At 69.6% G+C, this 57,356-nt stretch carries 52 protein-coding genes (2 of these 52 only partly in view); 21 read left to right on the top strand and 31 right to left on the bottom strand.

All coding sequences use genetic code 11. From position 1 onward, the window contains the following. From ACFWQC_RS14965 to ACFWQC_RS14950, 4 genes are all read left to right on the top strand, one after another. A protein-coding gene (locus tag ACFWQC_RS14965; RefSeq protein WP_378679115.1) for a PucR family transcriptional regulator crosses the window boundary here: on the top strand, window positions 1-279 show its 3' portion. Its footprint begins 939 nt before the window's first position; only the last 279 of its 1,218 coding nucleotides appear in the window; its start codon lies off the left edge, out of view; the stop codon is at window positions 277-279. Window positions 280-292: 13 nt separating this feature from the next. Then, entirely contained in the window at window positions 293-1,306 is a 1,014-nt protein-coding gene (locus tag ACFWQC_RS14960) for an HAD family hydrolase (RefSeq protein ID WP_378679113.1), read from the top strand. 114 nt (window positions 1,307-1,420) lie between these two features. Continuing rightward, window positions 1,421-2,629 carry a lytic transglycosylase domain-containing protein gene (locus ACFWQC_RS14955; protein ID WP_378679110.1) on the top strand — a complete coding sequence of 403 codons (1,209 nt, stop codon included), beginning with the start codon at window positions 1,421-1,423 and terminating at the stop codon, window positions 2,627-2,629. A 196-nt stretch (window positions 2,630-2,825) separates the two neighbouring features. Next, window positions 2,826-3,677, top strand: coding sequence for a GTP-binding protein LepA (locus ACFWQC_RS14950; protein WP_378679107.1), 852 nt, complete (start codon window positions 2,826-2,828; stop codon window positions 3,675-3,677). A gap of 90 nt (window positions 3,678-3,767) precedes the next feature. Here ACFWQC_RS14950 and ACFWQC_RS14945 read toward each other — a convergent pair whose 3' ends face one another. Continuing rightward, window positions 3,768-5,996, bottom strand: coding sequence for a transglycosylase domain-containing protein (locus ACFWQC_RS14945; protein ID WP_378679104.1), 2,229 nt, complete (start codon window positions 5,994-5,996; stop codon window positions 3,768-3,770). 169 nt (window positions 5,997-6,165) lie between these two features. Between ACFWQC_RS14945 and ACFWQC_RS14940 the strand changes: the two genes are divergently transcribed. Next, window positions 6,166-7,029, top strand: a complete 864-nt coding sequence (locus ACFWQC_RS14940; protein WP_378679101.1) for a DUF692 family multinuclear iron-containing protein — start codon at window positions 6,166-6,168, stop codon at window positions 7,027-7,029. On the opposite strand, the gene ACFWQC_RS14935 is transcribed toward ACFWQC_RS14940, so the two are convergent. The 14 genes from ACFWQC_RS14935 to ACFWQC_RS14870 form a co-directional block, all read right to left on the bottom strand. Then, entirely contained in the window at window positions 6,998-7,891 is an 894-nt protein-coding gene (locus tag ACFWQC_RS14935; RefSeq protein ID WP_378679098.1) for an Abi-alpha family protein, read from the bottom strand. The genes ACFWQC_RS14940 and ACFWQC_RS14935 overlap by 32 nt on opposite strands. 79 nt (window positions 7,892-7,970) lie before the next feature. Continuing rightward, entirely contained in the window at window positions 7,971-9,293 is a 1,323-nt protein-coding gene (locus ACFWQC_RS14930) for a hypothetical protein (RefSeq protein ID WP_378679095.1), read from the bottom strand. Window positions 9,294-9,374: 81 nt separating this feature from the next. Next, window positions 9,375-10,400 (bottom strand): Abi-alpha family protein, encoded by a 1,026-nt coding sequence (locus ACFWQC_RS14925; RefSeq protein ID WP_378679093.1) that lies wholly within the window; start codon window positions 10,398-10,400, stop codon window positions 9,375-9,377. Then, window positions 10,385-11,698, bottom strand: a complete 1,314-nt coding sequence (locus tag ACFWQC_RS14920; protein WP_378679090.1) for a hypothetical protein — start codon at window positions 11,696-11,698, stop codon at window positions 10,385-10,387. Before ACFWQC_RS14920 ends, ACFWQC_RS14925 begins: the two co-directional genes overlap by 16 nt. 421 nt (window positions 11,699-12,119) lie before the next feature. Beyond that, window positions 12,120-12,557 (bottom strand): heat shock protein transcriptional repressor HspR, encoded by a 438-nt coding sequence (locus tag ACFWQC_RS14915; protein WP_378679088.1) that lies wholly within the window; start codon window positions 12,555-12,557, stop codon window positions 12,120-12,122. Beyond that, entirely contained in the window at window positions 12,557-13,750 is a 1,194-nt protein-coding gene (locus tag ACFWQC_RS14910; protein WP_378679085.1) for a DnaJ C-terminal domain-containing protein, read from the bottom strand. Before ACFWQC_RS14910 ends, ACFWQC_RS14915 begins: the two co-directional genes overlap by 1 nt. An 81-nt stretch (window positions 13,751-13,831) precedes the next feature. Further along, window positions 13,832-14,557 (bottom strand): nucleotide exchange factor GrpE, encoded by a 726-nt coding sequence (grpE, locus tag ACFWQC_RS14905; RefSeq protein ID WP_378679082.1) that lies wholly within the window; start codon window positions 14,555-14,557, stop codon window positions 13,832-13,834. Then, window positions 14,554-16,413 carry a molecular chaperone DnaK gene (gene dnaK / locus ACFWQC_RS14900; RefSeq protein ID WP_378679079.1) on the bottom strand — a complete coding sequence of 620 codons (1,860 nt, stop codon included), beginning with the start codon at window positions 16,411-16,413 and terminating at the stop codon, window positions 14,554-14,556. The genes grpE and dnaK overlap by 4 nt, the downstream gene beginning before the upstream one ends. A gap of 248 nt (window positions 16,414-16,661) precedes the next feature. Then, window positions 16,662-17,513, bottom strand: a complete 852-nt coding sequence (locus ACFWQC_RS14895; RefSeq protein ID WP_378679077.1) for an aldo/keto reductase — start codon at window positions 17,511-17,513, stop codon at window positions 16,662-16,664. Window positions 17,514-17,563: 50 nt separating this feature from the next. Next, window positions 17,564-18,154 (bottom strand): hypothetical protein, encoded by a 591-nt coding sequence (locus ACFWQC_RS14890; protein ID WP_378679075.1) that lies wholly within the window; start codon window positions 18,152-18,154, stop codon window positions 17,564-17,566. A gap of 69 nt (window positions 18,155-18,223) precedes the next feature. Continuing rightward, the gene (locus tag ACFWQC_RS14885; protein WP_378679073.1) at window positions 18,224-21,154 is read right to left on the bottom strand and encodes an AAA family ATPase; all 2,931 of its coding nucleotides are present in this window, start codon (window positions 21,152-21,154) and stop codon (window positions 18,224-18,226) included. 59 nt (window positions 21,155-21,213) lie between these two features. After that, window positions 21,214-21,354, bottom strand: a complete 141-nt coding sequence (locus ACFWQC_RS14880; protein ID WP_176883792.1) for a hypothetical protein — start codon at window positions 21,352-21,354, stop codon at window positions 21,214-21,216. Window positions 21,355-21,444: 90 nt separating this feature from the next. Beyond that, window positions 21,445-24,354 carry an AAA family ATPase gene (locus tag ACFWQC_RS14875; RefSeq protein WP_378679070.1) on the bottom strand — a complete coding sequence of 970 codons (2,910 nt, stop codon included), beginning with the start codon at window positions 24,352-24,354 and terminating at the stop codon, window positions 21,445-21,447. 151 nt (window positions 24,355-24,505) lie between these two features. Next, the gene (locus ACFWQC_RS14870; RefSeq protein ID WP_357339889.1) at window positions 24,506-24,628 is read right to left on the bottom strand and encodes a hypothetical protein; all 123 of its coding nucleotides are present in this window, start codon (window positions 24,626-24,628) and stop codon (window positions 24,506-24,508) included. Between the two features lie 166 nt (window positions 24,629-24,794). On the opposite strand from ACFWQC_RS14870, the gene ACFWQC_RS14865 reads away from it, so the two are divergent. Next, window positions 24,795-25,394, top strand: a complete 600-nt coding sequence (locus tag ACFWQC_RS14865) for a nitroreductase family protein (RefSeq protein ID WP_378679067.1) — start codon at window positions 24,795-24,797, stop codon at window positions 25,392-25,394. Between the two features lies 1 nt (window position 25,395). On the opposite strand, the gene ACFWQC_RS14860 is transcribed toward ACFWQC_RS14865, so the two are convergent. The 3 genes from ACFWQC_RS14860 to ACFWQC_RS14850 are packed head-to-tail and all read right to left on the bottom strand — an operon-like array spanning window position 25,396 to window position 27,494. After that, complete coding sequence (locus ACFWQC_RS14860) at window positions 25,396-26,289, bottom strand: SDR family NAD(P)-dependent oxidoreductase (RefSeq protein WP_378679064.1); 894 nt, start codon at window positions 26,287-26,289, stop codon at window positions 25,396-25,398. Window positions 26,290-26,298: 9 nt separating this feature from the next. Next, window positions 26,299-26,829: a dihydrofolate reductase family protein gene (locus tag ACFWQC_RS14855; RefSeq protein ID WP_378679061.1), complete on the bottom strand. Its 531-nt coding sequence runs from the start codon at window positions 26,827-26,829 to the stop codon at window positions 26,299-26,301. Continuing rightward, on the bottom strand, window positions 26,829-27,494 hold the full coding sequence (locus tag ACFWQC_RS14850) for a dihydrofolate reductase family protein (RefSeq protein WP_378679058.1): 666 nt from the start codon (window positions 27,492-27,494) through the stop codon (window positions 26,829-26,831). The genes ACFWQC_RS14855 and ACFWQC_RS14850 overlap by 1 nt, the downstream gene beginning before the upstream one ends. 108 nt (window positions 27,495-27,602) lie before the next feature. Between ACFWQC_RS14850 and ACFWQC_RS14845 the strand changes: the two genes are divergently transcribed. Beyond that, entirely contained in the window at window positions 27,603-28,091 is a 489-nt protein-coding gene (locus tag ACFWQC_RS14845) for a winged helix-turn-helix transcriptional regulator (RefSeq protein WP_378679055.1), read from the top strand. A gap of 25 nt (window positions 28,092-28,116) precedes the next feature. Here ACFWQC_RS14845 and ACFWQC_RS14840 read toward each other — a convergent pair whose 3' ends face one another. Continuing rightward, entirely contained in the window at window positions 28,117-29,265 is a 1,149-nt protein-coding gene (locus ACFWQC_RS14840) for a GTPase family protein (protein WP_378679053.1), read from the bottom strand. Window positions 29,266-29,337: 72 nt separating this feature from the next. Here ACFWQC_RS14840 and ACFWQC_RS14835 point away from each other — a divergent pair, with 72 nt between their 5' ends. From ACFWQC_RS14835 to ACFWQC_RS14820, 4 genes are read left to right on the top strand one after another with little or no spacing between them, the layout of a single operon-like run. Beyond that, entirely contained in the window at window positions 29,338-30,633 is a 1,296-nt protein-coding gene (locus ACFWQC_RS14835; RefSeq protein WP_378679050.1) for a C39 family peptidase, read from the top strand. 52 nt (window positions 30,634-30,685) lie between these two features. Further along, window positions 30,686-31,990 (top strand): M20/M25/M40 family metallo-hydrolase, encoded by a 1,305-nt coding sequence (locus tag ACFWQC_RS14830; protein WP_378679047.1) that lies wholly within the window; start codon window positions 30,686-30,688, stop codon window positions 31,988-31,990. Beyond that, the gene (locus ACFWQC_RS14825) at window positions 31,987-33,426 is read left to right on the top strand and encodes an MFS transporter (RefSeq protein WP_378679044.1); all 1,440 of its coding nucleotides are present in this window, start codon (window positions 31,987-31,989) and stop codon (window positions 33,424-33,426) included. Before ACFWQC_RS14830 ends, ACFWQC_RS14825 begins: the two co-directional genes overlap by 4 nt. Window positions 33,427-33,467: 41 nt before the next feature. Further along, window positions 33,468-34,007, top strand: a complete 540-nt coding sequence (locus ACFWQC_RS14820) for a DUF1992 domain-containing protein (protein ID WP_378679041.1) — start codon at window positions 33,468-33,470, stop codon at window positions 34,005-34,007. A gap of 286 nt (window positions 34,008-34,293) precedes the next feature. Here ACFWQC_RS14820 and ACFWQC_RS14815 read toward each other — a convergent pair whose 3' ends face one another. Next, window positions 34,294-35,280 (bottom strand): GlxA family transcriptional regulator, encoded by a 987-nt coding sequence (locus tag ACFWQC_RS14815; protein ID WP_378679038.1) that lies wholly within the window; start codon window positions 35,278-35,280, stop codon window positions 34,294-34,296. 70 nt (window positions 35,281-35,350) lie between these two features. Between ACFWQC_RS14815 and ACFWQC_RS14810 the strand changes: the two genes are divergently transcribed. The 8 genes from ACFWQC_RS14810 to ACFWQC_RS14775 all read left to right on the top strand — a co-directional run bounded on the left by ACFWQC_RS14810 (window position 35,351) and on the right by ACFWQC_RS14775 (window position 45,473). Continuing rightward, window positions 35,351-35,485, top strand: coding sequence for a hypothetical protein (locus tag ACFWQC_RS14810; protein ID WP_378679035.1), 135 nt, complete (start codon window positions 35,351-35,353; stop codon window positions 35,483-35,485). 57 nt (window positions 35,486-35,542) lie between these two features. Beyond that, window positions 35,543-36,628, top strand: a complete 1,086-nt coding sequence (locus ACFWQC_RS14805; RefSeq protein WP_378679032.1) for an HpcH/HpaI aldolase/citrate lyase family protein — start codon at window positions 35,543-35,545, stop codon at window positions 36,626-36,628. 1 nt (window position 36,629) lies between these two features. Next, a complete protein-coding gene (locus tag ACFWQC_RS14800) occupies window positions 36,630-37,493 on the top strand; it encodes an HpcH/HpaI aldolase/citrate lyase family protein (protein WP_378679029.1) in 864 nt (287 codons plus the stop codon). Window positions 37,494-37,745: 252 nt separating this feature from the next. Next, window positions 37,746-38,717, top strand: coding sequence for a hypothetical protein (locus tag ACFWQC_RS14795; protein WP_378679026.1), 972 nt, complete (start codon window positions 37,746-37,748; stop codon window positions 38,715-38,717). A gap of 265 nt (window positions 38,718-38,982) precedes the next feature. Continuing rightward, window positions 38,983-40,266: a choice-of-anchor P family protein gene (locus ACFWQC_RS14790; protein ID WP_378679024.1), complete on the top strand. Its 1,284-nt coding sequence runs from the start codon at window positions 38,983-38,985 to the stop codon at window positions 40,264-40,266. A 182-nt stretch (window positions 40,267-40,448) separates the two neighbouring features. Further along, window positions 40,449-43,823, top strand: coding sequence for a (Fe-S)-binding protein (locus ACFWQC_RS14785; protein WP_378679022.1), 3,375 nt, complete (start codon window positions 40,449-40,451; stop codon window positions 43,821-43,823). A gap of 232 nt (window positions 43,824-44,055) precedes the next feature. Then, window positions 44,056-44,637: a toxin-antitoxin system HicB family antitoxin gene (locus ACFWQC_RS14780; RefSeq protein ID WP_378679019.1), complete on the top strand. Its 582-nt coding sequence runs from the start codon at window positions 44,056-44,058 to the stop codon at window positions 44,635-44,637. 74 nt (window positions 44,638-44,711) lie between these two features. Beyond that, complete coding sequence (locus ACFWQC_RS14775; RefSeq protein ID WP_378679016.1) at window positions 44,712-45,473, top strand: DUF4097 domain-containing protein; 762 nt, start codon at window positions 44,712-44,714, stop codon at window positions 45,471-45,473. 15 nt (window positions 45,474-45,488) lie between these two features. Here ACFWQC_RS14775 and ACFWQC_RS14770 read toward each other — a convergent pair whose 3' ends face one another. From ACFWQC_RS14770 to ACFWQC_RS14730, 9 genes are all read right to left on the bottom strand, one after another. Further along, window positions 45,489-45,770 carry a hypothetical protein gene (locus ACFWQC_RS14770; protein ID WP_355017676.1) on the bottom strand — a complete coding sequence of 94 codons (282 nt, stop codon included), beginning with the start codon at window positions 45,768-45,770 and terminating at the stop codon, window positions 45,489-45,491. A gap of 10 nt (window positions 45,771-45,780) precedes the next feature. After that, a complete protein-coding gene (locus ACFWQC_RS14765) occupies window positions 45,781-47,511 on the bottom strand; it encodes a sodium:solute symporter family protein (RefSeq protein WP_355017728.1) in 1,731 nt (576 codons plus the stop codon). An 83-nt stretch (window positions 47,512-47,594) separates the two neighbouring features. Then, window positions 47,595-48,548, bottom strand: a complete 954-nt coding sequence (locus tag ACFWQC_RS14760; protein ID WP_378679014.1) for a siderophore-interacting protein — start codon at window positions 48,546-48,548, stop codon at window positions 47,595-47,597. A gap of 1 nt (window position 48,549) precedes the next feature. Beyond that, window positions 48,550-49,365: an ABC transporter ATP-binding protein gene (locus ACFWQC_RS14755; protein WP_378679011.1), complete on the bottom strand. Its 816-nt coding sequence runs from the start codon at window positions 49,363-49,365 to the stop codon at window positions 48,550-48,552. Window positions 49,366-49,381: 16 nt separating this feature from the next. Continuing rightward, the gene (locus ACFWQC_RS14750; protein ID WP_378679009.1) at window positions 49,382-50,419 is read right to left on the bottom strand and encodes a FecCD family ABC transporter permease; all 1,038 of its coding nucleotides are present in this window, start codon (window positions 50,417-50,419) and stop codon (window positions 49,382-49,384) included. Beyond that, window positions 50,416-51,447 carry a FecCD family ABC transporter permease gene (locus tag ACFWQC_RS14745; RefSeq protein WP_378679006.1) on the bottom strand — a complete coding sequence of 344 codons (1,032 nt, stop codon included), beginning with the start codon at window positions 51,445-51,447 and terminating at the stop codon, window positions 50,416-50,418. The genes ACFWQC_RS14750 and ACFWQC_RS14745 overlap by 4 nt, the downstream gene beginning before the upstream one ends. Next, window positions 51,444-52,475 (bottom strand): iron-siderophore ABC transporter substrate-binding protein, encoded by a 1,032-nt coding sequence (locus ACFWQC_RS14740; protein WP_378679003.1) that lies wholly within the window; start codon window positions 52,473-52,475, stop codon window positions 51,444-51,446. Before ACFWQC_RS14740 ends, ACFWQC_RS14745 begins: the two co-directional genes overlap by 4 nt. A gap of 106 nt (window positions 52,476-52,581) precedes the next feature. After that, window positions 52,582-53,184: a DNA-3-methyladenine glycosylase I gene (locus tag ACFWQC_RS14735; RefSeq protein WP_378679001.1), complete on the bottom strand. Its 603-nt coding sequence runs from the start codon at window positions 53,182-53,184 to the stop codon at window positions 52,582-52,584. 37 nt (window positions 53,185-53,221) lie between these two features. Further along, entirely contained in the window at window positions 53,222-53,725 is a 504-nt protein-coding gene (locus ACFWQC_RS14730; RefSeq protein WP_378678999.1) for a DNA-binding protein, read from the bottom strand. Window positions 53,726-53,805: 80 nt separating this feature from the next. On the opposite strand from ACFWQC_RS14730, the gene ACFWQC_RS14725 reads away from it, so the two are divergent. Beyond that, a complete protein-coding gene (locus ACFWQC_RS14725; protein WP_378678997.1) occupies window positions 53,806-55,749 on the top strand; it encodes a VWA domain-containing protein in 1,944 nt (647 codons plus the stop codon). On the opposite strand, the gene ACFWQC_RS14720 is transcribed toward ACFWQC_RS14725, so the two are convergent. Both ACFWQC_RS14720 and dcd read right to left on the bottom strand, forming a co-directional pair. Then, window positions 55,746-56,711: a serine/threonine-protein kinase gene (locus tag ACFWQC_RS14720; protein ID WP_378678995.1), complete on the bottom strand. Its 966-nt coding sequence runs from the start codon at window positions 56,709-56,711 to the stop codon at window positions 55,746-55,748. The two genes, ACFWQC_RS14725 and ACFWQC_RS14720, sit on opposite strands and share 4 nt — an antisense overlap. A 7-nt stretch (window positions 56,712-56,718) precedes the next feature. Beyond that, window positions 56,719-57,294, bottom strand: a complete 576-nt coding sequence (gene dcd, locus ACFWQC_RS14715; RefSeq protein WP_141794788.1) for a dCTP deaminase — start codon at window positions 57,292-57,294, stop codon at window positions 56,719-56,721. 37 nt (window positions 57,295-57,331) lie between these two features. On the opposite strand from dcd, the gene ACFWQC_RS14710 reads away from it, so the two are divergent. Beyond that, window positions 57,332-57,356 carry the beginning of an SGNH/GDSL hydrolase family protein gene (locus ACFWQC_RS14710; RefSeq protein ID WP_378678991.1) on the top strand. The gene runs 758 nt beyond the window's last position, so 25 of the gene's 783 nt are visible here — the first part of the coding sequence; the start codon lies at window positions 57,332-57,334; its stop codon lies beyond the right edge, outside the window.

Below are 57,356 nucleotides of genomic sequence, written 5' to 3'. Positions count from 1 at the left end.
CCGCTGTTGGCCGAGTCGGCCAACTCCCGCGAGATCCTCACCGAGACCCTGCTGGTCTGGCTCGAGACCCGGGAGAGCGCCCCGGCGATCGCGGCGGTCCTCGGCGTACACCCGCAGACGATCCGCTACCGCTGGAAGCGGATCAACGAGCTCTTCGGGGAGTCCCTGCGCGACCCCGAGTTCGTCACCCAGCTCCTGCTGCTGCTCAAGGCGAGCGTGCCGCTGTGGGTCGCCGGCGACCAGAGCGACTTCGACCGCTACCAGCAGCAGACCGGCTGACTTGGAGCCGCTCATGGTGGAAGCGATCGTTCTCGTGGCCGGTGCTGTCGTCGCGTACGTCCTGGGGTCGGTGTTCCCGCACTTCGTCGCGAGCTGGGCCGGGCGCCGGCACGGGATCGAGTCGGTGCCGCGGTCCTCCTGGGCGCTCGCTGCCCGAGTCGACACCGTGGTGCTCGACCGGTGGGGGACGGTGACCACCGGGCGGCTCGTGGTGACCACCGTCGACCCGCTCGACCCCGACCACCTGCGCAATCTGCGCTGGTTCGCGGGAGCGTTGGAGCACGAGGCCGAGGGCCCGCTCGCCCGAGCGGTCGCCCGGCTCTCGCCGCGGGGCAAGGTGACCGACTTCGGCGTCGTTCCCGGATCAGGGGTGCGGGGGTCGGTGGACCGGCATCCCGTACGCGTCGGGCGGCCGTCCTGGGTCGGCATGGCCGAGCGCGCCGACCGCGGCACCGTCCTCGGCGTCGAGCTCGACGGTCGGCCGCTGGGCTACGTCGTGGTCGGCGACCAGCCGCGCGAGGACGCGGGCGCGTCGGTGTCACGGCTGACGGCCGCGGGGGTGACGCCGGTGCTGGTCTCCGACGACACCGACCGCGAGACCGAGCACCTCGCCGAGACCTGTGGGATCGAGCGATGGCACTCCGAGATCGCCCCCGAGAAGCGGGAGCGGCTCGTCGCCGAGCTGCAGGAGCAGGGACGAGTCGTCGCCTTCGTGAGCGCTCGCCCGGAGGACGCCGAGGCCCAGGCGGTGGCCGACCTGACCGTGGGCGGGAGCTCCGGCGTACGGCTGGCGGATCTCGACGTCCGGCGCGTCGCCGAGCTGATCTCGCTCGCTCGCGGGGCTGTCGTGGGGCGTCGTTGGGCCTCGCCCGTCGCACTGGTGCCGGCGGTGGTCGGGGCGGTGCTGACGATCCTGGGCGCCGGCTCGGTCCTCCTCGCCACAGGGTGCGCGCTGCTGTGCCTGGTGACCGCGGCCGTGGCCGGGGCGATTCCGGTGTCGAGGACCGGAAACTTGTCACGTACGTGAGTAGTTTCGCGGATTCTCGGCCCGGATCGCGCTCAGCCCGTTGTGGCGGGGCTCACATGATGGCTGGATCGGTGACGTCGCCCCACCCCGCCCGACCCGAGGATGTGACCGAGGATGACCCCACGACCCGGTCTGCTGTTCAAGGCAGCTGCGCTGCCCGTCGCCGCCGCCACCGCCGCCTGGACGATCCATGCGATCCAGGAGGGCCGGCCCGTCGATGCCACGGCCAGCGTGCGTCAGGTGCCGGTCGAGGTGCCCACCCAGGAGCTGCTGCCGCCGGTGAGCGTCTCCGCGGTCAAGCCCATCCCCAAGGTCAGTCCCACCCTCGCAGCCAAGCCTGCCGGGTTCGCCGCCGAGGCGGCTGCCGGCGTCATCCCCGAGACCGCGCTCTCCGCCTACCAGCGCGCCGCGACGGTGCTGGCCGACGCCGACCCGGGCTGTCATCTCGACTGGTCGCTGATCGCCGCCATCGGGCGGGTCGAGTCCGACCACGGCCGCGCCGGGGGTAACACGCTGTCCGCTTCCGGGGTCGCGACGCCCGGGATCTTCGGCGTACCTCTCACCGGGGCCGCCGACACCGCACGCATCCTCGACACCGACGGCGGCACCTACGACCGCGACCTCGTCTACGACCGTGCGGTCGGGCCGATGCAGTTCATCCCGTCGACCTGGTCCGATGTCGGGGTCGACGCCGATGGCGACGGGCGCCGCGACCCGCAGGACGTCGACGATGCCGCGCTCGCCGCCGCGGTCTACCTGTGCTCCGGCTCCGCCGACCTGTCCACCGAGGCCGGGCAGCGCTCGGCCGTGCTGCGCTACAACCACAGCGAGGCGTACGTCTCGGCGGTCCTGCAGATCGCCGACGGCTATCGGCTCGGAACCTTCGAGGCACCGACCGATGTCGTCCTGCCTGCCGCGCAGATCCCGGTCACCTCCGCCTCCGACCTCGAGCCCCTCTCCGGCGCCTCGCCCAGCGCCCAGCCGCCCCGGCGCTCAGGCGGCTCGCCATCGGGCGGGACGGACACCGGTACGCCCAGCGGCGGCTCGACCACGCCTTCCTCCCCGTCACCCTCGGACTCCCCCGGCGATGACGGATCCGTCGTCCCGTCGCCCACCTCCGGCCCGGACCCGAGCGGCTCCCCCACGGGGTCGCCGACCGAGACGCCGACCGAAACACCCACCGAAACACCCACCGAAACACCCACCGAGGACCCGACACCCACCGAGACCCCGACCGAGACCCCGACCGAGGCTCCGTCGGAGACCCCGACCGAGACGGCCACCGAGTCCGCCGGCCCGGAGGCTTCCGCGAGCACGTCCTGAGGCTCGGCCCCAAACGTGTTGGCCTCGGCGCGCCCTCCCCTCGCGCCCCTCTCGACCATCGCTCTCCCCCGCTGGTCGAGCCGGCGCACGAAAAGTGTCGAGGCCAACACCCCTCGTTCACGTAAAATCGCGTTACAAAGCCACTCAGTGCGGGCACACTGGAGACGCTGCTGACACCCCACCGGGAGCCGCCTCGATGCCGACAGATACCGAACGTCTCGTTGCTCATGTCGCGCGCCTCGGCGAGGAGCACCCACCGATCCCGATGGACTCGGTCGACTTCACCGTGAACGACCCGGCAGGCTTCGGCGCCCGCTTCGGCCATGTGCTCGACTACATGGCGCGGGTCGAGCTCGAGGTCGACCGCAACGTACTCGAGATCTCGACCATGCTCCCCAACCCACCCGAGGTCGACAAGCAGTTCTACGCCGAGGTGTGGCAGCCGCAGGAGATCCAGCACGGACTCATCCTCGACCGCCTCCAGCAGATCCTCGGCCGCCCGCCGGCGACCACCGATCTGGACCACGTCGGCCTGAAGCTGAAGGTGCTCGGCCTGCTGGCTCACCTGGAGCCGTTCCAGGACGTCTGCCGGATGCTCTACTACCTGACCGGCATGGCCACCGAACGCTCTGCGGTGATCGCCTACAACCTGCTCCACGACGGGGTCATCGAGACCGGCGAGCACGCCGTCGCCGACACCGTCATCGCGCCGATCAAACGCCAGGAGCCGGGCCACTACGCCTTCTACCAGCTCTCCGCCCGCGCCCACTGGGCCACGCTCGCGGCCTGGCAGAAGTGGCTGGTCCGACGCCTGCGCCGGATCTCCTTCGCCCCCGTCGGGGTCAACAGCGTCACCCAGCTCGCCGACTTCGGCGATGTCATGGAGACCCTGGGTGTCGATCACGAAGGCCGCGACCTCGCCGCCGACGTGGCCCGGGTCGAGCAGGAGCTGCTCTGGGCCCGCGACCGCGGCCTACCCGTCCCCGACTACGTCACCCGCGCCTTCCGCGACGCGGTCGAGGCAGCCCGGGCGCGGTCAGCCGCATAGCGGGGCGCCTCCGCTGGTCGAGGGCCACTTCGTTCAGACCCTCGCGCCAGCGAGCGTGTCGAGACCAACGCAGCCCCCTCCGCGAAACCTCTATCCGCGCCACTTCGACACGAGCATCTCGACCGTCGCCCCCTTGATCGCCCGGCTGCCGGGGACCGTGCCCACCACCGTGCCCGCCTTCCAGCGTGACTTGACCCGCTTGCCGACGACCGGCTTGAACCCGGCCGCCTTGAGCCGGGCAGTGGCCTTGGCGGTGGAGAGCCCCTCGACCTTCGGGATCTTGACGCCCTTGCCGTTGACGACGCTGGCGCCGGGACGTACGAAGTTGGCGGAGCCCAGCTTGCCATCGATCGCCCGCATCGCGTCGGCCCACATCGGGCCGGCGACGGTCGAGCCCGACGCCGAGGCGACGTAGCCACCGCGGAGGCGCTGCCCGTTGAGAGAGACCCACTTGCCCTCGTAGTTGGCGCCGGCGATCATCGACGCGGTCGCCAGCTTGGGCGTGTAGCCGTTGAACCACACCGCGCGGTTGCTGTTGGTGGTCCCGGTCTTGCCGGCGGACGGCACGCCCAGCGCGAGCCGCTGCCCGAACCCGCCCGGCTGCAGCACGCCGCGGAGGATGTCGTTCATCGCATCGGCGGTGCCGGTACGCATCACCTGCTCGCACGAGGAGGCGTACTCCTTCATCGTCTTCCCGTCCGGGCCGACGATCTCGGTCACCGGCCGCGAGTCGCAGTGCTTGCCGCGAGCACCGAACGTCGCGTACGCCTCGGCCATCTCCAGCGGGCTGACGTCGACCGGGCCGAGGGTGAAGGACGGCACCCGCTCGTGGGCGGGATCGGTCAGGCTGACACCCATCTTCTTCGCGAGCGAGTAGGGGGCGCAGACGCCGGTGAACTGCTCGAGCCGGACGTAGAAGGTGTTCACCGACTCGCGGGTGCCGGTGTAGAGGTTCTTGTTGCCCGAGGTGGTCGAGTTGCCGACCGGGTAGGGGTTGGGGCTGAAGTTGCCCTCGCCGGGGCAGTTGGCGAAGGAGCCCTGGTTGAACGTCCTCTTGGCCGGCGACGGGATCTCCTGCCTGAGCGGGAAGCCCTTCTCGATCGCCGCGGCGCCGACGAAGACCTTGAAGGTCGAGCCTGCCTGGAAGCCGTTGGCGTCGCCGTACTCCTTCGGCACCAGGTAGTTCAGGTAGGACTCACCCTTCTTCCGGTTCTCGCCCATCGGCCGCGACTGCGCGAGCGCCTTGACGTTGCCGGTGCCGGGCTCGACCATCGCCAGGGCGCCGACGGCGTTGTCGGTGGGCGAGACGCGGCCGCTCACCGACCGCTGCGCCGCCTTCTGAAAGCTCGCGTCGAGAGTCGTCCTGATGGTCAGGCCGCCGGTCTGGAGCAGCCGCCAGCGCTCGGCCTCGGTCTCGCCCAGCGACTTGTCGGCGAGCAGCCACTGCAGCGCGTAGTCGCAGAAGAACTCAGCCGAGGATCCGAAGCAGCCGTTGCGGCTGTCCTGGACGTTGAGGCCGAGCTCGCTCTCCTTGAGCTTCTCGGCGTCGGCCCGCGGCAGATCGCCGACCTGGGCCAGCCGCTCGAGCACCAGGTTGCGGCGCGCCACCGTGGCGTCCGGGTAGTCGGTCGGGTCGTAGCCGGTCGGGTTCTTCACCATCCCGGCCAGCATCGAGGCCTGCCCCCAGGTCAGGTCGGCGGCGTCGACACCGAAGTAGTGCTTCGCGGCGGCCTGGACCCCGTAGGCCGAGTCACCGAAGTACGCCGCGTTGAGGTAGCGCTCGAGGATCCAGTCCTTGTCGTGGTTCTCCTCGAGCCAGATCGCATAGCGGAGCTCGCGGATCTTGCGGGCCGTGGACTTCTCGGTCGCGGCGGCCCGCTCCTCGTCGGTGTCGGCCCCGTAGACGAGAGTCGTCTTGACCAGCTGCTGGGTGATCGACGAGCCGCCCTGCACCGAGCCCGACTCGGAGGCCGAGTTGCGCAGCAGTGCCCGCAGCGTGCCCTTGAGGTCCATCGCGCCGTGCTCGTAGAAGCGGCTGTCCTCGATCGCGAGCAGCGCCTTCGGCATGTTGGGCGAGATCTGGTCGAGCGCCTTGTAGGACCGGTTCTGGTCGTAGAGGGTCGTGATCACCTTGCCGTGGACATCCAGGATGCGGGTCGTCTGCGACAGCTCGCCCATGTCGATGTCGAGGGGCAGCTCGTCGATCGCCTGGGCGCCGGACTTGGCCGCGACGCCGGTCAGATGGATGAACGGGACTGCCATGCCGGAGGCGACCAGCCCGGTCACCGCGGCGACGCCGATGAGAGCCGCGAACCGCATCACAACGCGATGAAAGGGGAGGGAACGAACGACTTTGCGGGCCAAGATGGGGGCTCCTACCCGGACCTCGAGCCAGGACCGGCGAGGGTTGCTGAAAGATCGGAGAACAGGTGTTCAGGATACCGGAAGGGCCCACACCGGCCGCGTTCGATCCGCCACACTTCACCCTGTGAACCCATCGGTCTCCGGCATCGCCGTGGCATGGCGCCCCGCGATCGCCGAGCTCCTCCAGACGTACGCCGCCTCCGGCCGGCTCGGGTTCACCGAGGTGGTCGCGGAGAACACCGCACCGGCGCGGGTCCCGCAGGCCGTCCTGGATCTCGGCGTCCCGGTCATCGCGCACGGCGTCACCCTCGGCCTGGCCGGCGCGGACCACCCGGCGGCGGACCGCCTCACCCGACTGGCCGAGCTCGCCGAGGTCCTGGACAGCCCGTTCGTCTCCGAGCACGTCGCGTTCGTGCGGGCGAGCGACTCCCCCGACCCGCTGCACGGCGACGTCCTGGAAGCAGGCCACCTGCTGCCGCCGCCGCGCACGAAGGACTCGCTCGACGTGCTGGTCGACAACGTCCGGACCGCGCAGGGCCAGCTGCCGGTGCCGCTCGCGGTCGAGAACATCGCCGCCACCTTCACCTGGCCCGAGGACACCATCAGCGAGCCCGACTTCCTCACCGAGCTCGTCGAGCGCACCGGCGTACGCCTCGTCCTCGATGTCGCCAACCTCTACGCCTCCGCGGTCGCCCGCGGCACCGACCCTGCAGCCGAGCTCAGTCGCTTCCCGCTCGACGCGGTCGCCTACATGCACGTCGCCGGCGGCATCGAGCGCGAGAGTCTCTACATCGACACCCATGCCCACCCGATGCCGGAGCCGGTGTTGTCGCTGCTCGCGACCGCGGTCGAGGCGTACGCCGGGCGACGGCTCCCCGGGATCATGCTCGAACGCGACGCTGATGTGTCACCGCAGACCGTCGACCCTGAGTTCACGAAGCTCGCCGAGGCGATCGCTACGCCTTTGGCAGATCCGCCCCGCCTGTGACTGGAGCCTGATGCTGCGGGAAGGTGGCCTCGGCCGAGACCTCGTCCACCAGCGTGGTGCGGCCGAAGGCCTCGCCGAACGGCGTCAGGTGAACCGAGCGGCGCACGATCTTGGCGAACTTCACCGAGTGCAGCGCCTCGAGCACGTCGGGCTGGGCCTCGAGGACCTGGTACTCCAACGGGTCGGGCAGCGGCTCCTTGGAGAACCACACCAGCCCGAGCCGGAACAGGTTGTTGAGATAGGCCGGCACCCGGTCCGGATAGCGCACGCCGCTGCGCCTGGCGATCATGTTGAGACCGGGAGTGATCATGGTGCTGCCGACGAGGCCAGCCGGCCCACCGGTGCGGATGTCGACCGCGGGCTGCGGCCCGGCCTGGAGCAGGTAGAGCAGCATCCGCGCCTCGTCGGGCGCGAGCTCGTCGAGGATCCGGGCGTACGCCGGGTGCCCCTGCTCATCGGCCCAGACGTCGCGGGACCGGTCGAGCAGCTCGGCCCCTCGCCGGCGCAGCACCGGCAGGGAGTCCTCGGACGCCTCGGCCTCCCTCGTGCGGGCGAGCACGACATCGCGGCCGGCGGCCTCGTAGTCGGCGTCGGAGAGCTCCATCACCTGGTTCGAGCTGGGCAGGATGATCCGGGCCGCGGTGCCGGCGACGATGCCCACCGCCTCGGCCGTCTCCCGCACCAGCCCCACGCGTACGTCCTGGTCGACCATCGCCCGGGCGACCCGGATCCCGGCGCGGCCGGAGGTGCGCAGTCCCCACCCGGCCGTGTGCCAGGCAGCCCCCGCGGCCACCCTCGCCAGGCCGGGAGCGGTGCCGGCCACGGCGGAGGCGGTCGGGACGACCTTGCCCAAGAAACTCATGGCGCCACCTCCGTAGCGCAAGCGCCAGAATACGGATGCGGCGCCATGGTGGATCCCATGATCACTCGCTGACGCTCGCTCATGTCGGAAAGATTAGAAGGTGCAGGAAGCCGCCCGCGAGTCCCATGATCGCGCCGTGGGCGTAGAGCATCCATTCGTCCTCCTTGATCGCTGACCTCATCATGTCCACGAAGTCGCCCGGCGGGAGCTCCTTGGTGCGCCGCGCGACCAGGTCACGGATCTTGTCCGCCTGGTGACGGCTGAAACCGGGATCGCGGAACGGCACCAGCGTACGATCCGCCGCCTCGTTGGCCACCGAGGTGCTGATCCGGTCGAACCGCTCCGAGCCGAGCGCTATCCGCACCGCACCCCGGTAGGGCCCAGCCGCCCGGTCCACCGCGGGCATCAGCGCGTTGATCAGCAGCTTGCGAGTGGCGTCGCCGCGGGGGCCGTCGAGCAGGAAGTCGCCGATGCGCTCGAGCGTGATCACGTCGGTGGCGATGATGTCGGCGTAGACCTCCGCGGCCTGCTCCTGGCGGCGCGGGAAGAGACCCTGCACCTTGATCCCCAGGATGCGTCGCGGCTCGGCGGGCTCGAAGATCAGCCACATGCCGAGCAGGTTGGTCACCCAGCCGACGACCACGCCGAGGACGGGAAGCAGCCACCACAGATGGAAGGTCTGGTCGACCAGCGCCACCGGGATGCCGAGCAGGAAGCCGAAGATGAACCCGAAGGCGACCATCAGGTTGAGCTCGCGCTGCCCGAAGTCACGGAAGATCCTGACCACCAGGGCAGGGTTCTTGCGGAAGTGGTCGATGACCATCAGCTTCGGGTCGAGCAGCTGGTCGATGTGTATGCCGATGTCGTCGGTGACCTTGTGCACGATCGAGGGGAGCTGCGCCTGCACCCGGACGGCGATCGCGTCCTTGACCGCCTGCGGCAGGTCGCGCCAGAGCCGCGGGTGCTCGCGCATCATGATCTGTTCGACCAGCTCGGGCACCTCCGGCCGGAAGGTCTCCACGATGTGCGTGGCGATCTCCGAGGGGCCGAGCTGCTGGTAGAAGTCACTGGGTGTGCCGAGCTTGGCGATCGCCTTGTCCACGGCGATCGAGCCCATCTTCGCGGCCCGGGCAGGGATGATGCCCTGCCAGCCGATCCCGCCCTGGGCGAGGCCCGGGACCTCCTGCAGCTTGTGCGGCAGCACCCTGGTCAGCTCGCGCAGCCCGGGCACCTGGAACCCCTTGAAGGAGAGCGGGGAGAAGAGCATGTAGAGGCCCGACCAGTTGATCAGCCAGCCGATCACCCCGGTGAAGATCGGGATGGTGATCAGCGAGAGCCAGTGGACGTGGGCAGCCCAGTCCTCGAACCAGCTGACCAGCGAGTCCTGCCACTCCGGCGACATCCGAGCTCCTTCCGCCAGAGTTCCAGACCGTCAGTATGCGTACCCTACCCACAGGCGAACGCAAACACCCCGAAGCGTCTGCTATTCGGTTGGGCTATCGGTTGGGGCCTCCGTCGCCGCGCCGGGCGGGATCTCATGGCTCGGCAGCCGGTCGAGATCCTCGACGTCGGCGAAGCAGGCCCGGGCGAAGTCCTGCCCGAACGGGGTCAGGTGGATCGCGCGTCGCTTGATCCGGGCGCCGCCCTTGGCGTGGAGAGCTGCGAGTACGTCGGGTTGCGCCTCAACCACCTGGTAGCGGATCAGCTCGCTGATCGGGTCCTCGGACTGCCAGACCAGACCGAGCCGGGTCAGGTTGTTGAGGTACTGCGGCACCAGCGACGGGTAGCGCACGCTGGCCTGCGCGCCGATCATGGTCAGTCCCCGGGCGATCATCCGAGCCCCGCGCAGGTGGCCGATGATGCCGCCCTCGACCACGTCGACGGCCGGCTGCGGGCCGTCCTTGAGCATCAGCACCAGGATGCGGGCCTCGTCGGGGGCCAGCTCGTCGAGGATGCTGACGAAGGCCGGATGGCGCTCGTTCTCGTCCCATACGTCACGCGAGCGGCGCAGCAACTCCTCGCCGGTCCGGCGCAGTCGGTCGGGTTCCGTGCCCGGGGCGACTCCGTTGACCCGTGCGGCGCGGCCCTCCATCGCCGCCCGCGCGCTCTCGGCGGCCGGCAGCGCGAACCGCTCCAGCAGACCGGTGACCGGGTTGCCCGTGGCGACCCGTTTCGCGAGGGCGGTCACCTGGCGGGCGTTGGTCGCCACGTCCTCGGTGAGCCGGACCGCCTCGTCGGGATCGACGACCGCCTTCGCGACCCGCCCCACCCCTCTGGCGTACGTCCTCAGCCCCCAGCCAGCGGTGTGGGCGACCGTGACCGCGGAGATCCGGAGCAGGCCAGGGAGGACCTCCATCGCATCGTCGACGAGACCACCGCTCGGGGCCGGCGTGGGCATGCGGTGCATCCCCTCCCGGCCCTCGACGAGCTCTTCGGGCGGCTCGATCGAGCGTGGCTGACGGGCTTCCGGCTCGGTGTTGATGTGGAGGGCGTTCACAACACGTTCCACCATTCGAAGACTGCGACGTGCAGAAACCCGCCCGCCAGCCCCATGATCGCCCCGTGGGCGTAGAGCAGCCACTCGTCCTCCTTGATCGCGGCTCGCATCATCTCAACGAAGGTCTTCGGGGGCAGCGCCCGGCACCGGTCGGCGATGAGCCGGCGGATGTTGCACGACTGCTGCTGGCTGAAGGCGGCGTCGCGCAGCGGGGTGAGCGTGTAGTCGACGGCCTGCTCGGCGACCGAGGACCGGATCGCGTCGAACCTCCTGGTCCCGACCGCGACCCGGACCGCACCATAGGCCGGTCCGACCGCTGCGTTGACCGCCGGCTCGAGGGCCGCGGCGAGCATCTGTCGGGTGCGGTCGCCGGACGGCCCGTTGAGGAGGTGCTCCCCGATGTGCTCGAGCGTGATCACGTCCTTGGCGATGTGCTTGCCGTAGACGTCCGAGGCCTGCCACTGCCGCCGGGCGAAGAGCGCCTGGATCTTGAACGGCCCGATCCGCCTGGGCTCGGCGGGCTCGAAGATGAGCAGCATGCCGAGCAGGTTGGTCGTCCAACCGACCAGTACACCGAGGATCGGCAGCAGCCACCAGATGTGGAAGGCCTGGTCGACGACGGCGACCGGGATACCGAGCAGGAAGCCGAAGATCGCCCCGAAGACGACCATCATCCGCAGCTCACGGGCCCCGAAGTCCTTGAAGATCCGCACGATGATCGAGGGATCCTTCTCGAAGTTCTCGATCACCATGATCTTCGGGTCGAAGATCTGGTCGATGTGGTGGCCGATCTCGACGGTCACGTCCCCGACGACCTCGGGGAGCCGGTCCTGGACCCGCTGGATCACGACCGTACGCAGCGGGCGCGGCAGATCGCGCCAGAACCGCGGATGCTCACGCCACATGATCTCGTCGACGAGCAGCGGGATCTCGGGACGGAAGACGTCGACGATGTGGGCGGCGATCTTGTCCGGCTCGAGCTGCTCGTAGAAGTCTCGGGCCGTCGCCATCTGCGACAGCGCCCGGTCGACGGCGATCGAGCCCATCTTCGCGGCCCGTGCCGGCACGATCCCCTGCCAGCCGAGCCCGCCGCGCAGGATGCCCGGGATCTCCTGGACCTTGCGCGGCAGCGAGCCGGCGATCTGCTTGAGCCCGGGCACGGTGATCCCGTGGAAATGGATCGGGGAGAAGAGCATCCACAGCCCCGACCAGTTGATGAGCCAGCCGGTCACGGCGGTGAAGATCGGGACCGACCAGAACTCGAACCAGTCGATGTCCCACCCGGAGAGCACGTCGACGACGCTAGACACGGGACCCCTTGTATTTCGGTCAGTGAGTCTCCCGCTATCCGGAGACTGCACCGATCAACACAGAGGCGCGCCGAGAGTCACCGAGCTGGGAGATATCTCGCCCGCGCCGCGCGCAGGCGTCACTTCAGATCCTGCCCGATCATCGAGGCTCGATCCAAGGCGACGCTCGCACCGGGGGCCAGATCTGTCACACGAGACAGGCAATCGGTCAACCGGGAATCCCTGCCACGCCGAAATTGGAAGGACCCGGCGGGTCCGTCTCGGGTCGGCTCCACCGGGTCCGCCGCGTGTGCCCCGACCATATGGGGGTTGGTCCGACACCCGCGGCTTACTCATCAGTATGCGGGTATGGCACCAACATCGGTTTTACCCGAAGTCCACAACTCGCCAACAAATCTGTCAAGCGATCAATAGGGGTGTGTCAGCCCTGCTGCTGGCGCCGCCAGACCACGATCGCCTGTCCTGGCGGAGCCTGGCGAACCGCAGGAAGCCTGTTGACGGGCCCCTTCGGTTCGGGCGCCGCCGCCCTGGCCTGGGCGAGCGCCTCGCGGGTCGCGGCCAGCTCGTGCAGCAGCTCCTCGTTGCGCCGGCGCAGGGCGTCGACGTGCTGCTCGAGAGCGAGGATGCGACGCACGCCCTCGATGCCGATGCCGGCCGCGGTCAGGTCCGCGATCGAGCGCAGCAGCTCGATGTCGTGGAAGGAGTAGCGCCGCCCGCCGCCCCCGGTGCGACCAGGGGTGATCAGGCCCATCCGCTCATAGGTACGCAGCGTCTGCGGGTGCAGCCCGGTCAGCTCCGCGGCGACGCTGATCACGTAGACCGCCGCATCCGGCCCAGGGCTGCCGAATCCGTCACTCATCATGACTCCTCGAGAAGGGACGTACGCAGGGGTTTGCCGGCCATCGCGGACCGATAAGCCTCGACAGCGGCCTTTGCGTCGGCGTCGAGCACGGCCGGGATCTGCACCTCGACGGTCGCGAGCAGGTCACCCACGGTGCCGTCCGAGCGACGGAACCCCTTGCCGCGGACCCGGAACGTACGCCCGTTGGGGGTCCCGGCGGGGATCCGCAGCGTCACCGGCGAGCCGGACAGCGTCGGCAGCTTCGCCTCGGCGCCGAGGGCGAGCTCGTCGAACCCGACCGGTACGTCGATGGTGAGGTTGTCGTCCTTGCGACCGAAGACGCGGTGGGGCGTGACGTGCACGGTGACGTAGAGGTCACCGGCCGGGCCGCCGTTCTCACCGGCGGCACCCTTGCCCTTGAGCCGGATCCGCTGACGGTCCTTGACGCCGGCCGGGATGCGCGCCTGGATGGTGCGCGCGGAGGTGCCGCGGCCGGAGCCGTGGCAGGTCGGGCAGGCCTCGTCGTAGATCAGCTGGCGGCCACCGCAGCGCGGGCAGGTCTCGTTCATCGAGAACGCGCCGCCGACGGAGTTGACGACGTAGCCTGCGCCCTCGCACTCGGGGCAGACCCGCGGCTTGGTGCCGGGCTTGCCACCGGTGCCGTTGCAGTCGGGACAGGCGGCGTCCGAGGTCAGCCGCAGCGAGATGGTCACGCCGTCGAGCGCGTCGGTGAACCCGATCGTGGCGCTCGTCTCGACGTCGGCGCCCTTGATCGGCCGAGCCCTCGGGGTCGTACGCCGCCCACCGAAGCCTCCCCCGGCACCACCGGGACCACCGAAGAGGTCGCCGAACATGTCGCCGAGGCCACCGCCCTGGGCACCACCGGCGCCGAAGAGGTCGTCGAAGTTGTAGCCGCGACCGCCACCCGTGCCGCCGAAGCCACCAGGGAACCCGCCCGAGGCGCCGAGGGTGCGAACCTCGTCGTACTTCTTGCGCTTCTCGGTGTCGCCGATGACGTCGTAGGCCTCGGCGATCTTCTTGAACTTCTCGTGCTTGGCGTCGTCGCCCGGGTTGGAGTCGGGGTGGTTGGCCCGCGCGAGCTTGCGATAGGCCTTCTTGATGTCGTCGCCCGAGGCGTCCTTCTTGACACCCAGCTCGGCGTAGTAGTCCTTGTTGATCCAGTCCGGCCGGATCCCGTCGTTCTCAGCCACCTAGCCCCTCCTCCCTTCTTCTCGGTGGCCGGGGCTGTCGATCTCTCGACAGCCCCGGCCACCCATGGTTGTCACTCCGGGTCACTCCGGGTCGACGACCAGGACCTGCGCGGCCCTGACCACCCGGTCGCCGATCATGTAGCCGGCCTTGGCGACCAGCTTGACCGAGGTCTCCTCGACCTCCGGGTCGGTGCCCATGTGGCTGAGCGCCTCGTGACGGTTGGGATCGAAGACGTCGCCCGGCTCACCGAACTTCTTCAGACCCAGGTTGGTCACGATCTTCTCGAGCTGGTCGGCGACGGCCTTGAAGCCGCCGTCGACCTCGTCGTGCTCGCGGGCACGGTCGATGGTGTCGAGCACCTCGACGATCGGAGCGAGCACCTTGTAGGTCGCGTTCTGCGAGACCAGCTCGCGGTCACGGTCGACCCGCTTCTTGTAGTTGACGTACTCGGCCTGGAGACGCTGCAGGTCCGTGGTCAGCTCGGAGACCCGCTTGTCGACCTCGTCGGCGGCATCGCCCATGAAGTCCACCTCGCTGTCGTCCTCGATCACCACGTCCTCCTCGACGTCTGCCTCGTCCGCCTCGTCCTCCGCCTCCTCGACGGAGGCCTCCTCCTCGGCGGCGTCGTCCGAGTCCGAGGCGTCGCCCTCAGGAGCGTCCACCTCGACGGCCTCGGTCGACTCCTCGACGCGATGTCCTGAGGGCCCTCCTGAGCCTGTCGAAGGGTTGTCGGTCTCGGGCTGCGGGGCCTCGGAGGTCGTCTCCTCGACGGCCTCCTCCGCCCCGCCGGGGCGGCGCTTCGTCACTTCTTGTCGCCCTCTTCACCCTCGACGGGCTCGTCGACGATCTCGGCGTCGACGACGTCGTCGTCGGCCTCACCGGTCGCGCCGGTGGCACCACCGGCAGCGGACTGCTCGGCCTCGGCCGCGGCGTACATGGCCGCACCCATCTTCTGCGAGGACTCACCGAGCTTGGTGATCGCCGTCTGGATGGCGTCCTTGTCGGCGTCTGCGTTCTCGAGGACCTTCTTCAGCTCGTCCAGGTCGGCCTGCACCTCGGTCTTCACGTCGTCCGGGACCTTGTCGCCGGAGTCGGTGATGAACTTCTCGGTGGTGTAGACGAGGCTGTCACCCTGGTTGCGGATCTCGATGGACTCGCGACGCTTGGCGTCCTCCTCGGCGTACTGCTCCGCCTCCTTGACCATGCGGTCGATGTCGTCCTTCGACAGCGCGGAGCCGCCGGAGATCGTCATGGACTGCTCGCGGCCCGAGGCCTGGTCCTTGGCGGAGACGTGCACGATGCCGTTGGCGTCGATGTCGAAGGCGACCTCGATCTTCGGCACGCCACGCGGCGCCGGCGGGAGGCCGGTGAGCTCGAAGTTGCCCAGCGGCTGGTTCTCCGACCACATCGGGCGCTCACCCTGGGCGACCTTGATCTCGACGCTCGGCTGGTTGTCGTCAGCCGTGGTGAAGATCTCCGAGCGCTTGGTCGGGATGGTGGTGTTGCGCTCGATCAGGGTAGTGAAGACACCGCCCTTGGTCTCGATGCCGAGGCTCAGCGGGGTGACGTCGAGGAGCAGTACGTCCTTGACCTCGCCCTTCAGCACGCCGGCCTGCAGCGCGGCACCGACGGCGACGACCTCGTCGGGGTTGACGCCCTTGTTGGGCTCCTTGCCACCGAGCAGGCTCTTGACCAGGTCGGTCACGGCCGGCATCCGGGTCGAGCCGCCGACCAGGACCACGTGGTCGATGTCCTTGAGGGCGACGCCGGCGTCCTTGAGGACGGACTCGAACGGCTTCTTGGTGCGGTCGAGCAGGTCGGCGGTGATCTTCTGGAACTCCGCCCGGGTCATGGTCTCCTCGAAGTGGAGGGGGCCGGACTCACCGTGGGTGATGTAGGGCAGGTGGATCGAGGTGTTCTGGCTCGAGGAGAGCTCGATCTTCGCCTTCTCAGCGGCCTCCTGGAGGCGCTGAGCGGCGATCTTGTCGGCGGCCAGGTCGACGCCGTTGGCGGCCTTGAACTTCTCGACCATCCACTTGACGATCGCGTTGTCCCAGTCGTCACCACCGAGGTGGTTGTCACCGGAGGTCGCCTTGACCTCGACGACACCCTCACCGATCTCGAGCAGGGACACGTCGAACGTGCCGCCACCGAGGTCGAAGACGAGGATGGTCTGGTCGTCGCCCTTGTCGAGGCCGTAGGCCAGCGCCGCGGCGGTGGGCTCGTTCACGATGCGGGAGACGTTGAGGCCCGCGATCTCACCGGCCTCCTTGGTGGCCTGGCGCTGCGCGTCGGAGAAGTAGGCCGGGACGGTGATGACCGCGTCGGTCACCGTCTCACCGAGGTAGGCCTCGGCGTCGCGCTTGAGCTTCTGCAGGACGAACGCGCTGATCTGCTGCGGCGTGAAGTCCTTGTCGTCGATGTTCACCTTCCAGTCGGTGCCCATGTGACGCTTGACCGACCGGATGGTGCGGTCCACGTTGGTGACGGCCTGGCGCTTGGCGACCTCGCCGACCAGAACCTCACCGGACTTGCTGAACGCGACCACGGAAGGCGTCGTACGGGCGCCTTCGGCATTCGCGATGACGGTGGCCTCGCCACCCTCCAGAACCGAGACGACCGAGTTGGTGGTCCCGAGGTCGATACCGACGGCACGTGCCATCTTTGCTACCTCCGCTTGTTGAAGCTGTGTGTATGTGGACTGTGTTCCCTGGGGAGACCCCGGAAGACTTGGGTTGTTCTGCACCCGCCCAGCGACTGCTGCCGCCGAGTGTTGCAAACAAGTTGAGTCGGATCAACTCAACTTCGTTCACTCTCCACAACGAAGACCCTACGCCCCCTATTCCAACGCCGGCCAAAACCAGGCCGAGTCGGCTCGTCATGACGAGCCGACTCGGCGGGGGTCGGGGATCAGAAGGACGGGATCCAGTCGAAGGTGTCGGGGTTGGGGCCGGAGCGGCCGGACTCACCCTTGTCGAGGGCGGCGAGGGCGGCGACCTGGTCGGCGCTCAGCTCGAAGTCGAAGATCGCGAGGTTCTCCTCGAGCCGCTCGCGGCGTACGGACTTGGGGAAGACGATGTCGCCACGGTCGATCTGCCAGCGGAGCAGGACCTGGGCGGGCGACTTGCCGTGCGCGGAGGCGATCTCGGCGACCACCGGGTCGGTGAGCTCGCCGCCGCCCTGCCCGAGCGGGGACCACGACTCGACCTTCGCGCCGTGGCCCAGGGTGGCGGCGCGCGCGGCCTCGTTGGCGAAGTAGGGGTGGACCTCGATCTGGTTGACCGCGGGCGCGACGCCGGTCTCGGCGACGATCTTGTCGAGGTGGTCGGGCTGGAAGTTGGAGACGCCGACGGAGGTGGTCAGGCCCTCCTCGCGGAGGCCGACGAGGGCCTCCCACGTCTTCGCGTACGTCCCGTCGTACTGCGTCGGCAGCGGCCAGTGGATCAGGAACAGGTCGACGCGGTCCAGACCGAGCAGCTCCAGGGACCTCTCCAGCGATGCCTTCGCCTTGGCGGGGTCGTGCTGGGAGTTGTTGAGCTTGGTGGTGACGTAGAGGTCGTCGCGGGCGAGCCCGGCGCTCTTCAGCGCGGCGCCGACTCCGGCCTCGTTCTGGTACATCTGCGCGGTGTCGATGTGGCGGTAGCCGACCTCGAGAGCCTGTCTCACCACCTGCTCGGTCTCGTCCAGCGGAACCTGCCAGACGCCGAGACCGAACTGCGGGATCGAAGTGCCGTCATTGAGCTTGATCGTGGGAACCGTCATACCCACATACAACCAAGCCGATGATGGCCTATTCCATCCTCGGTTCGATCTCAGCCGATCGTCACGGTCACCACGTTGGAGTACGTGCCGGTGTCGATGTCCTTCATCCGGAACTTGTGCTTCCCGATCCGGCCGGACTGGATCGGGGTGGAGAACTGCTCGCCGGTGACTCGTACGTCCGGGATCCCGAACTCCTCCCAGCCCTGGCCGTCGTTGCGCTCCAGGCGGAGGATGGCGCCCTCGCCGCGCGGGTAGATCCCGCTGAGGTCGATCCGCTCCATCGGCTTCGCCTGGACGATTCCGGCCTGGAGGGTGATCTCCTTCTTCGCCGGCTTCTCCTCGACGGTCTCGGACGGCGACGAGCTCGTGGAGGCCGCCTGCTTCTCCGGAGCGCTCGTGGGCGAGGCGTTGAGCGTGATCGCCGGCCCGCTCGCGGTCTTGGTCGGCTTGGGCGACGGGGCGTAGAGCGAGGCACCCGCGTCCGGGTCGGTGGCCTGGTCGTCGGCGGCACCGCCGCCACCGAGGCCCAGGATGTTGGCACCGACGAACATCCCGATCCCGATGATCAGCCCCACCCCGACCGCGACCGCGACGAGCGCCGTGACTCCGGCTGCGATCGGGTGCTGCCCGCCCTGCTTCACATCTGCTCCTCGACCCGCCCGTGGTGATGGTGACAATTGAGCCACACGTTCCTGTCGAGCACCACAGGTTCAGCTGATCAGCTGCTGGCGGCGCGCGATGGCGGCCGCCTCCGTGCGACTCCCGGCGCCCAGCTTCCCGAGGATGTTGGAGACGTGCACGGAGACCGTCTTCGTGGAGATGAACAGCTGCTTGCCGATCTCGCCGTTGCTGCGTCCCGCGGCCACCAGCGTCAGGATCTCGCTCTCCCGCGGCGTCAGCGACGTCGACGTCGCCTGCTGCTGCTTGACCGCCGTCGCACCGAGCGACCTCAGCTCGTCGAGCAACGGCTGCAGCCCGAGCCGCTTCGCGGTCGCCCGGGCCTTGTCGGCGGTCACCCGCGAGCCGGCCACGTCGCCGGTGGCCCGCTGGATGGTGGCGTACGTCGTTCGGACGGCGGCCAGACCTGGGACATCGCCGTAGGCCTCGACCTGCTGCTCGGCGCGCTCCCATGCCGCCAGCAGCGACTCCTGAGGCGGGGTGTCGATGCCGGCCAGCCAGTGGACGCGGAGCACCTCCGCCTCCAGCCGAGCGGTCCAGGAGCGTCCCTCTGGGCCCCACTCTCCGGGCTCGTACTGCGCGACCACCTGCTCGCCGTCGCTGTGCAGCCCGTCGACGGCCTCCACCAACGCGGGCCAGCGCGCGGCCGGCAGCGAGGGCAGCATCTGCGCGATCCCGGAGGCGGCCACGACCGCCAGCCGCACCCGGCCGCCGAACCACTCGGTCCAGAACTGGGAGAGCGTCTCCACCGCGTCCGCGTAGACCCCGAGCACTCCCTCGGGGTCGCCGCCACGGGCCGACGCGGTCATCTCCACGATCGAGCCGTAGAGGGCGATCAGGCCCTCCTGGGTCCAGAACGGCCGCAACGCGTTGGCCGCGTCACCGACCGATGCCCCCTGCACCTGCTCCATCATCATCCGGAGCACATCGAGGAGTGCGACCGGGACCGGCGGCGCGTCGGGCAGGTTGCCGCCGGCCAGCGCCAGCGCCTCGTCCCACTCCCCCAGGACCATCTGGATCCGGACGATGTCGGCTCTGGCCGCGGCGAGGTACATGGACCACTGCAGCGACTCACCACCGGCGTCGTCGATCACCGCCCGGAACCACCTCAGCGCCTCCGCGTAGTCGCCGGCCTCGTCATAGGAGCGGCCGAGCGCGAACAATCCCCGGCTGACCGCGTACGTCGACCCGACCTGCCGCGCCTGCTCGATGGTCTCGCGCAGCACCTGGCGGAAGCCCTCGACCTTGTCGCCGCCACCCCGGCGGGTGCGGACCTTGAGCATCGACAGGCTGGTGGCCATGTCGGAGGCGAGCTTGGAGAGACTGTGCCGCTCGGCGATCTCGATGCCCTCCAGCCCGACCGCCTCGGCCTCCTCGCTGCGGCGATAGGCGACCAGCGTCCGGGTGCGCACGGCGAGAACCGCGCACCGCGCCTTCGGCTCGGCGTCGGCAGGGAGCGCGACCATCGCGTCGTGGGAGTGGGTGAGCGGGTCGCCGTTCTCCATGGCGATGGCCGCCTCGGCCCGGGTCGCCAGCAGCAGCGCCCGGCCCACCGACGGACCGGACGGGATGGCTTCGAGCCGCTCGGCCAGGATCGCGTCGGCGCGCGAGGGCAGCCCGGCGAGGATGAGCGTGTCGGCGGCACGCTCGTAGACCCGGTCCAGGTTGACCGCCGCCGCCTGGGTGACCTTCGGGTCGGCGGCGAGGCCAAGCGCCTTCTCGTAGTGATGGGCGGCCTCGCCCACACCACTGACGCTGCGGGCCTCCTCGGCCGCGGCGATGCGAGCCCGTAGCGCGGTCGCGAGGTCACCGGCGTGCTTGGCGTGCAGCGCGAGCTCCGCGGCCGCACCCAGCCCTGGGGTCTCCTTCAGCACCTCGGCGAACCGGGCGTGCAGGCGGACCCGCTCACCGGGCAGCAGGTCGTCGTAGACCGCCTCGGCGAGCAGCGCGTGCCGGAACGTGTAGCGCGAGCCGGTCGGCTCGAGCACCTTCTGCTCGACCGCGGTGCGCAGCGCGTCGTCGAGCTCGTCGGTCTTCATCTCGGTCACCGCGGCGAGCAGCTCGTGGGTGACCCGGCGCCCGGCGATGCTCGCCGTGCGGACCACGCTCCGGGCCGAGCCGTCGAGCCGGTCCAGCCGCACCAGCAGCAGGTCGGCGAGGTCTACCGGGAGGTCCTCGTCGCAGCCGGCCTGGACCAGCTCCTCGACGAAGAAGGCGTTGCCCTCGGCGCGGCGTACGACTCGTTCGGCGTCGACCTTGCCGGGGGCCAGCTCGTGGACCAGCAGTCGCACCGAGTCGTCGGAGAGCGGCTCGAGGACGATCCGCTCGACGTCGGGCAGCCGGCCCCACTCGCCGACCTGGCGGCGCAGCGGGTGCCGGCGGTGGATGTCGTCGGCACGGTAGGACGCGACCATCGCGACCGGGCCGACGTAGGGCCGGGTGAAGAGGTAGGTCAGCAGGTCGCGGGTGGACTGGTCGGCCCAGTGGGTGTCCTCGACCACGACCAGCAACGGCGCCTTCTCGGCGGCCGCCTCGAAGAGGGTGTGGACGGCGTCGAAGAGCTGCCCACGGTCGGTGCCGGTCGGGGCGGCTCCCTGGTTGGCGCCCATCACCCGGCGTACGGGCCTCAGCCTGGCCAGCGCCGGGTAGTCGGCCGCCACCCGCTCGACGACGTCGGGCAGGTCCGCGACGATGCGGTCGAGGATCTCCGAGAACGGCATGTACGCCACGGCGCTCTCGCCGAAGTCGACGCAGTGGCCCGCGTGCACCTGCCAGCCGTCGGAGACGGCACTGTCGCGCAGCGCGGTGAGCAGACGCGTCTTGCCGACGCCGGCGTCGCCGGCGAGGAGGACGTGCTGCCGTCGGGCATCGGTGGTCGAGCCTGTCGAGGCGACTCCGAGCAGCCCGCTGACGGTCTGCAACTCGAAGTCGCGACCTACGAAGGACCGAGCACTCTGCGCCATGTCCCCCATCATCGCGCCTCCGGGCCCGGGATTCTCCCGCATTACCGACCTCCGGGGACTCAGTTGTGTATCGAGTCCATCCGGCGGGGACGGCGGCGCCTCACCTGGCGGGCGAGGCGGTCGGCCGCGGTCGCGCGGCGAATGCTCTGCTGGCGGTAGGCCAGCTCGGCGTCATAGCTGATCTGGTTGGTGTAAGTCATGCATCCAGACTCGGCTCCTGAGGTAGCGCCACGCATGAGGCGCCTGCCTTAGGCGTACGTCACGGGTGCCTCATTCAGGCGTGATCAGCGTCACTCCACGAGCCCCCGGCGGCGGCCGATGGCCGCTGCCTCGGTGCGGCCGGAGGCGCCGAGCTTGGCCAGGATGTTGGAGACGTGGACCGAGACGGTCTTGGTCGAGATGAACAGCTGCTTGCCGATCTCGCCGTTGCTGCGCCCGGCGGCGACCAGAGCGAGGATCTCGCTCTCCCGGGCGGTCAGCTGGCCGGAGGGACCCGCCGCCGACCGCTGCGGCGTGGTGCCGAGGGTGAGCAGGTGGTCGAGGAGCGGTCGAGCGCCGAGCCGCTTCGCCGCTTCCCTGGCCCGGTCAGCCAGCACACGCGCGCCGGCGGTGTCGCCACCGGCGCGAAGGATCTCGGCGAGCCGGACCCGAGACCAGGCGAGCTCGTGGACGTGCGGAAACGCCTCGAACGCGGCCACGGTCTCGCGCCACGCCTCGACGAGGTCGGCCTGTTCGGGGACGGAGATGCCGGCCAGCCAGTGGGCGCGGAGCCCCTCGGCCCGCAGCCGCGCCGACCACGCCTGCCCCTCCAGCCCCCAGGGCTGCTCGGTCTCGACGGGCCGCGTGCCGGCCTCGAGGATGCGGTCCACCTGCGCCATCACCTGCGGGCGCGCACCGACGGGGACGGCCGGGACTGCGGAGCCGATCGCACCGACGGCGATCGCCGAGAGCCGGGCATGAGCGCCGAACCACTTTCCCCAGCCGGTGGTGAGCGCCGCGACGCCGGCGTCGTAGGCCTCGATCGCACCGTCGATGTCTCCACGACCTGCGGCGGCCCGGATCTCCACGGGTGCCGACTCGCTGGCGGTGGCCACCTCCTGCTTCCACGACGGCCGCAGCCGCCGCGCCTCGGCGCCGACGTCGGCTCCGCGGGCCTGCTCGATCATCAGCCGCTTGGACTCCAGCCACGGCCACAGCGCCGGCGGGATGCCGTACGCGTCGGTCAGCGCGAGCGCCTCGTCCCAGCGGCCGGCGGTGTGGAGGTAGTCGAGCCAGGCGATCCGGGCGTCGAAGGCGTACGGCGCCCAGGGGACGCCCCGCTCCACGCTGAGCTCGAAGGCGCTGCGGTAGCTCTCGCCGGCCTCGTCGCGACGGTCGGCCGCGTCGAGGGCGAAGGCGAGCTGGAGCCGGGCGCGGAACTCCGGGTGCAACGCGCCGACCTTGGCGGCCCGCGCCACCGCCTCACGGAGCGGCTCGATCCACAGCTGAGGCGGACGCCCCCACGACCCGGCCAGCGTCGCCGCGACCTCCGCGGCGAGGCCGGTCCGGCCGAGCTCCTCAGCCAGCGCCAGCGCCTCCCGGCCGGCTCGTTCGGCGTCGTCGTGACGGCGGTAGATCATCAGCGACCGGGCGTACGCGGCGAGCAGCCGCGCTCGCACCAACGGCGGGGCGTCCTCGGGCAGCTCGGCCATCGCCTTCTCCGCGAGCGCCCCCACCCGGACGTCGTTGACGTAGGCGAAGCTGGTCTCGATCTCGACCGTCATCAGCTGCGCACGCCACAGCCCGGGGGCGTCGGCCGGGAGGGATTCCCGCTGCTCACGGGCCAGTTTCCCGGCCCGGTCGGCGTGCCCGGCGGCCACCATCGCGTCGCTGGCCTTGACCACCAGGTCGACGAGGCGCTGGGTGTCATGGTCGGAGTCTGCACGACCGGCGAGCTGGGCGATCGCCTGCTGATAGTGCTGCGAGGCCTCGTCGGGACCACCGGCGGCGGCAGCCTCGTCACCGGCGGCGATCCCGGCCGCGAGCGCGGTCTCGTGGTCGCCGGCAAGACGGGCGTGACGGGCGAGACCGGCCGCGCTGCCGGTCGTGAGGTCGCTGCTCAGCGCCTCGACGTACCGCTGATGGAGCCGGACCCGCTCCCCCGGCAGCAGGTCGTCATAGACCGCCTCGCCGAGCAACGCGTGCCGGAAGACGTAGTATCCGTCCTCGCGCGGCACCAGGATCGCGCGCTCGATCGCCTGCCTCAACCCGGCGTCGAGGGTGGCGCGGTCGAGACCGGCGACGGCCTCGAGGAGCTCGTCGCTGACGTCGCGCCCGGCGGCGCTGGCGGTGTCGACCACCTCGCGCGCTGTCGCGTCGAGCTGGTCCAGCCTGATCAGGAGCAGGTCGGCGAGGTCCCAGGGCAGCTCGTCGGCGCCGGCGGCCTGCACCAGCTCCTCGACGAAGAAGGCGTTGCCGTCGGCGCGGCGTACGACGCTCTCGACGTCGACCCCGTCGGTGAGGTCACCGGCGAGCTCACCGACCAGGACGCGTACGTCGTCGTCCGAGAGCCGGCCGAGGTGGAACCGCTCGACCGAGGGCAGCCGGGTCCACTCGGCGAGCTGGCGGCGCAGCGGGTGCCGGCGGTGGAGGTCGTCGGCGCGGTAGGAGGCGAGGATCGTGACCGGGCCGTCGAACGGCCGGGTGAAGAGGAAGGTCAGCAGGTCACGGGTGGACTGGTCGGCCCAGTGGGTGTCCTCGACCATGACCAGCAGCGGCGCCTTCTCGGCCGCGCGCTCCAGGAGTGAGTGGATCGCGGCGAAGAGGTTGCCCCGGTCGAGCGCCTCCTGGACGGCGGTGTCAGCCCCGCCGAGCGCACGAGCGACGGGTGCCATCCGCAGGAGCGCCGGATGTACGTCGGCGACCTGCGCGACCACGTCGGGCAGCGCGGTGGTGATGTTGTCGAGGATCTCGGTGAAGGGCAGGTAGGCCTCGGCACTGTCGCCGAAGTCGAGGCAGTGGCCGACCAGCACCTGCCTGCCGTCGGCGGCGGCACGGCCGCGGAGCTCACGCAGGATCCGGGTCTTTCCGACACCGGCGTCGCCCGCGAGGAGGACATGCCTACGTCCGCCCGGCTGTGCGGTGCCGTCCAGCCCCACCAGCCCCGCCAGTGTCTCCAGGTCGGCATCACGTCCGACCAGCCTCTCGGCACTCTGCGCCATGGGCGCAATCATCGCGCCTTCCGACAACACCGTGTCGGCCCAGGGGTCGGCCCAGGGGTCGGCCCGGGGGTCGAGGCTGCCGTGCCCTGGACATGAAGCAACGCCGAGCGGGATCTCTCCTGCTCGGCGTTGATGGTCCCGCGGCCGCATCTCAGCGAGTGCGGTTGCGTCGCGTCTGACGAGCCTCGGTGGCCCGCTGGCGCTTCGCCAGGTCCTTCTGGATCTGCTGGCGGCGGTACTTGACCTCTGCTTCGTAACCTACGGTGGTGTACATCTCGATCTCCTGCTGAGTTGTCCTGCTTGGGTGTCCTGCTGACATCGAGAAGACTCCTCCGCTGAGGTAGGCACCCGAATCGGTCGCGCGCCCTACTTACCGACCCGGGCGCCTTACTTTCCGACCTAGGGCAGGCGCTCCGCGCCTTAGACGGGACACTGGGCCTATGGAGTTCTCCGAGGTCGTACGCCGCCGCAAGATGGTCCGCAGCTACACCAGCGATCCGGTGGACCCGGCGGTGGTCGACAAGATCCTGCACAACGCCACCCGGGCACCGTCGGCAGGCTTCTCCCAGGGCTGGGCCTTTCTCGTCCTCGACAACCCCGAGGACGTACGCCGCTACTGGGAGGCGACGGCCGACGACATCGACAGTCCCGACGCGTGGCTGACCGGGATGATGCAGGCCCCGGTGATCGTGATCCCCTGCTCCTCCAAGGCGGCCTACCTCGACCGGTACGCGCAGCCCGACAAGGGCTGGACCGACCGCGACGAGGCCCACTGGCCGATGCCGTTCTGGCACATGGACACCGCGATGGCGACCATGCTGATCCTGCAGACAGTGGTCGAAGAGGGCCTCGGCGCCCTCTACTTCGGCATCCCGCCGGAGTCCGACGCCGCGGTCCGCAAGGCGTTCGACATCCCCGACGCGTTCGACCCGATCGGTGCCGTCACCATCGGCCACCCCGCCTCCGGGGGCGCCAAGGGCTCCCCCACCCGCCGCAAGCGCACCCCGCTGGAGGACGTCGTCCACCGCGGTCGCTGGTGACTCAGTCCGTGGTCCGAGCCGTCCCGCGGGCGGCAGCGGAGTCCGACCCACGAACATGCGAGACCGCCATCGCGAGATCGGCCAGGCGCGGGGTGACGATGTTGAGGACCTCGTAGACCGAGCCGAACGCGCCGTCGACCGTCACCGGCCGGTCCTCGAGCGCCCGGACGACGCGCTCGGCGCACTCCTCGGGGCTCTCGCCGCGGCCCTCGTACTCAGCGGTCGGGGCGATCATCGGCGTACGCACGATCGCGACGCGCATGTTGGTGCAGGTCACGTTCTCGAAGTAGGCCTCGCGGCTCAGGATCCGACCGAACACGTCGAGCGCCGACTTCGCGGCGATGTAGGCGGCGAACTTCGGGGCCTTGATCTGGTTGCCCCAGGTGACGATGTTGACCACGTGGCCGAACCGCTGGGCGCGCATCGCCGGCAGCAGGCCCATCGTGAGCCGCACCGCGCCGAAGTAGTTCACCGCCATCATCCGCTCGAAGTCGTGGAAGCGGTCGTGGGTCAGCTCCAGCGACCGCCGGATCGACCGGCCGGCGTTGTTGACCAGGTAGTCGACCGCCCCGTGCTCGGCGAGCAGCTGCTCCACCAGCGCGTCGATCGAGTCACCGTCGGCCATGTCGACGAGGTAGGTCGACGCCCGCCCGCCGCGCTCCTCGATGGTCTTCCGCACCCGCTCGAGCTCCTCGGCCCGGCGGGCGGCGAGGAGCACGTGCGCGCCACGTCGAGCCGCGACGTACGACGTCGCCTCACCGATCCCCGAGCTGGCGCCGGTGACCAGCACGGTCCGGCCGGCGAGAGGACTGGGACCACCGGTCACAGCCCGGATCGTGCGCGCCACCCGGGCACGCGGCGTCTGCAGGAGCGGAAGCGAGAACAGGCTGACCACTCCCGCACCCTAGGCCCGCGCCGGGGCGTAGCGGAGGTCGACCTCCAGGTGCGGATCGTCGCCGATGAGGTTGTGCAGCCGGATCGGCTCGCCGCCGGGGTTCTCGTAGAGGCGGATGCCGTCGCCCAAGAGGACCGGCGCGACGTGCAGGTCGATCTGGTCGATCAGGCCGCGTTCGAGGAGCTGGCGGCCGATGTCGGCGGAATGGACCTCGACGTTCTTCCCGCCGGCCGCCTCGATCGCGATCCGCAGCGCCTCGCCGACGTCGCAGCTGAGGAAGGTGACGTGCTCCTGCGGCCGGGCGTCCTCGGGATGGTGGGTGAGGATGAAGACCGGCCCCTCCCAGTCGCCGTACGGCATCGCGTCGGGGTAGGCGTCGTGACCCTTGCGGCCACCCAGGACGGCACCGAGCTGCGAGGAGTACGCCTCCTCGACCCCGGGTGGGCCGGTGACGTCGCTCAGCCACGCCATCCCCGGCTCGCGTCCGTCGACGAACCCGTCGAGCGACATCGAGAAGTGCCACAGCACCTTGCTGCTCATCACATGGCCTGCTTCCGGTCGAAGGTGACGTGGGTGATGCCGCTCGGCGTCGTGGTCGACGCGACCTCGTAGCCGTCCTCCAGCGCCTCCAACCCGTCCCACAGCCGTACGCCACGGCCCAGGATGATCGGGACGACGGCGACGTGCAGGTGGTCCACGAGACCGGCTGCCAGGAAGTCCCGGAGCGAGGAGGGGCCGCCGCCGATGCGTACGTCCTGGCCGGCCGCCGCCTCCTGCGCCTCGGCCAGCACCTCCTCGATGGGGGCGTCGCGGAAGTGGAAGACGGTGCCGCCCTTCATCTCGATCGACTCGCGGGGCTGATGGGTCAGCACGTAGGTGGGTGTGTGGAACGGCGGCTCCTCGCCCCACCAGCCGGTCCAGTCGACGTCGTCCTGCCATCCCGGAGGACCGAACTTGCCGGCGCCCATGATCTCGGCGCCGATGCCCTCCCAGGAACGGGCTGCGAAGGCGTCGTCGGGCTCGGAGGCCGGGTCGGCCTCCATCCGCTCCCGGTGCCCGGTCGCGCCCTGGAAGGTCCTGGTCGGGAAGAACCACTCCATCAGCCGCATGCCGGCGTGGCCGAACGGCGCCTCCGGGCTCTGACCGTCGCCGGTGGCGAAGCCGTCCAGCGAGACGCCGATGGTGTGAGCACGTACGCGTGACATGTCGATCTCCTTCGAATCAGAGTGATTGCACTTTGCAATCACTAGCGCCGAGAGTAGACTTCCCGATTGCAGATTGCAACCACTATTTCCGAGTGCAGGAGACACCGAGTGAGTCAGCCCAGATCGGGGTGCCCGATCAACGCAGCCGTGGAGGTCTTCGGGGACCCCTGGTCGGTGATCGTGCTGCGCGATGTGATGTTCGGGAACCGCCGCCACTTCCGCGAGCTGCTCGGCAGCTCCGAGGAGGGCATCGCCTCCAACATCCTCAGCAGCAGGCTGAAGAAGCTCGTCGACGGCGGCCTGCTCACCAAGGAAGAGGCCGGCCGCGGCCAGAAGGCCGCCTATTCGCTGACCGAGGCTGGCATCCAGACGCTGCCGATCATGGTCGCCCTCGGCAACTGGGGGCTCGCCCATCGCGACGGCACCCGGCAGCTCCGGGTCCGCGCGGAGCTGCTGCGCGATGCCGGTCCCGAGATGGTGGCGTCGTTCATGGACGAGCTGCGCGAGCTCCACCTGGGGACGCCGCGGCCCGACCCGGACGCCCCGCGGGCGAGCGAGCAGCTCGCCGCGGCGTACCAGGCGGCCATGGCCGGGTGAGCGGTTCCTCCATCAAGGAACCGCCTCACTTCTCCTTGGCGTGGAGCTTCAGCTTCGAGATCTGGTTCTTCAGCTCATCGAGGAAGAGCGTCCTGATGCTCTCGGTGTCCAGGGCGCCGTTGACCCCGCGCAGCTTGCCCTCGCCGAGCTTGATGCAGACGGCCGACCAGGCGGCGCCGATCGCGCCGGTGAAGCCCGCCGCGACGGTGGCGTTGATCGCCCCGCCGCCGACGGTGCCGAACCCGGGGATCATCTTGAGCAGGTTGCCGGCCACCGTGCGGCCGGCCTGGGTGGCGGCCGCGGTGGCCGCGATCGAGGCCATCGCGGCCTTGTCCACCTCGATGCCGTAGATCGCCGAGATTCGCGCCATCATCCCGAGCTGGATCGGCACCAGGACGACCGCGTCGGAGAACGGGATCGGGGTGGCTCCGGCCGCCCCGGCCGCGGCCGCGGCACCCGCGATCACGGTGTTCGCCTGCTCCTGCTTACGCTTGAGATCCACCCTCTGCGCCGCGGTGAGGGCCTCCTCGACCCCTGCAGGCGCGCATCGAAAGGTGGCATCAACGAGTTCCTGCAGCCCGTGGACCTGCTGGCCGGAGAAGTCGTCGGCCTTGGCGTTCGTCAGGTAGACCCGGGCCCCGTGCACGGGCAGTCCCCGCGCGTCGATCTGCTGGGCGAACTCGACCGCGTCCGGGTGGAAGGCACCGGTCGGCGAGGTCGGCACCTGGGTCATCACCAGCACGACCGGCAGCCCCAGGTCGGCGAGCTTCTGGATGAACGCGGCCTCGGTGTCCTCGAAGCGGCGGTCGGCGAAACGTACGGCGTACCAGGCGACGTGGATCTGCTCGGACTGCGGCTTGCGGCGTCGCTCCTGGATCAGCTTGGCGAGATCCTTGATCACCCGGTCGCCCTCGACGCCGATCTCCAGGCCCTGGGTGTCGAGCAGCCCGAAGAAGCCGCTGGTGTGCAGGTAGAGCGTCGACTCCTTCGTCACCGGCTCGCCGATCCCGGTCTTCGCCACCTCCGCCCCGAAGACGGCGTTGACCAGCGTCGACTTGCCGACCCCGGTCTTGCCGAAGACGGCGAGGTTGAACCGGCCGATCTCCTTGGCCGACTCGGAATACCTCTTGTGGAACTCGTCCTTGAACCAGCCGTCGGATGCGAAGTTGTTCACGTCGCCAAGGATGCCAGCCGGCACCGACGAATTGTCGTGGCCGCGCGCTCCGATGGGGAATAGCGTTCCGCCATGAGCCCTCGGTCCAGCTTTGCGTACGTTGCCGCCCTAGCCGCTGCAGTCGTCCTGGTCGCGCCCACGACTCCGGTCCACGCGGCCGAGCCGGAGACCCAGTCGACCGATATCACCCTCACCCGGTGGAACAGCCTCGAAGACTTCGCGAAGGGCAGGTCGAGCAACTTGCGCCCTGACCGGCACGGCACCCTCCGGATCGGCCGCGGCAGCGAGACGACGGCCTACACCGACCCCTTCGGCGACGGCACGGCCAAGACCTACGAGTACGGCACCTGGACCTCGCCCGTGGTCAAGACCGGATACCCGATCGACGAGTCGGTCACCTCGTGGGACGTCGACACCCCGACCGGCACCTGGGCCGAGATCCGGTTCCGCGGCCGGAAGGCGGACGGCACCTGGACGAAGTGGTTCGTGATGGGTCGCTGGACGGCCGGCGACGACTTCGCGGCCGGCGACATCCACCGCACCTCCGTCGAGGGACAGAGCGACACCGACGCGGCGCTCTACACCGACACGTACGTTGCCAGGACCGGCAAGGAGCCCGAGGCGTTCCAGACCAGGGTCACCCTGCTGCGCCCCGAGGGCGCGACCGTCTCCCCCAGCCTGCGAACGGTCTCGACGCTGACCAACGAATACCTGCCCGACTCCGCCTACCCCGGCACCAGCACGCCGACCCTCGACGACGCGATCGACCTCCGTGTCCCGCCGTTCAGCCAGAACATCCACCGCGGCGAATACCCGGACTTCGGCGGCGGCGGCCAGGTCTGGTGCTCACCGACCTCGACATCGATGGTGCAGTACCACTGGGGTCACGAGGTCCCGGCGAGCGAGCTGACGGACATCGAGGCGCCCAACGGCGACCCGCAGGTCGCCTACGCCGCGATCAACACCTGGGACTACGCCTACGAGGGCGCCGGCAACTGGCCGTTCAACACCGCCTACGCCGGCCGCTGGGGCCTGGACGGGTTCGTGACCCGACTGCGTTCGCTGGCCGAGGCCGAGGCCTTGGTGGCGGCCGGCTTCCCGTTGGTCGTCTCCGCCAGCTGGGAGCTCGAGGAGATGCCTGAGTCGGGCTATGGCACGGACGGCCACCTGCTGGTCATCGGCGGCTTCACCGCCGAGGGCGACCCGATCGTCTACGACCCCAACCACTCCTCCAACGACGAGGTGCGCAACGTCTACACCCGCGAGAACTTCGAGCGGGTCTGGCAGACCTCGACCGACGGGATCACCTACGTCATCCACCCGCGCGACGTGCGGCTGCCCGGCGCGGGGAAGGCTACAAACTGGTGACGGAGACGCCACCACGGTGATCCACACCCCCACGGCCGACTAGGTTGCGGCCATGACACTCGATGCCGTCGCAGCTCTTCAGGCCGCACTTCGAGCCCCGACCGTCAACGACGGCTCCGGCGCAGAGGAGAAGGCGTTCGAGCAGCTCCACGAGGCGCTGCGCGAGCACTTCCCGCTGCTGCACGCGACCCTCGACCTCACCCCGGTCGGCGAGCGCGGGCTCCTCTTCCGCTGGCCAGGCTCCTCGGCCGAGAAGCCGGTCGTGCTGATGGCCCACCAGGACGTCGTCCCGATCGCAGGCGTCTGGACCCACGACCCGTTCGGCGGCGAGATCGTCGACGGGGTGATCCACGGGCGCGGCACGCTCGACGACAAGGGGCAGCTGGTGGCGATCTGCGCCGCGGTCGAGGGGCTCCTCACGGACGGGTTCGAGCCTGCCTACGACGTCTGGTTGTCGTTCGGATCCGACGAGGAGACGACCGGTGCGGCCGCGCGGGCGGCCGTCGAGGAGCTCCGCAACCAGGGGGTCGAGCCGTGGTTCGTGCTCGACGAGGGCGGCGCGGTCGCCTTCGACGCCTTCCCGGGCGTCGCGGCGCCGATCGGGGTCGTCGGCGTGGCGGAGAAGGGCACCACCGACGTACGCCTCAAGGTGACCGGCGACGGCGGCCACTCCTCCACCCCACGCCAGAACGGCCCGACCGCGCGGCTGGCCCGCGCGATCACCCGGCTCGACCGGATGTCGATGCCGGTCCGGCTGCCGGCGCCGACGGTCGAGATGTTCGAGCAGATCGCCCCGTACGCAGCCAAGCCCCTACGACCCGTGCTGGCCAACGCCGGCCGACTGGCGCCTGCGCTGGCCCGGCTGCTGCCCCGGCTCGGACCCGAGCCGGCCGCGCTGACCCGCACCACCGTCGCGATCACGACGCTGGAGGGCAGTCCAGCGGCCAACGTCATCGCCTCGGCCGCCTCGGCCGGGGTCAACCTGCGGATCATGGTCGGCGAGACGGTGGCCGAGGTGGTCGAGCGGCTGCGTGCCGCGATCGGCGACAAGCAGGTCGAGATCGAGGTCGTCCGGGCCGGCGAGCCGTCGCCGGTCTCCCCTCGCGACGAGGCGTTCGCGCTGGTCACCGACACCATCGCGGAGATCTTCCCGGAGGCGGTGCCCGCTCCTTACACGGTCATGGCCGCGACCGACTCACGCTTCTTCTACGAGATCAGCGACCGGGTCTACCGGTTCGCGCCGTTCCGGATGACCGCTGCCCAGCGTGCCACCATCCACGCCGCCGACGAGAACATCAGGGTCGATGACTACCTCGACGGGATCCGCTTCTACCGAAGGTTGATCGAGTCACTGTGACCACCGAACGTCAGCGCACCGGCGTCGAGAAGGCCGCCCGCGGAATCTGGGTGATCGTCGGCTTCCTGGTGGCCGTCGAGTTCGCGAGCGGCATCCTGCAGGGCTACTACACCCCGATCTTCTCCGATCTCGCCGACCATCTCGGCGTCTCCGACGCCGACCTCAACTGGCTCGAGGCCGGGCAGCTGATCGTCTCCGCGCTGTGCGTGCCCCCGCTCGCCCGGCTCGGTGACCTGATCGGCCACAAGAAGGTGCTGCTGCTGGCGACCGGCATCACCGCGCTCGCCACCTGGTGGACCGTGGTCGCTCCCGACTTCGGCTCGTTCCTGGTCGCCTGGTCGATCCAGGGCGCCTACGTCATCTGGCTGCCGCTCGAGGTCGCCATCGTCCACAAGCGCACCGGCGGCGACACCGCCCTGACCCGTCGGGCCGCCGGTGTCCTGGTCGGCGCGCTGCAGCTCTCGGTGATCACCGGCGCGATCGCTGCCGGCGCCCTCGTCGGCGTCCTCCCGATGTGGGCGATCCTGTCCTTCCCTGCCGTGGCCGTGACCGCTGTCTTCGTCGTCATCGCCGTCGGCATCGAGCCCGACTCCGGCACCAGCGGCGGCGCCTTCGACTGGCTCGGGCTGACGGTGCTGACCCTCGTGCTCGGCCTGGTCATGGCCGGCCTGGTCGGCGTACGCGTCCTCGGGGCCGGATCTCTCCTCGCCTGGGGCCTCGTGGTCCTGGGGCTGCTCACGCTGGTCCCGTTCTGGCGCATCGAGACCGCGCTGGAGGATGCCGGCGCGCGCGAGCCGTTGATCGACGTACGTCTGCTGGTCTCGCGCGGGCAATGGCCGATCCAGCTGACCGCGTTCCTGTTCGGGATGTCCGTGCTGGGTGCGCAGATCCCGCTGTCGACCTTCGCGCGCACCGACCCCACCGTGGCCGGCTTCGGGCTGGGCGCGGACGCGTCGTTCGTGTCCCTGCTGATCGCCGAGTACGTCATCGCGATGGCGATCTCCGCCTTCACCCTGCCGCTCTGGGCGCGGTTCCTCGGGCCGGTGCGAGCCCAGGCGGTCGCCTGCTTCCTGGTCGCGACGGGCTATCTGATGTGGCTCCCGTTCCATGACTCCACCGGCCAGGGACTCCTCAACATGGCCGTCGTCGGGCTCGGCTCGGGTGCCCTGGTCGCCTCGCTGCCGGCGGCCGCCGCCGCGGCCGCGCCGTCCTCCCGCACCGCGTTCGCGACCGGCATGACCAACGCCACCAAGACCGTCGGCGGCGCCATCGCCTCCGCGGTCTTCGCGATCGCGCTCGCCGCGGACGGGTCCATCGCCGGCGAGGCGCACGCGCCGCTCTCGGGCTACCTCACGGTGTGGGCGGTGTGCGGCGTCACCGCCCTCGTCGCCGGGCTGCTGCTCCTGCTGCCCCGCCGCACAACCACGGCTGGGTAAACCCAGATCCAGGTAAACTCTGTCGCGCTGGAGGTGATCACGTGCCCACGAGCGAGGACCGGCCCGAGGAGCGCCCGGAGACGGAGGCGCCCCCTCTCTCCGACGCTGCCAGCAAGACGGCAGCCGCCGCCCGGATCCAGGACCAGGCCAAATGGGTCGACCTCCAGGTGCAGCAGTCGATCCAGCGCGGCGAGTTCGACGACCTGCCCGGCGCCGGCAAACCGATCAAGAACCTCGACCGCGACCACGATCCCGACTGGTGGGTCAGGCAGCTCGTCGAGCGCGAGCAGATCGTCGTGCTCCCCCGGTCCGTCCAGCTCCGCAAGGACGACGCCGAGCTCGACGATCTCCTCGACACCCAGACCACCGAGGACGGCGCCCGCAGGATCGTCGAGGAGTTCAACGAGCGGGTCATAGCGGCTCGCTACGGCGCGCCCGAGGGCCCGCCGCTGATCACCATGCCCCGCGACGTCGACGCCACGCTCGACGCCTGGCGAGAGCGCCGCGCCGCCCGGGTGGAAGCCGCCAAGAACGTACGTCGCGAGCAGCCTCCTCGGAGACGACGCTGGTGGCGGCGCTGAGCGGTCGCGCCGATGAACGGGCGAACGAAAATTCGTTCGCCCCACCGAGCAGGGACTCCTCCAGCGGAAAGAAAATTCTTTCCACCAGCCGACGCCATCCCGGCGGAGGCGACTCACGCGGCGAACGAAAATTCGTTCGCCAACCGCCCCACTCGCCCACACGGCGAACCGATCAGCCGACTCCCAAGCCCCCACTCAACCCACATCTCCGCACCAAACCCCTGCCGCCGAGAACACCCTCCCCGAAAGGGTCGGCGGCAAACCCCAACCACAAAACACAGAACCCTCAACGCCTCCCAACGACCTCCCCACCCCGACCACCGAGCTCGCGCCGCGAGAACCGAACCCGGTAGCGCCCCGGAGTCACCCCGACCTCCGAGGTGAACCCGGCCCGGAAGGTCACCGGCGAGTAGTAGCCCGCCTCGTGGCTGATTCGGTCGATGGGCAGGTCGGTGGTCTCGAGAAGCGTCTTGGCGACCGCGATCCGCTCGGCGGAGACCCAGCGCATCGGGGTGGTGGCAAGGTCGCGCTCGAAGCGCCGAGCGAGGGTGCGCGGCGAGACCGCGGCAGCCGCCGCCAGACGCTCGAGAGTGATGTCCTCGTGCAGGTTGGCCCGGAGCCAGGTGCGCAGCTCGTCGAGCCAGTGGGCTTGCTCGGTGAGCGGGTCGGCCGCGACGTACTGCGCCTGGTCGCCGTCGCGGTGGGAGGCGATGACCAGGTTGCGGGCGATGGTGTTGGCAGCATGCTGGCCGTGGTCGGTGCGGATCAGGTGGAGGCACAGGTCCAGACCTGCGGCCGAGCCCGCGCTCGTCAGCACTCCGTCGTCGACGTAGATCGCCCGCGGGTCGAGGTCGACCTCGGAATACGTACGCCGGAACAGCTCGGCCCACCGCCAGTGGGTCGTGGCTCGGCGACCGTCGAGCAGCCCGGCTTCGGCCAGGGCGAAGGCACCGGTGCACAGCGAGACCATCCGGGCGCCGCCCGCGGCGGCGCGGCGCAGCTCCCGGACCAACGTCGGACTGACCGGCTCGCCCGGTCGGATCGCCGGGACCAGGACCGTTCCGGCCTCGGCCAGCGCCGCCATCGGCCGCTGCGGCGTCAGCCGCGGTCCACCGTGGACGCGCACCCCACGCAGATCGCCGCACAGCACCACGTCGTAGAGCGGGCTGGCGTCGTGGTCCCAGTCGTAGCCGAGCGCCTCGAGCGGCATCCCGATCTCGAACAGGGTCATCCCGTCGACGATCGGGATGGCGATGGACGGCTTCACGGGCATGGCAAGAATCTATCACTCTCAGTCAATTCTGCCACTCCCGCAGAAGGCTCCGCGAGAGCACGCTGGAGTCATGACCAACTACAAGAAGAACCCCAGCAAGGTCCGCAACACCGTCCGCTCCGTCCTCGCCGGCTTCGACGCCGGCGCCCGGATCCGTCACGGGGCCCAGGTCCCGAAGGACCATCCCTCTCGACGCCGGTCGTGATCGTTACAAGCCGAGACGCCTACCGGCCGGTAACCGCCGGCCGTTAGGGTGACCGGCATGAGTCACAAGAGCCCCAAGGACTTCTTCGCACCGTTGGCGGTGGGCGCTCCCGCACCACTGCGGGAGATCCCGGCGCGGCCGAGTCGCGCGATCCACTTCTTCGACCCGTCGAACCCGAAGATGGCGGCCAAGGTGCCCGCCATGGTCGGCACCGTCGACGTACTCCTCGGCAACCTGGAGGACGCCGTCAAGGCCGACAACAAGGTCGCAGCGCGCGAGGGTCTGGTGAAGATCGCGTCCGAGACGGCCAATCTCGGAGGGAACCGTGGCCCGACCCAGCTCTGGACCCGGATCAACTCGCTCGACTCCCCGTGGGTGCTCGACGACCTGGTCACCCTGGTCACCGAGATCGGCGACAAGCTCGACGTCGTGATGGTGCCGAAGGTGCAGGGCCCCGAGGACATCCACTACGTGGACCGGCTGCTCGCGCAGCTCGAGGCCAAGGGCGGCGTACAGAAGCCGATCCTCATCCACGCCATCCTCGAGACCGCGCGCGGCGTGGCCAACGTGGAGGAGATCGCGCTCGCCTCCCCGCGCATGCAGGGCATCAGCCTCGGCCCGGCCGACCTCGCGGCCGACCGCAAGATGAAGACCACCCGCGTCGGTGGCGGCCACCCCGGCTATCTGGTCCGCCAGGACCCGGTCGACGGTGACATCCACGGCAACCGCACCGTCTTCCAGCAGGACCTGTGGCACTACACGATCGCGAAGATGGTCGACGCCTGCGCCGCGGCGGGGATCTACCCCTACTACGGCCCGTTCGGCGACATCACCGACGTGGTCGCGGCCGAGGACCAGTTCCGCAACGCCTTCCTGCTCGGCTGCGTCGGCACCTGGAGCCTGCACCCCAAGCAGATCGAGATCGCCAACCGCGTCTTCTCCCCCAGCGTCGAGGACATCAAGCACGCGCGTCGTGTGGTCGCCGCCATGGGCGACGGCACCGGCGCGGTCATGCTCGACGGCAAGATGGAGGACGACGCCAGCCTCAAGCAGTGCCTCGTGCTCGTCGACCTCGCCGAGGAGCTGGCCGCCATCGACCCGAAGCTCAAGGAGCTCTACGACACGATCGAGATCGAGGACTGAGATGACTGAAGCAACGTTCCGCCCCCTGCGCTCGGTCCTCTACATGCCGAGCTCCAACACGCGTGCCCTCGAGAAGGCCAAGACGATCACCGCCGACGCGCTGATCCTCGATCTCGAGGACGCCGTCGCCCCCGACGCCAAGCCGGAGGCGCGCGAGAACGCGGCCGCGGCCGTGACATCGGGCGAGTACGGCAACAAGTACCTCACCATCCGCATCAACGGCGCCGACACCGAGTGGCACGCCGACGACCTGGCCGCCGCAGCCAAGGCAGGGCCCGACGCGATCGTGGTCCCCAAGGTCAGCAGCGCCCAGCAGGTGCACGACCTCGTCGCGGCCTTCGAGAAGGCCGGCGTCCCGGAGCAGACCAAGCTCTGGGCGATGATCGAGAGCCCGTACGCCATCCTCCACGCCGAGGAGATCGCCTCCGCCTCCGAGCAGCTGACGGTGCTCGTCATGGGCACCAACGACCTGGTCAAGGAGCTGTACGTCGACCACGTCCCGGCCCGCGCCAACCTGGTCACCAGCCTCCAGCTGGCCGTGCTCGCCGCGCGTGCGTGCGGCAAGGTCATCCTCGACGGCGTCTACAACAACGTGAAGGACGCCGAGGGCTACGCGGCCGAGGTCGAGCAGGGCCGGATCTTCGGGTTCGACGGCAAGACCCTGATCCACCCCGCCCAGGTCGAGGGCGCCAACGCCGGCTTCGCGCCCAGCGAGCAGGCGGTGGCCGACGCCAAGGGCCTCATCGAGACCTGGGAGGCGAGCGACGGTGGCGTGGTGACCTACAACGGCAAGATGGTGGAGAACCTCCACGTCGAGTCCGCGCGGCGCACGCTGAGCATCGCCGAGGCCATCGCAGCGTTGTAATCCACAGAGAGATATACCCCCGGGCGTATCTCTCTCGTTACCTCCTGAGCCCATTTGGCCTTGTCAGTAACTTTTTTCTGAGAAGAAGGTGACAAGCGGTCGAGATTCTGGTTCCGTTACGTGCTGCGCGACACAACCGACACTCGCTACGCGCTCAGGAGACAGCGTCAGATGACTGAAGCGAATCGTCGGCCCGCGACGGGGGACCACTCGAACGTCCCACCCACGCCGGCTCGACACCCCGCCACACCGATGCTCCCCACGAACGACACCGCGCCCGAACCCCTCGAGATCGCCCGCCGCGCTCTCGAGGGGTTGTCGCCGGCGGACGAGTCGTGGTTCACCAATCCCAAGACGAACCCAGCCGTGGAGCGAGTGCGACCGCATCACACGCCGTACGCGCCACAGGCGCAGCCCGGCACGGCGCTCGTCCTGCGACACTCCGATGCCGGCTACCCGCAGCCGCCGCGGGCCACCTACCAGCGCCCGATGCCTCTGCACGCCCAGCTGCCGCAGTACGCCTACCAGCCGAGCCCCTACACGGCGCAGCAGTTCCACCCTGCCGGGCCGGTGACGTTCGCCAATCCGGCGATGCCGTCGTACGCCGCCGCGCAGGTGCCGACCCGGAACGGCGTGGTCGAGGAACAGCGGATTCCGAAGAGCCGCGCCCGCAACAAGAAGGCCGTGCTGCTGCCGCTCGCCGCGATGGCGATCGCCTCGGCCGGCATCGGCGCCTTCGCCCAGGCCAACGTCGGACCGGACCTCGAGACCACGCAGGCCAAGGCCCACGCCGGCCAGTACGACGCCGTACCCGTGGTCGACATCGCCGACCAGAAGGTCATCGACGCCCCCGGCGTGATCGCGCCGGAGAAGACGTCCCCGTTCTCCCCCGCAGCCCCAGGAACCACCTCCGGCGGCAAGCACTCCAACGGCGACTACGACGCACCCTCGACCGCCGAGGCCTACGGCGGCGCTCACTCCTCCAGCGGGTCGGTCTCCACCCCGCGCAGCGGGGACACCTTGTCGGACAAGGACCCGGCGCCCGCTCCCGAGCCTGCCCCGCAGCCGGCCCCGGAGCCCGCCCCGCAACCGGAGCCCGAACCCGAACCGACCCCCGTGCCGACACAGCCGTCACTGGGCGAGAACGTGGTCGCCCCGGTGCTCGACACGGTGACCGGCGTCATCGACGGTCTCACCGGAATCAAGCTCGACCTGACCCCGTAGTCATCGAGTGGCCCAGAACGGGGCCGTGACCTCATCCGAGGTCACGGCCCCGTTTGCGTATGCCCGGGTGGGTTACCCATGACAAGGACGGGCCATCTAGAAATAGGACCTCCGTCCCGATAACTTCCGTGGTTTTCTCTCGTTTGAGCGATGTGCCACCCCTTAACTCGGGAGTGCGCCAGGTTCCCCCGGATCTGGCAGGTGGCACGGCCCCGTTGCGGGGATCTTGGGGGATCCCCACCGCAGAATCGGAGTCCAACCAACAATGCGTAACATCCGTACGTTCGCGCTGTCCGCAGCCGCTGCCGCCGTCGTCGGCGCAGTTCTGGTTGTGCCGGCGCCATCACAGGCCGCGCTGACGAACACCTCCTTCGGGATGTTCGCCGCCGGCTTCGGCAGCCGCGTGACCGGTGGAAACATCCCGGCCAACTCGGGAGACCTCGGATACCAGACCATCGGGTGCACCCGTAAGGCTGGTTACGACGTCAACAACAACACCGCCGGCGCCAAGGTGCCCGGCGTCGGCACGATCGGTGCGACCACCACCAAGCAGCGCACCGTCAAGTCCGGCTCGACGGTCAAGTCCATCTCTGAGCACAAGATCGCCGACGTCGTGCTCGACAAGAGCCCGCTGGGCAAGGTCACCGTCGAGGGTCTCAGCTCGGTGTCCCAGGCCTGGTGGGACGGCAAGGGCTACAAGGCCGACTCCAAGGCCAAGATCGCTCACGTGGTCCTCGACCCGGCCGGCCCCGGCCAGAAGATCGACCTTCCGATCCCCGGCCGTGACAAGCCGCTCGTCATCCCGGGCATTGCCACCATCGGTCTGGGCAACACCGTCGAGAAGACCAACGCCGACGGCGCCGAGGCTTACGCCAACGGCATCTGGATCAAGCTCCACGGCACCGACTCCGAGGTCATCGTCGGTCGCTCCCGCGCCGAGATCAACGGCCAGGCGTTCTCCGGCGTCTTCAGCGGCTTCTCCAACTCCATCGACGCCACCGCCCTCGGCGGCGTCGCCAAGGTCGGCAAGAACCCGCTGACCAATGCTGGCTGCGCCGGCACCAAGGGCAAGCTGAAGACCAAGTCCATCGGCCACGTCCCGCTGGGCGAGACCGGCGACATCGTGGACGTCAAGGGCCTGACCAGCGGTCAGCGCTCGAACCAGACCAAGACCACCGCCGGGGGTTACACCTTCGGTGAGGTCGCCAACGTCAACATCGGCGACGGCGCGATCCGCATCGAGGCCATCCGCGCCCAGGCGAACGCGAACTTCGTCAAGGGCAAGGGCTCGACGACGTCCATCTCGGGCACCAAGTTCGGTGACATCTACATCGGCAAGCAGAAGGTCTCCCTCGCCCAGCTCGAGTCGGCGCTCTCCCGCGTCGACATCCCCGGCCTGGCCAAGATCGAGACCAAGGTCGTCGTTGAGCGCAGCAAGAACCTGGTCGAGGTCGTCGCCCTGCGGCTGACGCTCCTCGACGCGACCGAGGGCACCAAGACGGTCGTCAACATCGGTCACGCGAAGTTCAAGGTGAACGCCAACAAGTGAGGCCTTGATCCACTGAGGCTGTCCTAAGAAACGGCCCGCGTCCTGACCAGGTCGCGGGCCGTTTCTTCATCCTGAAGTTACTCACGGGTAGTATCAACCCACCCGTACGCAATCGAACCGGCGCCAAGCATTAGGCTCGGTTCATTCCGGCAGTCCTGCCCCCTGATGAGGAGCGCCTAGGCATGTTGCAGATCATCACCATCGTCGTGTGTCTCGCGACAACGGTGGCCGCCGTCTACCTGACCACCAAGGCGGTCAGGTCGATGCTCGCGGTCATCAAGATCGGTACGCCGATCAGCCGCGTCGACCAGCCGCTGGCCCGCACCCTGACGATGCTGAAAGAGACCGTCCTCCACACGCGCATGCTGCAGTGGACCTGGGTCGGCATCCTGCACTGGTTCGCCTTCGCGGCGTTCATCGTGCTCTCGACCGCCGTCGGCTCGGCGTACTTCCAGCTCTTCTCAGCCGACTGGACGATCCCCTTCATCGGGAAGTTCTTCCTCTACGAGTGGGTGGCCGAGGGCCTCGGCCTGCTGGGCGCCCTGGGCATCATCCCGCTGATCATCTACCGGCTGCTGCACCAGCCGAAGAAGCTGGGCCGCGGGACCCGGTTCTACGGCTCGGTCATGTGGCAGGCGTTCTTCGTCGAGGCGATGGTGCTGCTGGAGTCGATCGCGATCCTGTTCATCCGCGGGGCGGAATACAATCTTGCGCTGGCCCACGGTGCCAGCGATGGGTCCAGTCACGCCGAGCACGCGACCGGCTTCCACTTCCCGATCTCGCAGTTCTTCGGTGCGCTCTACCCCACCGGTCCCGACGCGATCGGGTCGCTGGAGAACATCATCTACCTCATCGCTGCCTTCAAGATCCTCTCCGCGCTGATCTGGCTCATGGTGATCTCGTCCAACCTGACGATGGGTGTCGCCTGGCACCGCTTCACCGCCTGGTTCAACATCTGGTTCAAGCGCGAGCCCGGGTCGCGTACGTCGACCACTGAAGGTGCGCGCCCGCTCGGCACCGCTCTCGGCGCGATCAAGCCGATGCTCATCGACGGCAAGCCGGTCACCCTCGAGGACGTCGAGGAGGACCGGATCCCCGAGGACGCCATCCTCGGTGTCGGCTCGATCCAGGACTTCTCCTGGAAGGGCATCCTCGACTTCACCACCTGCACCGAGTGTGGTCGCTGCCAGTCGCAGTGCCCCGCCTGGAACACCGAGAAGCCGCTCTCACCCAAGCTGCTGATGATGGGCCTTCGTGAGCACGCGTACGCCGCCGCCGGTGACGCCGACCTCAAGGAGAAGCCGCTGATCGGCAAGGCCGACGGCGCCCCGGAGGGTGCCGGCGGCAACGCCGAGGTCCTCGACTGGTTCTACAACCCGGAGGACGGCGGCTTCGTCATCGACGAGGACGTCCTCTGGTCCTGCACGTCCTGCGGTGCCTGCGTCCAGCAGTGCCCCGTCGACATCGAGCACGTCGACCACATCATGGACATGCGCCGCTACCAGGTGCTCGTCGAGTCCAACTTCCCCTCTGAGCTCAACGGCCTCTTCAAGGGCCTCGAGGGCAAGGGCAACCCCTGGAACATGAACGCCAACGCGCGCATGGACTGGGCCAAGGACCTGCCCTTCGATGTCAAGGAGGTCGGCAAGGACATCGAGTCGCTGGAGGAGGTCGACTGGCTGTTCTGGGTCGGCTGCGCCGGCGCCTACGAGGACCGCGCCAAGAAGACCACCCGCGCCGTGGCCGAGCTGCTCGACATGGCCGGGGTCTCCTTCGGCGTACTCGGCAACGGCGAGACCTGCACCGGCGACTCCGCCCGCCGCGCCGGCAACGAGTTCGTCTTCCAGGGCCTGGCTCAGCAGAACGTCGAGACGTTCAAGGAGTTCAAGGTCAAGAAGGCCGTCACCACCTGTGCTCACTGCTTCAACACGTTGAAGAACGAGTACAAGGAGTTCGGCATCGAGCTCGAGGTCGTCCATCACACCCAGCTGCTCAACCGCCTCGTCCGCGAGGGCAAGCTGACCCCGGTCGCGGACGGCGCCGGCGCCCACCAGCGCTCGATCACCTACCACGACCCGTGCTACATCGGTCGCCACAACGGCGTCTACGAGCCGCCGCGCGAGCTGCTGCAGATCATGCCGGGTGCCGAATACAAGGAGATGCCCCGCAACTCCGAGCGCTCCTTCTGCTGTGGTGCCGGTGGTGCCCGGATGTGGATGGAGGAGAAGATCGGGTCGCGGATCAACGAGAACCGCACCGACGAGGCCGTCGCCACCGGTGCCGACCAGATCGCCGTCGGCTGCCCGTTCTGCCGCGTCATGCTCTCCGACGGCCTGACCAAGGCCCAGGCCAACGGGGCCGCACGCGAAGAGGTCGAGGTGCTCGACGTCGCGCAGATGCTGCTCGCGTCCGTGAAGGGCGAGCAGGCGACCAAGCTGGCCCCGGGCGAGGGCGCGAAGGTCGGTGCCGCCGCCAAGGCTGCTCCGGCCGTCGAGGAAGCCGCTCCGGCCGCCGGGACTGCCACCGCCGCCGCGGGCTCGTCGCTCTTCGACTCCCCCGCCGAGGCCGCGGAGGCCACCGAGGCCCCGAAGGCTCCGGCCGACGCGTCCTCGCTCTTCGACACCCCTGCCCCGGCCGAGCCGGCCGCGGGAGGTACGTCGGGTGGCGGATCGCTCTTCGACACCCCCGCTCCGGCCGCTGAGCCGGAGAAGCCGGCCTCCGGCGGGTCGCTGTTCGACGACGGCGGGTCGCTCTTCGACACGCCTGCGGAGGCACCTGCCGAGGAGGAGACCCCGGCTTCGAGTGGCTCGCTCTTCGACGTACCGGCAGACAAGCCTGCCGACAAGCCGGCTGAGGAGCCTGCTGCCGCCCCTGAGGCGAAGGCCGCGCCGGCTGAGGAGCCTTCGGTCGACCTCGGCGGAGGGGGCTCGCTCTTCGACATCCCGGCTGCGCCGGCCGAGGAGGCCGCGCCTGCGCCCGAGGCGAAGGCTGCCCCGGCAGCCGAGCCTGCGGCCCCGGCTGCTGCGCCCGCCGCCGAAGAGCCGAGCGTCGATCTCAGCGCGGGGGGTTCGCTCTTCGACATCCCGGCCCGCGAGCCCGCGCCGGCGGCTCCGGTCGAGGCCCCGGCCCCGGCCCCGGCTCCGGCTCCGGCCGTGACGGAGGCCCCGGCCGCACCTGCTGCGCCTGTGGCTCCCGCCGCGCCGGTGGCAGGTTCAGGAGTGACCTCGGACCCGAAGACCGACGTCGACTTCGACAGCCTCGGCTCGCTCTTCGACATCGAGGCCCCGGAGGGAGCAGTGGCGGCTGCGGCTCCGGCTGCGCCCGCTGAGGCCGCACCTGTGGCCGAGGCTGCCCCGGAGACCGTGGTCGACGAGGCACCCGCCGCACCCGCCGAAGAAGCGGCGGTCGAGGTGGAGACGCCGGCCGAGCCCGAGCCGGAGCCCGAGAAGGCCGCTCCCGCGCCGGAGCCGAAGCCGGCACCTGCCGTGAGCGGAGACGCGCACGCGCCGCGTACCGACGTCGACATCCACGAGGCAGGGTCGCTCTTCGACCTCTGACCCCCGCAGTCCGCTGCACCAGACGATGACACCTTGTGATCCATTCACAAGGTGTCATCGTCATTTTTGGCCGAGGCGTCGCTCGCGTCGGCCGAGATGGCACCAGCGTGCCCACTCGAGCGACGTACGTGACGTCTCGGCCGACCGGGGTGACGCCTCGGCGAGGGCGCTGACGTCACGTGATGTCAGATTGGGGTTGTGGTGACGTCATTGTGATGTCATAGTGGTGCGTATGGACATCACGCCGTACATCGACAGCCTGCGACGGGACCTGCTGGCCGCGGCCGAGGCATCGGGGCCGGAGGCACGGGAGACCGCGGAGCGGCTCACCTACGCACTCGACCCGGCCGCTCGGCTGGCGGTGATGGAGGCGGTCAGCCAGGCGGCCGCGGAGATCACGGCGGAGCTGCCGGCGGGCAACGTGGACGTACGTCTGCGAGGGCGCGACCTGGAGTTCGGGGTCACGCTTCCCCAGCTCGCCGAGCCGGTTCCCCCGACGCCGCCGACACCGCCCGCTCCCCCAGCCCCTCCCGCCCCGCCGGAGCCGGAGGGCGACGACAACCTCGCGCGGGTGACCCTCCGCATCCCGGAGTCGCTCAAGGCGAAGGCCGAGGAGGCCGCGGCCGACGCCGGCCAATCGCTCAACACCTGGCTCGTCGGCGCGGTGCGCGCGGCGACCCGAGACAACGCGGTCAACGTCGACGTCGACCTCTCCGCGATCCCACACATCGTCAGCGAGGCGATGAGCAGCCTCGATCCGTTCCGCGGCAGCAACCGCGGCAGGTCCGACCGCCGGATGACCGGCTGGCTCTGACCTGAGCTCACAGCACGACCACGGACGGCCGCCCGGCCCGTCCGGTAGATCCGCACACCCTGAGGAGCACCATCATGAGCACGTACACCTTCATGTCCACCGCCCCCGCCAAGCTCTTCGTCGAGTTCGGCAAGGGCAATCTCGAGGTCCAGGCGACCGACACCGACGAGACCGTCGTCGAGATCGACGGCGAGGACGCCGAGAGTCTGGTCGTCGAGCAGAGCGGCGACACGATCAACATCATCGACCCGCACAAAGGACCGTTCAACCGCTCGCGGCGATACGACATCAGCGTGACGGTTCCCGCCCGCAGCCAGCTGCGAGCCCGCACCGGGACTGCCGACATCGCTACGCAGGGCGTCCTGCGGGCAGCCTGGCTCCAGACCGGGTCGGGCGACATTCGGATCGATCGGGTCAGCGAGGAGTTCCAGGTCGAGTCCGGCTCGGGGGACGTCGAGGCGGACACCCTCGACGGGCGCGCCTCGATCAAGTCCGGATCCGGCGACATCCGGATCGGTACGGTCCACGACCTGCACACCAAGACCGGCTCCGGCACCGTGGAGATCGACGAGGTCGAGGGCGACGTGAACCACTCGACCGGCGCGGGCGACTTCGCGGTCCGCTCGGTCAGCGCCGGCCGGATCTCGGTGAAGGGAGCCTCCTCCGACGTACGCATCGGGATCCCGAACGGCACCCCGGTGTGGACCGACGTCAACACGGTGACCGGCCGGTGCACCAGCACTGTCGAGAGCGCTGGCGCACCGGCCGCGGGCGAGCCCTACGTCGAGCTCCGCACCACCACCGTGAGTGGTGACATCACCCTCATCGGGCTCTGAGCCCGGGAGGGCGGGCTACTTCTCCTTGGTGGGATGAGGCGCGTCCGGCACGACCGGCCGGAGCACACCCCAGGCGATGAAGGCGGCCCCGACGACGAGCAGGACGATGCCCGCCCAGAGGTTGGCGTTGGGCCCGCCGGTCTTGTCGACCTCGGGGTCGCCGAACAGGCCCATCAGGAGCAGGATGACGCCGTAGACCGCGAGCAGGGACCCGATCACGTTGCGGATGTCGAAGAGCGACAGCAGCGTGCCGAGGAAACCCTTGTTGGTCTTGGCTGTGTTCGATTCGCTGGACATCTCAGTCTCCTCAGAAGATCGCGTTCAGGATGGTGACCATGACCAGCGCGAGACCCGCGAGGGGCACCGGACGCTGCCACCACGGGCGACCGGCGTCCTCGGGGTCCACCAGGTCCTCCCTCGGGGTCTCGGAGTAGACCAGGCCCTTCAGAGAGCCTTCCGGCTTCGGCGCGGTCACCAGCGAGACGAGCACGCTGACGATGATGTCGACGCCGAAGGCCACACCGGCAGCCACGAACGACGCACCCTGGCCCGAGAGCGGCAGGACGCCGACGGAGAGCCCGCCAAGCGTGCCGTCGGCGAGGATGCCGACGCCCACCGCGGCCAAGGTGCCGGAGACGAGACCGGCCCAACCGGCGGTCGCGGTCATCCGCTTCCAGAACATACCCAGGATGAACGTCGCGAACAGCGGCGCGTTGAAGAACCCGAACAGCGTCTGCAGGTAGTCCATGATGTTGGAGAAGCTGGACGCCAGGACAGCGGTGAAGATCGCGATGGCCGTCGCCGCGACGGTCGCCCAGCGGCCGAGCTTCACATAGAAGTCGTCGGGGCGGTCCTTGATGATGTACTCCTGGATGATGTCGAAGGACACCACCGTGTTGAACGCGGAGACGTTGGCCGCCATACCGGCCATGAACGCTGCCAGCAGACCGGTGATCGCCAGGCCGAGCAGACCGTTGGGCAGCACCTCCGCCATCAGATAGAGCAGCGAGTCGTTGTAGGTCACGCCCTCACCCGAGGCACCGCCGGCGACCGACTCCCCCGCCTTCGTCTGGGCGATCTCGGTGACCAGGACCGCCGCGATCATGCCGGGGAGGATGGTGATGAACGGGATGAACATCTTCGGGTACGCACCGATGATCGGTGTCTTGCGAGCTGCGCTGATCGAGTCGGCGGCCATCGCTCGCTGGACCTCGACGAAGTTGGTCGTCCAGTAGCCGAAGGAGAGCACGAAGCCGAGACCGAACACGATGCCGACGACCGAGAGGAAGTCGGAGGAGAAGCCGGTCAGGGCGGTGCCGGGCCAGGAGTTGAGCTGGTCGGCGGCCGGCGCGATGGTGTCGGGGTTGGCGGCCGCGGCCTTCTCGATCTGCGAGGTCAGGCCGTCCCAGCCACCCACCCGGTGAAGGCCCAGGATCGTCAGGGGCAGCAGCCCGGCGACGATCACGAAGAACTGCAGCACCTCGTTGTAGATCGCGGCCTTCAGACCACCGAGGGTGATGTAGGACAGCACGATCACCGCGGCGACGATCAGGGCCACCCACAGCGGCCAGCCGAGCAGGGCGTGCACGATGGAGCCGAGCAGGTAGAGGTTGATGCCGGCGATGAGCAGCTGCGCCACCGCGAACGAGAGCGCGTTGACCAGGTGGGCGCCGGTGCCGAAACGGCGCTTCATGAACTCGGGGACCGAGCGCACCTTCGAGCCGTAGTAGAAGGGCATCATCACGACGCCCAGGAACAGCATGGCCGGGATGGCACCGATCCAGAAGTAGTGGACGGTGGGGAGCCCGACCTGCGCCCCCGTTGCCGACATCCCCATGATCTCGACAGCGCCGAGGTTTGCTGAGATGAAGGCGAGACCGGTGACCCACGCGGGCAGGGACCTACCCGAGAGGAAGAAGTCGACCGAGCTCGACATGCCGCGGCTGGCCAGGAAGCCGATGCCGAGAACGAACGCGAAGTAGATCGCGATGAGGAGATAGTCGACCGCGTTGGCCTGGATCAGGGTGTCCGCGGCCAGGATGCTTGCTTGCATTCCGAGACCCTTCTATTTGATTGGGCGCACCAAACTTAACCACGCGTACGCCTCGAGAATGCGCTGGGTCACCCCTTCATCGACACGCCTTCTCGCCAGTAGCCCATGAAGGCGACCTGCTTGCGCGGCATCTCGAGCTCGTTGACCAGATGACGGCGCAGCGCGGTGACCATCCGGGACTCCCCGGCGATCCAGGCGTAGCGCCCGTCCTCACCGTTCTCAGCACCGTTCCCTGCACCGTCCCCAGCGCCGCTCTCCGGGCCGGCGACCTCCTCGCCCGAGGACGAGTAGTCCGGGGTCTCCCACAGGTCCGGGTCCTCGACCTCGACCGAGGTCACGTCCTCGGGCGTCGCCTCGAAGCCGAGCAGCCCACCCACGGCGGCCAGGGCCGGGCCGCCCACGGGCGCGCCCTCGCGCGGCAGCCAGCTGACCTGCAGCCCCTCAGGCGCAGAAATCTTCTGTACGTCATCAGCTACCGGCACCTCCAGGAAGGCCGATCCGGTGGCGTCCGCCGGCAGCGACTCGAGGATCGAGACGATCGCCGGGACGGCGGTCTCGTCCCCGACCAGCAGCAGCCGGGTCGCGTCACCAGGAAGCCACTCGATCCCGCCGTAGGGCTCCCCGAGCTTGGGTCCGGCGACCAGGATCTCGTCGCCCGGCTCGGCCGCGCCCGCCCAGTCGGAGCCGGGACCGTGAGCGCCGGGGTGGAGCACGAAGTCGACGTACAGACGCTTCTCACTGTGCTCCCCTGAGCCGGCTTCTCCCTCGACCGAGCGGATCGTGTAGGTGCGCATCCGCGGGCGCTCCTCCTCGGGGAGGGCGAGCCATTCGGTGTACCAGTCCTCGGCGGTGAGCGCGGGCAGCACGCCCGGGGTGGCCGGGAAGAGGAGCTTGATGCGCTGGTCGAGGGTCGGGCCGTCGTTGCCGAAGTCGGCCAGGTCGTCGCCGGCCAGCTCGATCCGGGCGAAGGACGGGGAGAGGCGCTCGACGGAGCGCACCGAGACGCGGGCGAGGATGGGCATGTCAGGCTCCTTGTGCGTGGGGGTGAGCGGCCGGTCGGTGGTGACGTCCGATGGGGACGACCATCGGCGTGCCCGAGACGGGGTCGACGATGACCTGGGACTCCAGACCGAAGACCTGCTCGACGCGGTCGGCGGTGACCACCTCGGCGGGCGTGCCGGTGGCGGCGATCTTTCCGCCGCTCATCGCGATCAGGTGGTCGGCGTAGCGGGCGGCCAGGTTGAGGTCGTGGAGCACCATCACGACGGTGGTGCCACGAGTCTCGCGAAGACCGTGGAGGAGGTCGAGGAGGTCGATCTGGTGGGCGACGTCGAGGAACGTGGTCGGCTCGTCGAGGAGCAGCAGATCTGTCTGCTGGGCGAGCGCCATCGCTACCCAGACCCGCTGCCGCTGGCCACCGGAGAGCTCGTCGACGATCCGGTCGGCGAGGTCGAGCGTGTTGGTCAGCTCGAGCGCCTCGGCGACCGCCGCGTCGTCCTCGGGCGACCAGCGCTGCAGCGCGCCCCGGTGGGGCTGGCGACCGCGGCCGACCAGGTCGACGACGGTGATCCCCTCGGGTGCGATCGGCGACTGCGGCATCAGGCCGAGCGTCTTGGCCACCGCGCGGGTGGGCTGCTTGTGCACTGCTTTGCCGTCCAGGACCACCTGCCCGGAGATGGGCCGGAGCAGCCGCGCCATCCCACGCAGCAGGGTCGACTTCCCACAGCCGTTGGCACCGACGATCACGGTGGTCAGGCCATCGGGGATCTCCAGCGAGACCTCGTCGACGATGGGATCAGCGCCGTAGCCGAGGCTCACACTCTCCGCAGCGAGTCTCATCTGGGCCTCTTTCATGTCATCGCCTTCCAGCTCGTCCAGCCCGCCCGCTGGCGAGCAACCACAACAGGAACGGCGCCCCGAACGCACCTGTGACGACACCGACCGGGAGGTTGGTGCCGGGGAATCCGTAGGCCGCGACGTAGTCGGCCCCGACCATCACGACGGCGCCGACCAGCGCCGCACCGAGGATCGTCGTACGCCCACCGTTGAGGACCCGGGCGATCGGCCCGGCGACGAAGGCGACGAACGCGACCGGACCGGTCGCGGCGACCGCCAGCGCACACAGCAGCACGGCGAGGAGGAGCAGCAGGTCGGCGTAGCGGTGGGTGACGCCGAGCGCGTTGGCCACGTCCGGACCGAGCTCGAGCACCCGCTGCGACTTCACCGTCCAGGCGACCAGCGGGAGCAGGATCACCAGGGCGACGAGCAGGATCCGGATCGTCGGCCAGGAAGCCGAGTTGAGGCTGCCGGTCATCCAGCGCAGCGCGAGCTGGGCGTCGTACTCGTTGGCGCGGGTGAAGAGGTACTGGATCACGGCGACCAATCCGGCGGCAGCGGTGACGCCGACGAGCACCAGCCGGTAACCACCGTCGCTGCCGGCCACCAGCCGGATCGTGACGGCGGTGAGCACCGCACCGATGATCCCGGCGACCGAGAGCGCCGATCCGTTCAGCGAGAGGACCACGATCGCGAAGACCGCCGACGCGCTCGCCCCGAGCGAGATACCGAGCATGTCGGGGCTGGCCAGCGGGTTGCGCAACGTCGACTGGAAGATCGCGCCGGCGGCGCCGAAAGCGACTCCCGCCAGCACGCCCAGGACCGCCCGCGGCAGCTTCGACTCCATCAGGATGAAGGTCGCGCCGGGGATCTCCTCCCCACCGAGGATCCGGAAGAAGTCCGGCAGCGTGATGATGTAGTCGCCGGCGAGCACCCGGAGCGCGAACAGCCCGAACAGGGCCGAGCCCAGGCCACCGGCCACCAGGACGAACCGCCGCTGCGGGATGCGCCGGGCGCTGCGTACGACTGCGGTGGGGTTGATCGACGTAACGGTCATAGTCCAGCCATCCGTCCGCGGCGCAGGAAGAAGACGAAGACGGGTACGCCGACGACGGCTGTCATCACACCGACCTGGATCTCCGAGGGCGGCCAGATGACCCGGCCGACCACGTCCGCCAGGAGGGTGAGGGCGGCGCCGAAGCCCGCCGAGAGGGGGAGCACGCGGGTGTAGGCCGAGCCGACCATGACCCGGACCATGTGGGGGACGATCAGGCCGACGAAGCCGATCGGCCCGCACAGCGCGGTGGCGGTGCCGGTGAGGAGCACGACGCCGAGGCCGATGACGGCGCGGTCGATGCCGGTGCGCCGTCCGAGCCCGCGCGCGAGGTCGTCGCCGAGGGCGAGCGTGTCGAGGGTGCGGGCGCCACCCAGGGTCAGCAGCGCACCGACGGCGAGGAAGGGCAGCCCGGTCAGGACGATGTCCCAGCCGCGGCCGCCGATGGTGCCGACCTGCCACAGCCGGATCACGTCGAAGGTGGCCTTGTCGGTGAGCAGGACGGCGGTGGTCCACGAGGTGACCCCGGCGGCCACGGCGGCTCCCGCAAGGACCAGCTTGGCCGGGGTCGCGCCACCGGTGCCGAAGGAGGCGACGGTGTGCACGAGCACCGCGGCGACCGCGGCGCCGGCGAAGCCGAACCAGAGGTAGGCGTTGAGCGAGCCGATGCCGAAGACCGAGACCGCCAGCACCATCGCGAACGTGGCACCGGAGTTGAGCCCGAGGAGCCCCGGGTCGGCCAGCGGGTTGCGGGTCAGACCCTGCAGACAGGCGCCGGAGAGCGCCAGCGCGGCGCCGACCATCAGCCCGATGACCGTACGCGGCATCCGGGTCTCCAGGATCCCCTGACCGACGCTGCCCTCACGCCACAGATCCAGCGGGGAGACGAGCTTCGCGCCGATCAGCATCGAGGCGACGACGGCGATCAGGAGGACACCGGCGAGCAGGATCACGACCCGCAGCATCGACGACCGACCCCGGCCGCGCGGGTCCGCGGCCGGGGCTCGGTTGAGCGTCGTCGTGAGGGTCACTGACCCTCGAGAGCCTTGACGATGCCCGGGACGAACTCATCGATGGCGTAGGGCACCGACAGCGGCGTCGGGGTGCCCGCGGCGAGCGAGGCGACGTTGTCGGTCGAGGCCCACATGTGGCCGGCCTTGATCGCGGGGATCTGGCCGATCAGCTTGTCCTTGGCGTACGTCTCGGCGTCCGCGTCCTCCACCGCATAGGTGAACAGGAAGTCGGACTCCAGCTCGCTGGCCTTCTCTGCGGAGACCTGGGCGAAGAACTCGCCCTTCTTGGTGTTCTCCTCGACGACCGGCGCGTTCTTCATGCCCAGGTCGGAGAGGAAGTCCGAGCGGGCGTCCTCGGTCGTGTAGAACGGGATCTGGGAGAGGTCGGCGGTCGACAGCGCTGCCCAGACGAAGGTCTTGCCCTGGATCTCCGGGGTGTCCTTCTTGACGTCCTCGTAGAGCTTCTGGGTGTCGGCCTCGACCTCGTCGGCCAGCTCGTTGCGACCGGTGGCCTTGGCGACCATGTCGAGGGAGTCCTCCCACGCGGTCGCCCAGGGCTGGTCCGGGTAGGCGACGACCGGCGCGATCTCGGAGAGCTTCTTGTACTCCTCCTCGGTGATACCCGAGTAGGTCGCCAGGATCAGGTCGGGGGTCTGCTTGGCGACCTCGTCGACCGGGATGGCGTCGGTCTGGTCGAGGATCGCCGGCATGTCGGCGTCGAGCTCCTCGAGCTTCTCGTCGAACCAAGGCGTGGTGCCGTCCTCGTCGCCGCCCCAGGTGACCTTGGGGATGCTGACGGGCACGACGCCCAGCGAGAGGAGCATGTCGGCGTCGTTGACCCCGACGACGGAGATGCGCTTCGGCTCCTCCTCGATCTTGGTCTCGCCGAAGGCGTGCTCGATGGTCACCGGGAAGGCACCCGAGTCGGCTTTCGAGGTGGACTCCTGGCCGGAGTCGGCGGAGTCGGTGGAGCCCGTGCTGCAGGCAGCCAGGCCGGAGACAGCAAGCGCGGTGCTCACTGCGATGAGTACGGGACGACGGATCACGTGGGGAACCACCTCGGGTTAGGCAATGCTTAGTTAGGACAGCCTAAACACATTCCCGTTTCCACGAGGTATCGGCCCCCAGAGTTTGGGACGACGCAGCGGGCGGTCAGGGCCTGACGAACGCCACCCGCTCAGCCTCGACCCGATCCCGGATCACGCAGTCGAGCGAGTGGTCGTTGACGATCCCCATCGACTGCATGAACGCGTACATCGTCGTCGGCCCGACGAACTTCCAGCCTCTCTTCTTGAGGTCCTTGGAGAGGCTGATCGAGGCGGCGGAGGTGGCCACCACCTCCGGGACCTCGAGCGGCTCGGGCTCGAACCCCCAGACGTACGCAGCCAGCGACCCGCGCTCCTCGATGAGCTCGACCGCGCGGCGGGCGTTGTTGATCGCCGCGTCGATCTTGCCGCGGTGGCGGATGATCCTCGCGTCCTGCAGGAGCCGTTCGACGTCACCCTCGTCGAACTCGGCCACCAAGTGGTAGTCGAAGCCGGCGAAGACCTCCCGGAAAGCCGGCCGCTTGTTCAGGATCGTGCGCCAGGACAGCCCGCTCTGGAACCCCTCCAGGCAGATCTTCTCGAAGAGCCGTACGTCACCGCCGGCCGGAAATCCCCACTCGGTGTCGTGGTAGCCGAGGAACTCCGGCGCCCCTCCGGCCCACGCGCAACGCGTCTGGCCGTCGGGGGCCAGGAATGGTGCTTCACTCATCCACCCGACCCTAGCTGCGACCACCGACAAGCGCCTTTCAGAGGAGGTGACGGACGGAGGCGAAATGAGCGCGCATCTCCTCGTCGGTCCCGGAACCGTAGATCTGGAGCACCTCGGCCAGGCCGGGGGCGACATCGCGCAGGGCGTCGACCGCCTGCTGGAGCTCGCGGCCGGAGGCCACCGCGCGTAGTACGCCGCGCACCGCCGCACCGCCCTCGACGGCCGCGGCACGGGAGCCGGTGGTCAGCTCCGAGGAGAGCTCACGGATCTCGTCGAGCCGCTCGTTGATCTGGGAGGTGGTGAGGCCACCCGCTTCGGCGCCGAGGTCGATCAGCGCGTGCAGACGTGCCAGCGCGATCGGGTTGGCGATCTTGACCCGCTGCCCGGTCATCAGGTGCGACAGCATCGCCGGGCTCAGGCCGAGCACCGTGGCGGTCCTCGCCTGGGTGAGACCGAGCGGAGCGGTCGCGCGCCGCACCAGCTCACCGAGCGGCTCTCCGTACAGCTCGCGCTGCTGCCGGATGTTCTCCTCGACGCCCATGCCCGGCAATCTACACAAGTAGACAAGAAGTTTGCAAACGTACTTGCGGCGTATACGTTAGTGAATCTAGGGTGCTGCCCATGCGAACAGGACGTGTCATCGCCACCGGCCTCGCCGGGGTCCTCGCCCTAGCCGTGGCCGGCACCGGCGCCGCCCCCGCTGCCGCCGCCGAGGAGCAGACCCAGGGGGCGTACGGCCGGATGATCCTGGTGCTCGACTCCTCCGGCTCGATGAAGGAGCCGGCCGGCGGAGGCAGCACCAAGATCCAGGCGGCCAAACAGGCGCTCGGCACAGTGATCGACGACCTGCCCGAGAGCGCCGACGTGGGCATGCGGGTGTTCGGCGCGAAGGTGTTCGGACGCAAGCAGAAGGGCGCCTGCGAGGACACCCAGCTGGTCGTCGAGCCCGGCACCGGCAACCGCGACGACCTGAGGTCGGCGGTGAGCGGCTACAAACCCTATGGCGAGACCCCGATCCCGGTTGCCCTCGAGCGCGCCGCCGAGGACATCGGTGCCGAGGGCAAGCGGTCGATCGTCCTCGTCTCCGACGGCGAGTCGACCTGTGGCGACCCCTGTCCGGCAGCGCAGGCGATCGCCGAGCAGGGCATCGACCTGCAGATCGACGTCGTCGGCCTCTCCGTCGAGGGTTTGGCCCGCAGGCAGCTGGAGTGCATCGCCGAGAAGGGCAACGGCACCTACTACGACGCCGACGACGCCGAGGGCATCGGCGAGTCGATCTCGGGCGCCTCGCAGCGGGCGTTGCGGCCGTTCGAGTTCACCGGCACACCGGTGAAGGGCACCCCGGACGTCGCCGACGCACCCGTCGTGAAGACGGGACAGTACCTGGACACGATCCAGACCACCGGCGAGCGCTACTACCGCTTCGAGCGCACCGCGCCGGGCACCACCGTGCACTTCGGCCTGATCTTCGAGGGCGAGTCCGAGGATCTGGTCAGCAACCTGAACGCGCAGATCAGCGTCGAGGGCGAGAACGGCGACCTCACCTCGTGCCGGCGGGCGGTCGTGCAGAGTACGACGCACGGCGACGGCAGCCGGCTCATCTTCGGCTCGACCCACAGCGCGGACACCGACCCAGAGGCACCGTGCAACACCGCCGACGAGCTGTTCTTCGACACCAAGTCAGGCGGCAAGGACACCGGTGCGATCGCCGGGAAGCCGGTCCAGCTGATGGTCTACGAAGAGCCACCGGTGAGCGCGGCCGCGCTCGACGCCCTGCCTCCTCAGACCGAGGAGCCGACCTGGACGGACCTGTCGCCGGTCGAGCCGACCAGCGACATCGTCCCGGGCAGCGCGATCGCCAACGCGCCGATCCTCGAGGACGGCACGTACTCCTTCGACATCAATCCCGGTGAGAACCAGGTCATCGGCGTCCCTGTCGGCTGGGGCCAGCACCTACAGGCCCAGTTCGATGCCGGGATGACCGACGCGCTCCGCCGCGAGTGGGGACTCGGAGCGGGCGTGGAGCTCGACGTCATCGGGCCCCTCGGCGGCGAGGCCACGGTCGACCTCGGCAGCAAGTCGCCGGAGAGCTGGTGCACCACGGGACTGCTCCAGAACTGCCCGGACGCCTGGCGCACCGGCACCCTCTCCAACGTCATCGCCTACCGCAACCGATTCGACTACGCCGACGCGGAGGCCTCGACCGGCCTGCCGGGTGTCCACTACGTACGGGTGCAGTACCAGCTCGACGAGAACATCAACGTGCCCTACACCCTCACCATCGAGACCGTCGGCGAGGACGGCGCCGGCGAGCCCGACTACGAGAAGGTCTCCGGCCTCACGCCGCCGACCGCCGACCTCAACCTGAACTCAGCCGACGGCGCCGAGCTCCCGGACGGCTCGGGTGGCTCCGGCAAGAACGAGGCGAGCAACGGGACCGGCACCGACGACGCCGAGGCGTCCGAGGACACCATCAAGCTGGTCGCCGGCATCGGCGGGGCCGGGCTCGGGATCGCCGCGCTCGTTGCGGCGGCGGTGCTGCTGATCCGGAGGCGGCGCGCCTAGCTCAGCAGGAACGCACTGCCCGCCAGCAGCAGGACTCCGGCGAGCGCCAGCACGACGATCGGCCACACCGGCCGGTCGTCGTGCTGTTTCGTACGCCGGATCGCGGTCTTCTCCCGGGTGTCCCGAGGCGTCGACGGAGGCGGCGGAGGGGGCGGAGGCGACGTGCGCCCGGCGGCGTACTGGTCCAAGACTTCGATCTCGCCGGGCTCCCACGGCCGCGCGGGCGCGGCTTGGGCAAGCAGCTGCCGGAACTCCCCCGCGGACTGCGGCCGGGCGGCGCGATCCTCGCCGACCGCGCGCAGCAGCAGCCGCCCCAGCGGAGTCGGTGGCACGTACGCAGCATCGTGCGGCGGCCTCGTCCCGGTGAGCAGGTGCAGACCGGTGACCGCGGTGGCGTAGAGGTCGTCACGGGGGTCGGGGTCGAAGCCCTGGTCGGGGGCCATGTAGCCCGGCGTACCGATCATCACGTTCGCCTCGGTGAGCCGCGGCTGGTCGGCGGGCACGGCCACCCCGAAGTCGGAGAGCCGCACGTGCGGGACGCCCGCGCCGGTCACCTCCAGCAGCAGGTTGCCGGGCTTCACGTCGCGGTGCACCACACCGGCGGCGTGCACCGCCTCGAGACCCGCCAGCGTCTGGTCGAGGACCGCGACGACCCACTGCTCGGAGAGCGCGCCGTAGTCGCCCAGCAGCATCGCGACCGAGCCACCGCGCAGCAGCGGCATCGTGAACAGCACGTTGTCGTCCTCGCCGGCCCAGCCGAGCGGGGTCACGACGTGCGGGTGGTGGATCCGGGTGGCCTGCTCGCGGATGAACCGGAGCAAGGAGGCGGCATCGCGCTGACGCAGCAGCTTGGCGGCCTTGATGTCGCCCTCGCGACGGTCCTGGACCTGCCAGACCGCGCCCATCCCTCCCTCCGCGATGGGCTCCAGCAGCTCGTAGCGCCCCGCGAAGACCTCTCCCACCGGCCGCTCAGATCTTGGTGCGGTGGAAGCTCTGGAAGCTGCGCGAGGCGGTCGGGCCACGCTGGCCCTGGTAGCGGCTCCCGTACTTCTCGCTGCCGTAGGGGTTCTGAGCCGGCGAGGTGAGCCTGAAGAAGCAGTACTGACCGATCTTCATCCCCGGGTAGAGCTTGATCGGCAGGGTTGCGACGTTGGCCAGCTCGAGCGTCACATGGCCGGAGAAGCCCGGGTCGACGAAGCCGGCGGTGGCGTGAGTGAGCAGCCCGAGACGCCCCAGCGAACTCTTGCCTTCCACGCGCGCCGCGATGTCGTCGGGCAGGCTGACGGTCTCGTACGTCGACCCGAGCACGAACTCGCCCGGGTGCAGGATGAACGGCTCGTCACCCTCGGTCTCGATCTGCCGGGTGAGCTCGGACTGGTCCACGGCCGGGTCGATCGTGGCGTACTTGTGGTTGTCGAAGACCCGGAAGAACCGGTCCAGACGTACGTCGACGGACGACGGCTGCAGCATCGACTCGTCCCAGGGGTCGATGACGATCCTTCCGTCGTGGATCTCGGTCAGGATGTCCTTGTCGCTGAGCAGCACGGGGCAAATCTAGTCCAAATCCGGTTGAATCAGAGCCATGGCACTGGATGCGCTGATCCCCG

The organism is Nocardioides sp. NPDC058538 (genome assembly GCF_042719275.1).
Taxonomy (GTDB): Bacteria; Actinomycetota; Actinomycetes; order Propionibacteriales; family Nocardioidaceae; genus Nocardioides.
The sequence above is the reverse complement of the archived record's forward strand: the minus strand, read 5'-3'. Positions and strand labels throughout refer to the sequence as shown.

Coding starts and splice junctions, on each gene's coding strand:
- ACFWQC_RS14810 (WP_378679035.1), top strand. CDS start 35,351: ATGACCAACTACAAGAAGAACCCCAGCAAGGTCCGCAACACCGTCCGC.
- dnaK (WP_378679079.1), bottom strand. CDS start 16,413: ATGGCACGTGCCGTCGGTATCGACCTCGGGACCACCAACTCGGTCGTC.
- ACFWQC_RS14795 (WP_378679026.1), top strand. CDS start 37,746: ATGCTCCCCACGAACGACACCGCGCCCGAACCCCTCGAGATCGCCCGC.
- ACFWQC_RS14805 (WP_378679032.1), top strand. CDS start 35,543: ATGAGTCACAAGAGCCCCAAGGACTTCTTCGCACCGTTGGCGGTGGGC.
- ACFWQC_RS14770 (WP_355017676.1), bottom strand. CDS start 45,770: ATGTCCAGCGAATCGAACACAGCCAAGACCAACAAGGGTTTCCTCGGC.
- ACFWQC_RS14730 (WP_378678999.1), bottom strand. CDS start 53,725: ATGGGCGTCGAGGAGAACATCCGGCAGCAGCGCGAGCTGTACGGAGAG.
- ACFWQC_RS14935 (WP_378679098.1), bottom strand. CDS start 7,891: ATGAGTTTCTTGGGCAAGGTCGTCCCGACCGCCTCCGCCGTGGCCGGC.
- ACFWQC_RS14760 (WP_378679014.1), bottom strand. CDS start 48,548: ATGCCCATCCTCGCCCGCGTCTCGGTGCGCTCCGTCGAGCGCCTCTCC.
- ACFWQC_RS14725 (WP_378678997.1), top strand. CDS start 53,806: ATGCGAACAGGACGTGTCATCGCCACCGGCCTCGCCGGGGTCCTCGCC.
- ACFWQC_RS14850 (WP_378679058.1), bottom strand. CDS start 27,494: ATGTCACGCGTACGTGCTCACACCATCGGCGTCTCGCTGGACGGCTTC.
- ACFWQC_RS14960 (WP_378679113.1), top strand. CDS start 293: ATGGTGGAAGCGATCGTTCTCGTGGCCGGTGCTGTCGTCGCGTACGTC.
- ACFWQC_RS14780 (WP_378679019.1), top strand. CDS start 44,056: ATGGACATCACGCCGTACATCGACAGCCTGCGACGGGACCTGCTGGCC.
- ACFWQC_RS14915 (WP_378679088.1), bottom strand. CDS start 12,557: ATGAGTGACGGATTCGGCAGCCCTGGGCCGGATGCGGCGGTCTACGTG.
- ACFWQC_RS14885 (WP_378679073.1), bottom strand. CDS start 21,154: ATGGCGCAGAGTGCTCGGTCCTTCGTAGGTCGCGACTTCGAGTTGCAG.
- ACFWQC_RS14830 (WP_378679047.1), top strand. CDS start 30,686: ATGACACTCGATGCCGTCGCAGCTCTTCAGGCCGCACTTCGAGCCCCG.
- ACFWQC_RS14880 (WP_176883792.1), bottom strand. CDS start 21,354: ATGACTTACACCAACCAGATCAGCTATGACGCCGAGCTGGCCTACCGC.
- ACFWQC_RS14735 (WP_378679001.1), bottom strand. CDS start 53,184: ATGAGTGAAGCACCATTCCTGGCCCCCGACGGCCAGACGCGTTGCGCG.
- ACFWQC_RS14755 (WP_378679011.1), bottom strand. CDS start 49,365: ATGAGACTCGCTGCGGAGAGTGTGAGCCTCGGCTACGGCGCTGATCCC.
- ACFWQC_RS14865 (WP_378679067.1), top strand. CDS start 24,795: ATGGAGTTCTCCGAGGTCGTACGCCGCCGCAAGATGGTCCGCAGCTAC.
- ACFWQC_RS14750 (WP_378679009.1), bottom strand. CDS start 50,419: ATGACCGTTACGTCGATCAACCCCACCGCAGTCGTACGCAGCGCCCGG.
- ACFWQC_RS14775 (WP_378679016.1), top strand. CDS start 44,712: ATGAGCACGTACACCTTCATGTCCACCGCCCCCGCCAAGCTCTTCGTC.
- ACFWQC_RS14855 (WP_378679061.1), bottom strand. CDS start 26,829: ATGAGCAGCAAGGTGCTGTGGCACTTCTCGATGTCGCTCGACGGGTTC.
- ACFWQC_RS14800 (WP_378679029.1), top strand. CDS start 36,630: ATGACTGAAGCAACGTTCCGCCCCCTGCGCTCGGTCCTCTACATGCCG.
- ACFWQC_RS14895 (WP_378679077.1), bottom strand. CDS start 17,513: ATGACGGTTCCCACGATCAAGCTCAATGACGGCACTTCGATCCCGCAG.
- ACFWQC_RS14870 (WP_357339889.1), bottom strand. CDS start 24,628: ATGTACACCACCGTAGGTTACGAAGCAGAGGTCAAGTACCGCCGCCAG.
- ACFWQC_RS14945 (WP_378679104.1), bottom strand. CDS start 5,996: ATGCGGTTCGCGGCTCTCATCGGCGTCGCCGCGGTGACCGGGCTGGTC.
- ACFWQC_RS14875 (WP_378679070.1), bottom strand. CDS start 24,354: ATGGCGCAGAGTGCCGAGAGGCTGGTCGGACGTGATGCCGACCTGGAG.
- ACFWQC_RS14955 (WP_378679110.1), top strand. CDS start 1,421: ATGACCCCACGACCCGGTCTGCTGTTCAAGGCAGCTGCGCTGCCCGTC.
- ACFWQC_RS14835 (WP_378679050.1), top strand. CDS start 29,338: ATGAGCCCTCGGTCCAGCTTTGCGTACGTTGCCGCCCTAGCCGCTGCA.
- ACFWQC_RS14790 (WP_378679024.1), top strand. CDS start 38,983: ATGCGTAACATCCGTACGTTCGCGCTGTCCGCAGCCGCTGCCGCCGTC.
- ACFWQC_RS14950 (WP_378679107.1), top strand. CDS start 2,826: ATGCCGACAGATACCGAACGTCTCGTTGCTCATGTCGCGCGCCTCGGC.
- ACFWQC_RS14930 (WP_378679095.1), bottom strand. CDS start 9,293: ATGTCGCCGGAGTGGCAGGACTCGCTGGTCAGCTGGTTCGAGGACTGG.
- ACFWQC_RS14785 (WP_378679022.1), top strand. CDS start 40,449: ATGTTGCAGATCATCACCATCGTCGTGTGTCTCGCGACAACGGTGGCC.
- ACFWQC_RS14815 (WP_378679038.1), bottom strand. CDS start 35,280: ATGCCCGTGAAGCCGTCCATCGCCATCCCGATCGTCGACGGGATGACC.